The organism is Clostridium sp. 1001271st1 H5 (genome assembly GCF_005845215.1).
GTDB lineage: Bacteria > Bacillota > Clostridia > Lachnospirales > Lachnospiraceae > Enterocloster.
This window is the reverse complement of record NZ_SPHO01000010.1, coordinates 173,015-230,685: the sequence shown is the minus strand read 5'-3', so window position 1 is coordinate 230,685 and position 57,671 is coordinate 173,015. Positions and strand designations below refer to the sequence as shown.

At 52.1% G+C, this 57,671-nt stretch carries 51 protein-coding genes and 4 tRNA genes (2 of these 55 running past the window's edge); 47 read left to right on the top strand and 8 right to left on the bottom strand.

Going from position 1 to position 57,671, the window contains the following annotated elements; all coding sequences use genetic code 11:
• The 3 genes in view from FGS84_RS16850 to alr are tightly spaced (at most 30 nt apart) and all read right to left on the bottom strand, a layout consistent with a single transcriptional unit that may run on beyond the window.
• Positions 1-325, bottom strand: the start of a protein-coding gene (locus FGS84_RS16850; RefSeq protein ID WP_138309691.1) for a M55 family metallopeptidase. The gene continues 470 nt to the left of window position 1, outside the view; the window shows 325 of its 795 coding nt (coding positions 1-325); its start codon is at positions 323-325; its stop codon lies beyond the left edge, outside the window.
• A gap of 30 nt (positions 326-355) precedes the next feature.
• Positions 356-1,546 carry a M20 family metallopeptidase gene (locus tag FGS84_RS16845; protein WP_138309690.1) on the bottom strand — a complete coding sequence of 397 codons (1,191 nt, stop codon included), beginning with the start codon at positions 1,544-1,546 and terminating at the stop codon, positions 356-358.
• A 4-nt stretch (positions 1,547-1,550) separates the two neighbouring features.
• Positions 1,551-2,726, bottom strand: coding sequence for an alanine racemase (gene alr / locus FGS84_RS16840; protein WP_243130000.1), 1,176 nt, complete (start codon positions 2,724-2,726; stop codon positions 1,551-1,553).
• A 274-nt stretch (positions 2,727-3,000) separates the two neighbouring features.
• Between alr and FGS84_RS16835 the strand changes: the two genes are divergently transcribed.
• The 28 genes from FGS84_RS16835 to FGS84_RS16700 all read left to right on the top strand — a co-directional run bounded on the left by FGS84_RS16835 (position 3,001) and on the right by FGS84_RS16700 (position 31,285).
• The gene (locus tag FGS84_RS16835) at positions 3,001-3,927 is read left to right on the top strand and encodes an ABC transporter permease (protein ID WP_138309689.1); all 927 of its coding nucleotides are present in this window, start codon (positions 3,001-3,003) and stop codon (positions 3,925-3,927) included.
• 9 nt (positions 3,928-3,936) lie between these two features.
• A complete protein-coding gene (locus FGS84_RS16830) occupies positions 3,937-4,881 on the top strand; it encodes an ABC transporter permease (protein ID WP_138309688.1) in 945 nt (314 codons plus the stop codon).
• A gap of 13 nt (positions 4,882-4,894) precedes the next feature.
• Complete coding sequence (locus tag FGS84_RS16825; RefSeq protein ID WP_347563850.1) at positions 4,895-5,890, top strand: ABC transporter ATP-binding protein; 996 nt, start codon at positions 4,895-4,897, stop codon at positions 5,888-5,890.
• The gene (locus tag FGS84_RS16820; RefSeq protein ID WP_138309723.1) at positions 5,890-6,879 is read left to right on the top strand and encodes an oligopeptide/dipeptide ABC transporter ATP-binding protein; all 990 of its coding nucleotides are present in this window, start codon (positions 5,890-5,892) and stop codon (positions 6,877-6,879) included. Before FGS84_RS16825 ends, FGS84_RS16820 begins: the two co-directional genes overlap by 1 nt.
• Positions 6,880-6,976: 97 nt before the next feature.
• Positions 6,977-8,659 carry a peptide ABC transporter substrate-binding protein gene (locus tag FGS84_RS16815; protein WP_138309686.1) on the top strand — a complete coding sequence of 561 codons (1,683 nt, stop codon included), beginning with the start codon at positions 6,977-6,979 and terminating at the stop codon, positions 8,657-8,659.
• A gap of 124 nt (positions 8,660-8,783) precedes the next feature.
• On the top strand, positions 8,784-9,719 hold the full coding sequence (locus FGS84_RS16810) for an LD-carboxypeptidase (RefSeq protein WP_138309685.1): 936 nt from the start codon (positions 8,784-8,786) through the stop codon (positions 9,717-9,719).
• 191 nt (positions 9,720-9,910) lie between these two features.
• Positions 9,911-9,984, top strand: a tRNA-Arg gene (locus FGS84_RS16805).
• Positions 9,985-10,021: 37 nt separating this feature from the next.
• Positions 10,022-10,095, top strand: a tRNA-His gene (locus FGS84_RS16800).
• A 260-nt stretch (positions 10,096-10,355) separates the two neighbouring features.
• Positions 10,356-11,366: a LacI family DNA-binding transcriptional regulator gene (locus FGS84_RS16795; protein ID WP_138309684.1), complete on the top strand. Its 1,011-nt coding sequence runs from the start codon at positions 10,356-10,358 to the stop codon at positions 11,364-11,366.
• A gap of 232 nt (positions 11,367-11,598) precedes the next feature.
• Positions 11,599-12,213: a flavodoxin family protein gene (locus FGS84_RS16790; RefSeq protein ID WP_138309683.1), complete on the top strand. Its 615-nt coding sequence runs from the start codon at positions 11,599-11,601 to the stop codon at positions 12,211-12,213.
• A gap of 267 nt (positions 12,214-12,480) precedes the next feature.
• Positions 12,481-13,812 (top strand): solute carrier family 23 protein, encoded by a 1,332-nt coding sequence (locus FGS84_RS16785; protein ID WP_138309682.1) that lies wholly within the window; start codon positions 12,481-12,483, stop codon positions 13,810-13,812.
• 107 nt (positions 13,813-13,919) lie between these two features.
• Entirely contained in the window at positions 13,920-14,918 is a 999-nt protein-coding gene (locus FGS84_RS16780; protein ID WP_138309681.1) for a lipoate--protein ligase, read from the top strand.
• 18 nt (positions 14,919-14,936) lie between these two features.
• On the top strand, positions 14,937-15,437 hold the full coding sequence (locus tag FGS84_RS16775) for a (2Fe-2S)-binding protein (RefSeq protein ID WP_138309680.1): 501 nt from the start codon (positions 14,937-14,939) through the stop codon (positions 15,435-15,437).
• Positions 15,438-17,720, top strand: coding sequence for a molybdopterin cofactor-binding domain-containing protein (locus FGS84_RS16770; protein WP_138309679.1), 2,283 nt, complete (start codon positions 15,438-15,440; stop codon positions 17,718-17,720). It abuts the gene before it with no gap.
• On the top strand, positions 17,717-18,445 hold the full coding sequence (locus tag FGS84_RS16765) for an SDR family NAD(P)-dependent oxidoreductase (RefSeq protein WP_138309678.1): 729 nt from the start codon (positions 17,717-17,719) through the stop codon (positions 18,443-18,445). The genes FGS84_RS16770 and FGS84_RS16765 overlap by 4 nt, the downstream gene beginning before the upstream one ends.
• Positions 18,446-18,474: 29 nt before the next feature.
• Positions 18,475-19,434 carry a methenyltetrahydromethanopterin cyclohydrolase gene (gene mch, locus FGS84_RS16760; protein ID WP_138309677.1) on the top strand — a complete coding sequence of 320 codons (960 nt, stop codon included), beginning with the start codon at positions 18,475-18,477 and terminating at the stop codon, positions 19,432-19,434.
• 43 nt (positions 19,435-19,477) lie between these two features.
• Positions 19,478-20,461, top strand: coding sequence for a thiamine pyrophosphate-dependent dehydrogenase E1 component subunit alpha (locus tag FGS84_RS16755; protein ID WP_138309676.1), 984 nt, complete (start codon positions 19,478-19,480; stop codon positions 20,459-20,461).
• The gene (locus FGS84_RS16750; protein ID WP_138309675.1) at positions 20,461-21,438 is read left to right on the top strand and encodes an alpha-ketoacid dehydrogenase subunit beta; all 978 of its coding nucleotides are present in this window, start codon (positions 20,461-20,463) and stop codon (positions 21,436-21,438) included. Before FGS84_RS16755 ends, FGS84_RS16750 begins: the two co-directional genes overlap by 1 nt.
• Before the next feature lie 34 nt (positions 21,439-21,472).
• Positions 21,473-22,807: a dihydrolipoamide acetyltransferase family protein gene (locus FGS84_RS16745; RefSeq protein ID WP_138309674.1), complete on the top strand. Its 1,335-nt coding sequence runs from the start codon at positions 21,473-21,475 to the stop codon at positions 22,805-22,807.
• Between the two features lie 53 nt (positions 22,808-22,860).
• Positions 22,861-24,261, top strand: coding sequence for an amidohydrolase (locus FGS84_RS16740; protein WP_138309673.1), 1,401 nt, complete (start codon positions 22,861-22,863; stop codon positions 24,259-24,261).
• Positions 24,262-24,271: 10 nt separating this feature from the next.
• Positions 24,272-25,279, top strand: coding sequence for a dihydrofolate reductase family protein (locus FGS84_RS16735; protein ID WP_138309672.1), 1,008 nt, complete (start codon positions 24,272-24,274; stop codon positions 25,277-25,279).
• Positions 25,280-25,297: 18 nt separating this feature from the next.
• Positions 25,298-26,716 carry a dihydrolipoyl dehydrogenase gene (lpdA, locus tag FGS84_RS16730; RefSeq protein WP_138309671.1) on the top strand — a complete coding sequence of 473 codons (1,419 nt, stop codon included), beginning with the start codon at positions 25,298-25,300 and terminating at the stop codon, positions 26,714-26,716.
• A gap of 21 nt (positions 26,717-26,737) precedes the next feature.
• On the top strand, positions 26,738-27,085 hold the full coding sequence (locus tag FGS84_RS16725) for a hypothetical protein (protein WP_138309670.1): 348 nt from the start codon (positions 26,738-26,740) through the stop codon (positions 27,083-27,085).
• Complete coding sequence (locus FGS84_RS16720; RefSeq protein ID WP_138309669.1) at positions 27,085-27,846, top strand: MBL fold metallo-hydrolase; 762 nt, start codon at positions 27,085-27,087, stop codon at positions 27,844-27,846. The genes FGS84_RS16725 and FGS84_RS16720 overlap by 1 nt, the downstream gene beginning before the upstream one ends.
• Before the next feature lie 20 nt (positions 27,847-27,866).
• A complete protein-coding gene (gene pduL / locus FGS84_RS16715; RefSeq protein ID WP_138309668.1) occupies positions 27,867-28,505 on the top strand; it encodes a phosphate propanoyltransferase in 639 nt (212 codons plus the stop codon).
• A gap of 11 nt (positions 28,506-28,516) precedes the next feature.
• Complete coding sequence (locus FGS84_RS16710) at positions 28,517-29,890, top strand: MATE family efflux transporter (RefSeq protein WP_138309667.1); 1,374 nt, start codon at positions 28,517-28,519, stop codon at positions 29,888-29,890.
• 127 nt (positions 29,891-30,017) lie between these two features.
• A tRNA-Gln gene (locus tag FGS84_RS16705) sits at positions 30,018-30,089 on the top strand.
• Between the two features lie 128 nt (positions 30,090-30,217).
• Positions 30,218-31,285, top strand: a complete 1,068-nt coding sequence (locus FGS84_RS16700) for a P1 family peptidase (protein WP_138309666.1) — start codon at positions 30,218-30,220, stop codon at positions 31,283-31,285.
• Here FGS84_RS16700 and FGS84_RS16695 read toward each other — a convergent pair.
• Positions 31,282-33,330 (bottom strand): sigma 54-interacting transcriptional regulator, encoded by a 2,049-nt coding sequence (locus FGS84_RS16695; RefSeq protein WP_138309665.1) that lies wholly within the window; start codon positions 33,328-33,330, stop codon positions 31,282-31,284. The genes FGS84_RS16700 and FGS84_RS16695 overlap by 4 nt on opposite strands.
• A gap of 237 nt (positions 33,331-33,567) precedes the next feature.
• On the opposite strand from FGS84_RS16695, the gene FGS84_RS16690 reads away from it, so the two are divergent.
• From FGS84_RS16690 to FGS84_RS16630, 13 genes are all read left to right on the top strand, one after another.
• On the top strand, positions 33,568-35,250 hold the full coding sequence (locus tag FGS84_RS16690; RefSeq protein WP_138309664.1) for a glutathione ABC transporter substrate-binding protein: 1,683 nt from the start codon (positions 33,568-33,570) through the stop codon (positions 35,248-35,250).
• Between the two features lie 133 nt (positions 35,251-35,383).
• The gene (locus FGS84_RS16685; protein WP_138309663.1) at positions 35,384-36,304 is read left to right on the top strand and encodes an ABC transporter permease subunit; all 921 of its coding nucleotides are present in this window, start codon (positions 35,384-35,386) and stop codon (positions 36,302-36,304) included.
• 16 nt (positions 36,305-36,320) lie between these two features.
• On the top strand, positions 36,321-37,199 hold the full coding sequence (locus FGS84_RS16680) for an ABC transporter permease subunit (protein ID WP_138309662.1): 879 nt from the start codon (positions 36,321-36,323) through the stop codon (positions 37,197-37,199).
• An 11-nt stretch (positions 37,200-37,210) separates the two neighbouring features.
• A complete protein-coding gene (locus FGS84_RS16675) occupies positions 37,211-38,206 on the top strand; it encodes an ABC transporter ATP-binding protein (protein WP_138309661.1) in 996 nt (331 codons plus the stop codon).
• Positions 38,206-39,198 (top strand): dipeptide ABC transporter ATP-binding protein, encoded by a 993-nt coding sequence (locus FGS84_RS16670; RefSeq protein ID WP_138309722.1) that lies wholly within the window; start codon positions 38,206-38,208, stop codon positions 39,196-39,198. Before FGS84_RS16675 ends, FGS84_RS16670 begins: the two co-directional genes overlap by 1 nt.
• Entirely contained in the window at positions 39,195-39,995 is an 801-nt protein-coding gene (locus FGS84_RS16665; protein WP_138309660.1) for a M55 family metallopeptidase, read from the top strand. Before FGS84_RS16670 ends, FGS84_RS16665 begins: the two co-directional genes overlap by 4 nt.
• A gap of 29 nt (positions 39,996-40,024) precedes the next feature.
• Positions 40,025-41,113, top strand: coding sequence for a M20/M25/M40 family metallo-hydrolase (locus tag FGS84_RS16660; protein ID WP_138309659.1), 1,089 nt, complete (start codon positions 40,025-40,027; stop codon positions 41,111-41,113).
• 1 nt (position 41,114) lies between these two features.
• Positions 41,115-41,873, top strand: a complete 759-nt coding sequence (locus FGS84_RS16655; RefSeq protein WP_227146456.1) for a gamma-glutamyl-gamma-aminobutyrate hydrolase family protein — start codon at positions 41,115-41,117, stop codon at positions 41,871-41,873.
• A 144-nt stretch (positions 41,874-42,017) separates the two neighbouring features.
• A complete protein-coding gene (locus FGS84_RS16650; protein ID WP_138309720.1) occupies positions 42,018-42,629 on the top strand; it encodes a (p)ppGpp synthetase in 612 nt (203 codons plus the stop codon).
• Positions 42,619-43,521 (top strand): acetamidase/formamidase family protein, encoded by a 903-nt coding sequence (locus FGS84_RS16645; RefSeq protein WP_227146459.1) that lies wholly within the window; start codon positions 42,619-42,621, stop codon positions 43,519-43,521. Before FGS84_RS16650 ends, FGS84_RS16645 begins: the two co-directional genes overlap by 11 nt.
• A 178-nt stretch (positions 43,522-43,699) precedes the next feature.
• Positions 43,700-44,590 carry a dTDP-4-dehydrorhamnose reductase gene (gene rfbD, locus FGS84_RS16640; RefSeq protein ID WP_138309657.1) on the top strand — a complete coding sequence of 297 codons (891 nt, stop codon included), beginning with the start codon at positions 43,700-43,702 and terminating at the stop codon, positions 44,588-44,590.
• A complete protein-coding gene (locus FGS84_RS16635) occupies positions 44,580-45,851 on the top strand; it encodes a dicarboxylate/amino acid:cation symporter (RefSeq protein ID WP_138309656.1) in 1,272 nt (423 codons plus the stop codon). The genes rfbD and FGS84_RS16635 overlap by 11 nt, the downstream gene beginning before the upstream one ends.
• A 161-nt stretch (positions 45,852-46,012) precedes the next feature.
• Entirely contained in the window at positions 46,013-46,324 is a 312-nt protein-coding gene (locus tag FGS84_RS16630; protein WP_138309655.1) for a hypothetical protein, read from the top strand.
• Between the two features lie 273 nt (positions 46,325-46,597).
• Here the strand turns inward: FGS84_RS16630 and FGS84_RS16625 are convergent.
• Positions 46,598-46,671: transfer RNA gene (locus tag FGS84_RS16625), tRNA-Arg, on the bottom strand.
• A 225-nt stretch (positions 46,672-46,896) separates the two neighbouring features.
• On the opposite strand from FGS84_RS16625, the gene brnQ reads away from it, so the two are divergent.
• Both brnQ and recJ read left to right on the top strand, forming a co-directional pair.
• Positions 46,897-48,255 carry a branched-chain amino acid transport system II carrier protein gene (gene brnQ, locus FGS84_RS16620; RefSeq protein ID WP_138309654.1) on the top strand — a complete coding sequence of 453 codons (1,359 nt, stop codon included), beginning with the start codon at positions 46,897-46,899 and terminating at the stop codon, positions 48,253-48,255.
• 66 nt (positions 48,256-48,321) lie between these two features.
• Positions 48,322-50,052, top strand: coding sequence for a single-stranded-DNA-specific exonuclease RecJ (recJ, locus tag FGS84_RS16615; RefSeq protein ID WP_347563847.1), 1,731 nt, complete (start codon positions 48,322-48,324; stop codon positions 50,050-50,052).
• A 71-nt stretch (positions 50,053-50,123) separates the two neighbouring features.
• Here recJ and FGS84_RS16610 read toward each other — a convergent pair whose 3' ends face one another.
• On the bottom strand, positions 50,124-50,474 hold the full coding sequence (locus FGS84_RS16610; protein WP_138309652.1) for a hypothetical protein: 351 nt from the start codon (positions 50,472-50,474) through the stop codon (positions 50,124-50,126).
• A gap of 270 nt (positions 50,475-50,744) precedes the next feature.
• On the opposite strand from FGS84_RS16610, the gene glyA reads away from it, so the two are divergent.
• The 4 genes from glyA to FGS84_RS16590 all read left to right on the top strand — a co-directional run bounded on the left by glyA (position 50,745) and on the right by FGS84_RS16590 (position 55,833).
• Positions 50,745-51,992, top strand: a complete 1,248-nt coding sequence (gene glyA / locus FGS84_RS16605; RefSeq protein WP_138309651.1) for a serine hydroxymethyltransferase — start codon at positions 50,745-50,747, stop codon at positions 51,990-51,992.
• A gap of 141 nt (positions 51,993-52,133) precedes the next feature.
• On the top strand, positions 52,134-53,294 hold the full coding sequence (locus FGS84_RS16600; RefSeq protein WP_138309650.1) for a sugar diacid recognition domain-containing protein: 1,161 nt from the start codon (positions 52,134-52,136) through the stop codon (positions 53,292-53,294).
• Between the two features lie 163 nt (positions 53,295-53,457).
• On the top strand, positions 53,458-54,603 hold the full coding sequence (locus tag FGS84_RS16595; protein ID WP_138309649.1) for a glycerate kinase: 1,146 nt from the start codon (positions 53,458-53,460) through the stop codon (positions 54,601-54,603).
• Between the two features lie 339 nt (positions 54,604-54,942).
• Positions 54,943-55,833 carry an Rpn family recombination-promoting nuclease/putative transposase gene (locus tag FGS84_RS16590; RefSeq protein ID WP_138309648.1) on the top strand — a complete coding sequence of 297 codons (891 nt, stop codon included), beginning with the start codon at positions 54,943-54,945 and terminating at the stop codon, positions 55,831-55,833.
• 138 nt (positions 55,834-55,971) lie between these two features.
• Here the strand turns inward: FGS84_RS16590 and FGS84_RS16585 are convergent, their stop codons facing one another.
• Entirely contained in the window at positions 55,972-57,153 is a 1,182-nt protein-coding gene (locus FGS84_RS16585; RefSeq protein ID WP_138309647.1) for an amidohydrolase family protein, read from the bottom strand.
• 39 nt (positions 57,154-57,192) lie between these two features.
• On the bottom strand, positions 57,193-57,671 hold the 3' end of the coding sequence (locus FGS84_RS16580; protein WP_138309646.1) for a 2-keto-3-deoxygluconate permease. It continues 544 nt past the right edge of the window; 479 of the gene's 1,023 nt are visible here — the last part of the coding sequence; the start codon falls outside the window, past its right edge; the stop codon is at positions 57,193-57,195.

Sequence of the window (57,671 nt, the reverse complement as noted above, 5' to 3'; positions counted from 1 at the left end):
CGGCCGGAGAGTGGTATCCCACAAACATGAGGGCGTCAAAGCTTTCGTCCAGGCCGCAGACCATGGAATCCGGGGAGTATTTCCAGCCCAGGATGATTTTGGCCTCCTTGGGAAGAAGGGAGATATCCATGTTCCTGCCGGAGTCATGGGCATCTTTAATATAGATTTCCGTTGCGCCGGCTGCCAGGGCGCCTCTGCATGCCGCGGCTGCCTCCAGTGTCATTTCCCTGGCTAAGGGGCCGTGTTCCAAATCACCTAAATTGGTTGAGTTCCAGGAAGTGGAGCCGGCCACCCCCTCAAAGTCCACACTGATATAAACCTTCATAAATGTCTTTCCTCCTGTATCGTGGTTTTTCTAAACAATATTCCGTTTTAAAAGTTTTAAAGCCAGGCTGGCCTGCAGTTCCACGCCAAGCTTAAGACAGGTTTCGTCAATATCAAAATCCTGGCTGTGAAGGGGGGCTGTAATCCCCTTTTCCCGGCTGGCGCATCCCAGATGATAGAAAACTCCCTTTGCCTTTTCCAGGAAAAATGAGAAGTCTTCCACCCCCAGACTGGGGAATTTTTTTTGGTGGATGTGCTGGCTGCCCAGAAGCTCTGCGGCTGTCTCCGCCAGCACATCCACGATTTCGTCTGAGTTTATAAGGGCCGCATATCCGGGGACAATGACAACCTCCCCGCTGCCCCCCATGGCCTGGCAGGTACAGCTTACCTGCCGGGTCATGGCATCAATGATTTTCTGTCTTACGGACGGGTCGGTGGTGCGCAGGGTGCCTGTCATCTCCACCTCGCCTGCCACGATGTTGCCGGCAGTACCGCCGTGTATGGTCCCCAGGGTGAGGACGGCGTTGTCCAGAGGGGATATGCTGCGGCTTATCAGGGTCTGGAGGCTGTTTATGACGGCTCCGGCCATGACAATGGCATCCACACCCGTATCGGGATAGGCGCCGTGGCAGCTTTTTCCATGGACCTTTATGTGAATCTCGTCCGAGGAAGCGTTTAAGTCGCCGTAGCGGATTTCAATCTCGCCTGTCTCATGGGTGGGCATCACATGGAGCCCGGTGACGTAATCCACGCGGGGGTGCTCCATGCAGCCCGCCTCCACCATGGGAAGGGCGCCTCCCGTGGTTTCCTCCGCTGGCTGGAAAAGGAACTTCACCCAGCCGGGCCATTGGTCCCTGGATTCCATCAATATGCGGGCCGTACCCAGGGCAATGGCCACATGGGCGTCGTGGCCGCAGGCATGCATGCGGCCGGGATTCAGGGAGCAGTAGGGGCGGGAGGAATCCTCTGTCAGAGGCAGGGCGTCCATGTCGGCGCGAAGGGCAACCGTATTTCCCGCACCTGGTTTTTGCCCCTGAATCACGGCCACGATTCCCGTACCGGCCACAGGAAATTCATAGGAAATGCCCCACTTATCCAGAAGGCCGCAGATATAGGCGCTGGTCCAGTGCTCCTCAAGGCCCGGTTCGGGATGCTGGTGCAGTTCCCTGCGAATCTGCACCAGCTCCGGGTATAATTCTTCTGTCCGTTGTTTTATATTCATGGCGTCATCCTTTCCGGGAAATAGTTTGCGGGGTAAAACCGTTTCCGCCCACATAGACCCTTGGGGGCCGTCTGGTGAGACGGGCAACGATTTCATTTTTATTGGTGCCGGCCAGGCGGCTGACCGCATCTATGTCCAGGGTGTTCCCTGTGCCGTCTCCGTATATGATGACCTCATCCCCTATCTGAGCCTCAGGCACGCCGGTCAGGTCAATCATGCACTGGTCCATGCATATGACGCCAATCACCGGCACCTGTTTACCTCTGAGGGTAACCACGGCCCTGCCCCGCAGGTTCCGGGGATAGCCGTCGGCATACCCAAAGGGCAGGGCTGCCACCCGGGTGTCCTGAGGCGCTGTCCACAGGTAATCATAGCTCACGCCTTCGCCCTTTGATACAGGGGTGATGTGGCTGATACGGGTCTTAAAGGTCAGGGCCTGGCGGATGTCCAGCTGCCCCTTGTGGAACCCCTTTAACCCGTACACAATGGCACCGGCCCGTATCATGTCCAGCCTGTATTCAGGAAAATCAACGGCAGCAATGCTGTCGGCAATGTGCTTACAGGGAAAATGGCATCCATCCTGCTCCAGGGCATTGACGGCATCCATGAAGCGCCGGAACTGGACCTGGTTGGACTCGTCGTCCTTCAGGGCCAGATGGGAGTAGATGCCCTCCGGTTTCAGCCAGGGCATGGAACAGATTTGGCGAATCTCCTCCAGGCTTTCCTTGCCGCGGGGGAATCCGATGCGGTGGAAGCCGGTGTCATATTTGATATGTATGACGGCCTGCCGTCCCCTTTCGGCCGCCAGATTGTTAAGGAGCCTGGCCTGGGCCAGGGTGTCGATGGTCTGGATGATGCCGTATTCCAGCACACAGGGCAGCAGTCGGTCCGGCGTCAGCCCCATGATTAATACAGGGTAGCCGGGATATGCCTGTTTCAGCTCCACTGCCTCGGACAGGGTGGCCACTGCCAGCAGGCTGGCTCCGTTTTCCATGATGGCGGGAGCAATGCCCAGGGCGCCGTGGCCGTAGCCGTCCGCCTTCACCACTGCCGCCACCTGGGTGGAGGGGCCTGCCATGGCCTTAATCTGTCTTACATTGTACGCAATGCGGTCCAGGTCCACCTCCACCACGGTATCTCTCATTATCTCATTCATAACAGGGATTTCCATGTGATTCATACCTTCTTTCCGTCTTGCGGCCGGCGGCAGGGGTGAAAATTCCCTTTATTCACAGAGCCCGGCGGCCGCAAGTTTAATTATAGGTATTTCTGCCATAAAATGCAATGTGAAACTGAGTCCTTTTTATTGACTTTTAACTTGCCAATGGGTATAATTTTTAATTAAGTATGTCAGGCGAAGGCGCAGTGAACTTACTGCTCTTTAAGTCGCCTTTTTTTTATACAAGGGCGGTTCGGCCCGGATTCAGTTTATCTAAGACAAAGGTGGTATGGCAATGGCAAAATACATAATCAAGCGGTTGGTAGCAGGTGTGTTATCTCTTTTTATTCTTATTACCATTACATTCTTTCTGATGCATGTCATTCCGGGAGGTCCTTTCAGTCCGTCTGAGCAAAGGAATGTGCCGGAAAAAATCCTGGAGCAGATTTCCGAAAAGTATGGTCTCAACGACCCGCTTCCGGCCCAGTATGTCAGGTATCTCGGCAACCTTCTCCACGGCGACATGGGAACCTCCTTTAAAAAACAGGATACCACGGTCAATGAGCTCATTGCCAACGGCTTTCCGGTATCGGCAAAGGTGGGGGCGCTGGGAATCGCAGTGGCCCTTGCGGCGGGAATCCCGTTGGGAATTGTGGCTGCCGTAAAGCGGGGGAAGCTGGCGGACGGGGTCTCCATGGTGCTGGCCACCATCGGCGTTTCGGTGCCCAGTTTTGTACTCTGCGTGCTGATGATGTATGTGTTCTGCGAGAAGTGGAAGATATTTCCCTCCTACGGCCTGACCTCATGGAAACATTATGTGCTGCCGGTGTTCTGCATGGCCTTTTCCCAGGTGGCCTATATCACCCGTCTCATGCGCTCCAGCATGCTGGAAACCATGCGCCAGGATTACATAAGGACAGAGCGTTCCAAGGGAGTGCCGGAATGGGAGGTCATCAGCAGGTATGCCCTTAAGAATTCCATTCTTCCGGTGGTGACCTATGTGGGCCCGCTGGTGGCCACGCTGCTCACAGGTACCTTTATCATTGAGAAGCTGTTCAGTATCCCGGGACTGGGACGCTATTTCATATCCGCCATCACGGACAGGGATTATTCCGTCACACTGGGACTCACCGTGTTTTTAGGCGTGATGATTATTGGCTGCAATCTGATTGTTGACATCATGTACGCAGTGATTGACCCAAGAGTAAAGATTACGGAGTAGGTGAAGAGGATGGAAGAGAGAGTTGAATTTACCATGTCGGATGTGATTCCGGAGGAACTTCTGGCCGGACTTACGGACGCAGAGCGGGAGATGGAATCCATAAACCGGCCCAGTATCTCCTACTGGAAAAACTGCTGGATACGGCTTAAAAAGGATAAGCTGGCCATGCTGGGCATAGCCATTGTGGTTATCATGACATTGGCTGCCATATTTGTCCCCATGTTTTCTCCTTATACATATGACCAGACTGATTTTGGAAACGCCCTCCAGTGGCCTGGCAGAGCCCATTTGTTCGGAACAGACAAGATGGGACGCGATATTTTCGTCAGGACCATGTACGGGGCCCGGATCAGCCTGTCCATTGGTTTTGCGGCGGCAGCCATCAATATGGTCATCGGCGTGCTCTACGGAGGCATATCAGGCTATGTGGGAGGAACCACGGATATCGTCATGATGCGAGTGGTGGATATACTCACCGGCATTCCCAGCCTGATTTATATGATTTTAATTATGATGTTTCTGGGGAATACCATCCAGAGCATCCTGATTGCCATGTGCCTCACCTACTGGATTACCACGGCCAGAATGGTCCGGGCCCAGATACTGACGCTGAGGGAGCAGGATTTTGCCCTGGCGGCAAAGGTCTGCGGACTGAGCAAATGGCAGATTCTGATACATCATCTCATACCCAACAGCATGGGCTCCATTATTGTGACGGTCACGTTCCTGATTCCGTCGGCCATATTCCAGGAGGCGTTTTTAAGCTTTCTGGGCATCGGCATCCAGGTGCCGAAGGCCAGCTGGGGAACCCTGGCCAATGATGCCATAGAATATCTGTTTTCATATCCGTACCAGATGCTGTTTCCGGCGCTGGCAATCAGCATTACCATATTTGCCCTGAACTTTATCGGTGACGGGCTGAGGGATGCTCTGGACCCAAGACTTAAGAAATAGGTGGATGAACATGATGGAAGATACAATTTTAGAGGTGGAGAACCTGCGCACCAGTTTTGAAACAGACGCAGGCCTTGTGCAGTCCGTAAGGGGCATCACCTTCCGTGTGGGGAAGGGAGAGAGCCTTGGAATCGTGGGGGAATCCGGCTGCGGCAAAAGTGTTACCATGCTGTCAATCATGGGGCTTTTGGAGGACAATGCCCTACGCCGGGCAGATGCCCTGCTCTTTGACGGCCAGGACCTGCTTAAGAAATCTCCAAAGGAAATGAGGAAGATTCAGGGAAACCGGATTGGTATGATATTCCAGGACCCCATGACCAGTTTAAATCCCCTGTTCACGGTGGGGGAGCAACTCCGGGGTCCCCTGATGCGGCATCAGAAGCTTTCCAGAAGGGAAGCAGACGGAAAAGCCCTGGCCATGCTGGAAGCTGTGGGGCTTCCCAGTCCGGAGCGCAGGCTGAAACAGTATCCGCATGAGCTTTCCGGCGGTATGCGCCAGAGGGTGATGATAGCCATTGCCATGTGCTGCAGGCCCCGGCTGCTCATAGCAGACGAGCCCACCACGGCGCTGGATGTGACCATACAGGCCCAGATTCTGGAGCTGATGGCCCATATGAAGAATGAGTTTAACACCTCCGTCATATTGATTACACATGACCTGGGCGTTATATCCAGCCTGTGTACCAGGGTTATTGTCATGTACGGTGGATTAATCATGGAGGAAGGGGATATTGAGGATATCTTCTACCGGACCGGCCATCCCTACACAGCAGGGCTTCTGGCCTCCATACCCAAGAGGACAAAGGAAAAGCTGGTGCCAATCTTCGGCACGCCGCCCGACCTTTTAAACCCGCCGAAGGGATGTCCTTTTGCAGCCAGATGTTCCCATGCCATGAAGCTCTGCGCAGCCCACCAGCCGCCCTTTTACGACCTGGGAAATGGACATGTCAGCGCCTGCTGGCTTCACAATGAATCGGTGAAAGCCCGGATGGGGGAGGTGAAGCTGTGATGGCTCAATGTACGGATACAAATAACTGTATTGAAGTAAATGATTTGAAGATGCATTTTAAACTGAAAAGCGGTCTTTTTTCCAAGCCAAAGGTGTTAAAGGCAGTGGACGGCGTATCCTTTTCCATTGAAAAGGGCCGCACCATGGGACTGGTGGGGGAATCCGGCTGCGGCAAGACAACGGTTGGCCGTACCATCCTTAAACTGTACCAGGCAACGCAAGGGCGGATTCTGTACCAGGGAACGGACATCACCGGACTGAACGACAGCCAGATGGCTCCCTACAGGAAGAAGATGCAGATGATATTCCAGGACCCCTATACATCCCTGGACCCGAGAAAGAACATAGGGGATATCATTGCCGAGCCGATATGGGCCATGAAGCTCCACACGGGAAAGGATAAGAATGACAGGGTCAGGGAGCTGATTGAGATGGTTGGACTTAAACCGGACCATATTAACCGGTATCCCCATGAGTTCTCAGGAGGACAGAGACAGAGAATCGGAATAGCCAGGGCATTGGCTGCGGAGCCGGAGTTTATTGTCTGCGATGAACCCATATCAGCCCTGGATGTATCCATCCAGGCCCAGGTCATCAATATTCTGGAGGAATTGCAGGATAAGTTCCATTTCACCTACCTGTTCATCTCCCATGACCTGTCCATGGTGCGCCACATCTCGTCGGAGGTGGGGGTTATGTACCTGGGCAGCCTGATTGAGTACGCCCAGGTGGATGAGCTGTATGACAACATGCTTCATCCTTACACCCAGTCCCTGATTTCCGCAGTGCCTGTGGCAGACCCGAAGCTGGCCAGGGGGAACCAGAGAATTATCCTGGAAGGGGATGTGCCCTCTCCCATTAATCCGGCTCCCGGCTGTCCCTTCAGAAGCAGGTGCCGCTATGCAAAGGATATATGCGGCCAGGTAAAGCCGGAGTTAAAAGCTGTCAATGATAAACATAAGGTGGCCTGCCATCTTTTTGATTCGTAATAGAAGATTACGGAAGCGGGAAAACGAACCAGAGACATGTATTGCACGTAAGCGGCCATGAGACGGTTGCTTGGTGCCCAAGACAAGGAGGAGCAAAATGAGAAAAAAACTGAAAGTGTTATTGAGCCTTGTAATGGCTGCTTCCATGCTGGCAGGATGCGGCGGACAGAGTTCTGAGAAAACGGCTGAGAGCGGGGCGGCGGGGCAGACAACCCAGGCATCGGGCGGGAAGGAAGAGGGCGCCCAAAGCGGGGGTGCAAAGGTCATGACCTACGCCATGCAGAAGGAGCCTGAGACACTGGACCCGACCATGAACAACTATGCCACCTCGTCCATTGTGCTTCAAAACCTGTTCACCGGGCTGATGCAGATTGGACCGGACGGCGGCCTGATTAACGGCTGCGCTGAGACCTACAGCATGAGCGAGGACGGCCTGGAATATACGTTTACCCTGAGGGACGGCTTAAAATGGTCGGACGGTTCCCCTCTGACGGCAGGGGACTTTGAGTATGCCTGGAAACGCACCCTGGCGCAGGATACAGCCTCTCCCGGCGCATGGTACCTGTTCTATCTGAAGAACGGCGAAGCATATAATGAGGGAAAGGCATCTGCCGATGATGTGGGCGTAAAGGCGGAGGATGACAAGACCCTGAAGGTCACGCTGGAGAACCCCACCGCTTATTTCATTGACCTTACGGCTGTTACCGCCTATTTCCCGGTGAAGAAGGATGCGGTGGAAGGCCCTGAAGCCTGGACCAAGTCGGCGGATACCTATGTGAGCAACGGAGCGTTCCGCCTGAAGGAAATCAATCCCCAGGCCAGCTATGTGCTGGAGAAGAATCCGGAATACGTTGACGCGGATTCAGTGAAGCTGGACGGCGTGAATATTGTGTTTATTGAGTCCGCAGAAGCAGCCCTGTCCGCCTACAATGCAGGGGAGGTGGATGTGGTGGACAATACCATCATCCAGACCCAGGCCCAGTCACAGTACGGCGGAAGCGACGAGCTTAAGTCCTATGACCTCATAGGAACCTGCTATTATGATTTTAACTGTGAGAAAGATTATCTGTCAGATGCACGGGTGAGAAAGGCATTATCCATGTCCCTTAACAGGGATGTCATCAACCAGTCCATCGTTGCGTCCAGGCCGGAATCATCCTATGCCTTTGTGCCTCACGGCATTCCCTATGAGGGCTCCGGCGATGATTACCGCACCACGGTGGGCAGCCTGTTCACAGAGGACGTGGAGGCTGCAAAGGCGCTGATGGAAGAAGCCGGCTATCCGGGCGGAGAGGGCTATCCCACCCTGACCCTGATTACCCAGAACGACCAGGAGAAAAAGGATGTGGCCCAGGCCATGCAGGCTATGTGGAAGGAAAATCTGGGAGTGAATGTGGAGATTGTTACCTTTGAGCCCAAGGTATACTGGGATGAGCAGACAGCCGGTAATTTTGATATCTGCTATGACGGCTGGACCGGAGATTATCCTGACCCCAGCACCAATCTGGACTGCTTCCTTCTTCAGAGAAATGAAACCCAGTGCCGTTGGCTGAATGATGAAGCCAAGGAATACGACGCCATGATGAAAGAGGCCAGGAGCCTGACGGACAATAAGAAGCGCATGGAGCTGTTTGAGACAGGTGAAAAGCTTCTGATGGAGGAAATGCCTATCCTGCCTCTGTACTACCGCAATGCCCAGCTTTTGGTGAAGCCGGGATGCCAGGGCGTTATCAAGACCTATATCGGTCATACGATATTTAAATATGCTGACAGACAGTAAGCGTGGTAATTAAGCCAGGCCATGGTTATGAAGCAAAGCAGAGGTGCCCACGCCGGGTAATGGGGCGTGGGCAGCTTTTTGGCTAAATGAGGCTGAATATGAATGAAAGGACGGATTGGGACAGATGGTATTTCCGGAGAGATTGAGGGAAGGGGACACGGTAGGTCTGGTGTCCCCTGCATTTCCTGTAAAGGAGGATGAGAGAGATGGCTGCGTAAAGCTGCTGGAGGACATGGGATACCGGGTAAAACTGGGCGCATGTCTTGAGAACATGTATAATTTCCATAATTATCTGGCAGGGGATGCCAGGGCACGGGCAGAGGACCTGAACCGCATGTTTGGGGATACACAGGTCAAGGCGGTTTTTTGCGTGCGGGGAGGCTATGGAAGTTCCCAAATCATGAAGTACCTGGATTTTGAGCTGGTGAAACAGAATCCCAAAATATTTGTGGGGTACAGCGACATAACAAACCTTCATTCCGGATTCCAGATGTTTGGGAATCTGGTTACCTTCCATGGGCCGATGGTGTGCTCCAACATGCTGAAGGATTTTGACGCCTACACCCGGTCTGGGCTGTATGCCGCCCTCAATATGGAGGATGAACTGGAGTTTTGGAATCCGCCGGGGGAGGAGGGCTTTAAGGCCATCCGCGGCGGTGTGGCGGAGGGTGTTCTGGCAGGCGGAAACATATCCGTACTGGCCAGGGCCTGCGGCACCTTTTACCAGCTGGATACCAGGGATAAGATTCTGTTTCTGGAGGATGTGGAGGAAGGAATCGCGTCCCTTGACATGTATATCACCCAGATGGAATACGCCGGTCTGTTTGAGCATGCGGCAGGCATTCTTCTCGGCGATTTCACGGATTGTACCAATGACCGGTACGACGGGACCTATGAAACAGAGGAATTTCTTCATGACCGGTTCGGAGGGTTTGATATGCCTGTGATGTACCATATCAGGTCCGGCCATGATAAGCCCATGGGAACCCTGCCCTTTGGCACCATATGCCGTATGGATGGTGACAATATGCGGATTCGCTTCCGCCGGCAGCCACAGTAGTTTCCGCGGTTTAATATGGCGTTGGAGCAGCCTTTTTCAGGCTCCGGAGTCCGGGCTTTGAAAAAGGCTGCAAAAAAGGACAAGAAATTTAAAAAAAGTGCTTGCAATCTCCAGAAACATATGATAAACTATAGCTCGTTGACAGCAGTTGGCATGAAAGTGCAGAGTCACATCAAGCTGTCCGAAGTTGTGAGTCTGTAGCTCAGTTGGATAGAGCAACGGCCTTCTAAGCCGTGGGTCGGGGGTTCGAATCCCTTCAGGCTCATTGAGCGCAAGCTCTGATGTTTCATAACTTAATTATGGTGGGTATGGCGAAGTTGGTTATCGCGCCAGATTGTGGCTCTGGAGGCCGAGGGTTCGAATCCCTCTACTCACCCTTTCCCCTTTCCGGATATGGAGAGGGGATTTTTTTTGCACTTATTTGGAAATATTTAACAAAAATCCTGATTTCCATCCGTCTGATAAAAATTCTGTATTTCCGCCTAAAATCCCTTGCCCGGAAGGTTCACCGCACATACAAAACAGAAACAAAAGTAAAAATTGCACAAAAATATCTTTATACGGATTAAGTTATCTGTTTTACGGTTTTATATAGTATAATACTGTGTAGCAGATATAGGAGAAGGAGGTTATATTTTGAATATCAGACAAATTGCATACCTGGCAGGGGTTTCGGTTGCAACGGTTTCCAGATGTATCAATCAGCCGGAAAAGGTATCGGAAGAAACACGCAATCACATCATTGGAGTTATGAAGAGGGTGGATTATATACCCAACCCTTCTGCCAAAAGCCTGTCAACCGGCTATACAAAGACAATCTTATGCGTCATTCCAACCCTTTGCAATGAATTTTTCAACCAGCTGGTGGAGGGAAGCCAGGCTGTATTAAGGGAGGCGGATTATAAGGTCCTTGTATTTTCAACGGACAGCATCGAGGATTTCTGGCAGAGGGTGGACCAGAGAAGTGTTGACGGAATGATTATATCCGGCTCTGGTTTTATTAACAGCGAGGAGCTGCGCATGGCCAAGATTCAGGTGCCCTATGTGCTGATTGAGAATATGGAACAGTCGGAAGCACCGGGGGATGTGACATACGTGTACAGCGATGACTACAAAGGCGTCCAGCTGGCACTGGACTATCTGTACCGGGAGGGAAACCGTATATTCGGGGTCATCAGCACCTCTGATACATATCTGGTGACAGAGAGGCGCCGAAAGGCAGTATATGATTTTTTCACGGAGAAAAAGGACTGCCGTCTGCATATGGTTAAGGCCCATTACGCGGATTTGCAGGATGCCCATGACGCATGCGGCCGTTTGATGCGGCTTGAGGAGAAACCCACAGCCATATTTGCGTTTAACGACATGATGGCCATTGCGGCCATGAGGTATCTGGCGCTCCATGGCATCCGTGTGCCTGAAGATGTGGAGATAATGGGTTTTGACGATAACCCGGTGGCCAGCTTTGTGATACCGTCCCTGTCAACCGTGGTAGCGCCCAATTACCAGCTGGGAGAAAGTGCGGCCAGGCTGCTGCTGGAAAAGCTGGGAGGCAATACGGAGAATAAAAGCGTGCTGTTTCCGGTGGAATTAAAGCTGAGGGAAACCACCATAAATAATGTAAAAAATGATAGAGATAAGCGATAGATAACACCCGTGATATAGAAGGTCTGATGTAACCAGTTTCATCCGGAAACTGGTTTGGATTCGTTGACAATCTGTTTTTTTTTGATATAATTAAGAAAAACGTATAATAAATAACAAAAACACAGAATAAAATTGTGTATATTGCACAAGAGATAATTGCGCGATAAAAAGGATACATGTAAAAATAGAGTATGAAAAAAATCAGTGTTCTGACCTGAAGGGAGTAGGCGGCATGGTAAAAATAATCGGAATATGTGGAAGCCCAAGAAGGAAATCGTCCTATGCTGCATTGCAGGAAGCGCTGGAGGGGGCGCGGGAAACAGGGGACGTGGAAGTGGAGCTCATAGAGCTGAGGGCAAGAAAGCTGAACTTCTGCATCCACTGCAACAAATGCCTGAAAGAGGACGCGGTCCGATGTACTGTCTATGAGGACGATATGACTCCCCTCTATGAAAAAGTCTATCGGGCTGACGGGATGATTATAGCATCCCCGGTATATGAGATGAATATTACGGCACAGCTGGCGGCCTTTTTCAACCGGTTCCGGCCGACCTGGAATATCATAAAAAAGAATCCCGCATTTTTCAACCGCAAGGTGGGCGCTGCAATTGCAGTGGGCGGAACAAGAAACGGAGGACAGGAAGCGGCACTGAATGCAATCCTTGGATTTTACCATACACAGGGAATGGTTGTCTGCAACGGGGGAGCGGGAACTTACGCAGGTGCCAGTCTCTGGAATCCGGGTGACGGGTCAGGGGTAATGGATGACCCGGAAGGCTTAAAAAGAGCCAGGGCCCTTGGTGCGAAGACGGCTGAATTGACAAAGCAGCTCAACCCGGATAATTAGGGCCTGGCGGAAAGCAATTTTCAGACACACTCTGAGCTGGCTAGGATTCAAACTACCGGTTTCCATAAAGGACACAGTCCCAAATGTTCATTTGCCCTTGCGTTTGTCTTTTTCAAATGAGCGGACAAGGTACATTATGGAAACCCTGCCAATACCTGACCAAGTATGGCGCCAATTCGTCGGGTAAAGTTTTGAATATAAAAAATAAAAAGGAGAACTTCATACATTAGGCAGAAATGGCGGGAGTATCAGAAACAGGAGTTAGTTATGAGAATGATGAGTTATGGTATTGAAGACAAACCCCGATTGGCAGTTGCATTTCCATTGGCATTCCAGCATGTATTATCAGCATTTACAGGACAGATTGCAGTAGGTATGCTGCTTGCCATGGGATTTGGACTCAGTGTCAAGGAAACTGCTTTATTAATTCAATGTGCGTTATTTATCACCGGTGTTGCTACTATTATCCAGTCCTTTGGAATCGGTAAGCATATTGGAGCCAGACTCCCCATTGTATCAGGAGGAAGCTTTACACTGATAACACCAATGGTGGTGGCGGCCAATAATCCGAATATCGGAATCGGCGGCGCATTTGGGGCGGCCCTGGTTGGAAGCGGTGTGCTGTTTATTCTTGGTCCCATTGCAATCAAGTACTTACATAAGTATTTCAGCCCTACCGTAACAGGGGCAGTGGTTCTGACCGTAGGCGTCTGTATCGGCGCAACGGCATTCGGCAACTTTAATGTGGAAAGCGAAAACGCGATGATTGAACTGGCAATTGCCGTAATGGTCATTGTGGTGATTGTTCTCTTAAACTTTTTCGGAAGAGGCTTAATTAAACAATGTTGTATATTAATCGGTATGGTTATCGGATACATTGTTGCGGCAGCCCTCGGCATGGTGGATTTCTCAAGCATCGGAGAGGCTTCCTGGTTTTCCATGGTTAAACCCTTTGCATGGGGCGTGAAATTCAATGTGGGGGCAATCCTGACAATCTGTGCGGTCCACATCGGCACGCTGATGGAAATGGTGGGAGATACCACGGGACTGGTTACTGCGGTATCCAACCGTCTTCCGTCATCTGAGGAATTATCCAGGACCATCCGCGGAGGCGGCATCACAGGCATGTTCGCATCGGTCTTTAACGGTGCTCCGGTTATTACGGGAAGCGCTAATGTGGGTATTGTGGCAATGACCGGCGTTGGAAGCCGTTTTGTCACCGGCTTAGGAGGAATCATCTTCCTTGCATTTGCAGTATTTCCAAAACTGGCACAGTTACTGGCGCTCATTCCAAACTGCGTTATGGCAGGGGCTGTCCTTGTCATGTGCGGCCAGATATCAGCATCCGGGCTGCGCGTTATCAGCATGAGTGATTTCACGGAGAGAAATACAACCATATTGGCCATTGCGCTGGCCATTGGTATCGGCGGCAATTTCGGAGTGGCTAATCTGGCATTTTTACCGGCAACCGTTACAACTATTTTTACCGGCATTCCCGGAACGGCTCTGGTTGCCCTTATCTTAAACATTATTCTTCCCAAGACAACGGAGGATGAGGTTCCTGAAATGAAGCTTGAGGAGGAAGTGCCGGCTGTGTAGGAAACAGAAAAGAGCATATTTATTAATTTGAGAGGATATCCACATGGAGCGCCTTGCACCATGTGGATATTTTTGGGAAAAATAGCTGGAAATGAGAGGACCTTACTATGATATACGTGGAAACTAACAGCATTATCGGTTCGGAAAATCTGGCATATGAAGAATTTTTCTTAAAAAAAGAAGATATCAGGGAGCCGGTACTCATGCTGTGGAGGAACCGTCCCACCATTGTTGTGGGTGCATTTCAAAACACCCACGAAGAGATATGCGGGGAATTTGTAAAATCCCATGGAATCGATGTGGTGAGGAGAACCAGCGGCGGCGGCGCTGTGTACCACGATTTGGGAAACTTATGTTTCAGCTTTATTATGGAACATGGGGACTTTACAAACACAGACTACTCCATTTTCCTGAAGCCCGTCGTAAAAGCGCTGCAGGGCATGGGAATCCGGGCAGGGATAAACGGAAGGAATGATTTGGTTCTGGGAGACGCCAAGATATCCGGAAGCGCGGTGAGAATCTATAAGAACCGGGTACTGTTTCACGGAACTCTGTTATTCAGCTCGGATTTGGAAGTATTGAGCAGGGCGCTGCGGGTAAAGCAGGATAAGCTGGTGTCAAAGGGAATCAAGTCAGTGCGGTCAAGAGTTACCACAATTGCGGAACATCTTCCTTATGACATGGAGGTTCTGGAATTCAGGGAAAGACTGCTGGATGCCCTTTTTGAAGGAACGGAGAGAAAGGAATATGCATTGTCCCGGGAAGAGCACATGGAGATAATGAGCCTGGCCCATGACAAATACCAATCATTTCTCTGGACCTACGGCAAAAATCCGCCGGCAGATTTTATATACAGCAAACGGTTTGCAGGAGGCGGCATCACGGTAAGGGCATCTTTAAAGAATGCACGGATAGAGCAGATTCGGTTTGAGGGTGACTTTCTGGGATGTATGGAAATGAAAGATATAGAACAGCTGCTGACAGGTGTGGCTTATGAAAGGGATGCTGTCAGCCGTGTTCTTGAAGATTTAGATATAAAACCCTATTTTGGAACCATAACAAAAGAAGAAGTGGCCGGCTGCATTATGGGAGAAGACAGAATATAAACGCATGGGAGTGAGATAATGGAACAGGTGTGTCTGGATATTAACGGAAAAAAAATACAGGTAAGCGTAGAAAAAAACTGGAACTTATTATTCGTGCTGCGGGAGGTTTTGGGACTGACAGGCGCAAAGTGCGGATGCAGTACAGGGGACTGCGGCGCCTGTAAAGTCATTATTGACGGGAAGGCGGTGAATTCCTGTCTGATGCTTGCAAGAAACATGGAAGGAAAGAAGATTGAAACCATTGAAGGTCTTTCCGACGGAACCGCCCTTCACCCGATTCAGCAGGCATTCATAGACGCCGGGGCAGTACAATGCGGGTACTGCACACCGGGAATGGTGATGTCCGCCAAGGCTCTTCTGGACCAGAACCCCAATCCCACAGAGGAGGAAATCAGGAACAACGGCATTTCCAATAACCTGTGCCGGTGCACGGGGTACGTGAAGATTGTGGAGGCCATCCAGCTGGCTGCAAAGCGGATGGCGGAGGCAAAGGCCGGTGTGCAGAAGGAGGAAAACTGAATGGGAATGATAGGACAGAATATCCCGGTCCGTGACGCGGCCATGAAGGTAACCGGGCAGTTGAAATACACGGCTGACCTGGAATTTCCCGGAATGCTCCATGCCAAGATATTGTTCAGCCCCGTGCCCCACGCCAGGATAAAGCGGATTGATACAAGCCGGGCCGAGGCGTTAGAAGGTGTCCATGGGGTGGTGTGTTACTTAAACTCCCCGGACACAAAGTACAACAGCTGCGGCGAAGAGATTGACGGGCACAAGACAGAACGGGTATTTGACGATACGGTGCGCTATGTGGGTGATAAGGTGGCGGCTGTGGCAGCGGATACAGTGAAGATTGCGGAACAGGCGTTAAAGTTAATCCAGGTGGAATATGAGGAGCTGCCCTTCTATACAGACCCCAGGGAAGCGCTGAAGGAAGGAGCCTATCCCATTCACGGGGAAAGCAATATTATTTTTCCGGTGGATATGGGAGCCGGTGATGTGGAGGCGGGGTTTAAGGCAGCGGATTATATATATGAAGATACGTATACCACACCGGCCATTCACCACAGCGCCATTGAGACACATGCATCCATTGCTGTCTATGAAAGCAGCGGCAAGCTGACCGTCTATACGCCCAGCCAGGATGTGTTCGGATACAGGAAGAACCTGAGCCGGATTTTCGGACTCCCCATGAGCAAGGTACGGGTGGTGAATCCGGGGATGGGCGGCGGATTCGGCGGAAAAATCGACACAGTGACAGAGCCTGTGACAGCGCTGCTTGCCATGAAGACAGGACGGCCGGTGAAGCTGGTTTACAACAGGCGGGAGGATATCGTGTCCTCCAGGACCCGGCACGGAATGGAAATCAGGATTAAGACCGGCGTAAAAAAGGATGGGACAATTATATCCCAGGACATGGAGGTCATCATCAATGCGGGAGCATATGCAGGCGGGACCATGAGTATTGTGTGGGCCATGAGCGGTAAGTTTTTCAAAAACCATAAGACCCCCAATATCCGGTTCAGGGCCACACCGGTCTATACCAACACTCCCATTGCAGGCGCTATGAGGGGATTTGGTTCCCCCCAGGAATTTTTTGCACAGCAGTGCCAGATGAACCAGATAGCAAGGGACTTACATATAAGCATCATTGATATGCAGCTGAAAAACCTGGTTGAGCCGGATGGTTTTGACCAGAGGAACGGGCAGAAGCATGGAAATGCAAGGCCCATTGACTGTGTGAAAAAGGGAATGGAATTATTCGGCTGGGAAGAGGCTGTAAGGGAGCAGGAGGAATCCAGGGCGGCAGGCGGCAGGTACCGCATTGGAGCGGGAATGGCTGCAGCCACTCATGGAAACGGAGTATACGGCGTGTGTCCCGACACAACAGGCGTCATACTTAAGATGAATGAGGACGGTTCCGTTGTCATGTTTACCGGGGTCAGCGATATGGGCAATGGTTCCGTTACCACCCAGGTCCAGGCTGTATCAGAGGAACTGGGAATCTCCATGGACCGGATTGAATGTATACAGTCGGATACCGACACCACCATGTATGATTTGGGAAATTACTCCAGCAGAGGCACCTATGTGAGCTGCAATGCCGCAGTGAAGGTGGCAAGGCAAATCAAACAGGAGCTGCTGAAAGAGGCGGCCCAGCTTTTGGAGGAGGAACAGCAGAACCTGAAGCTTGAGGACAACGGGGTCTGTGTGAAAACCAATCCTGATAAAAGGGCAACCCTGGAGGAGGTCATCACACATGCAAGGAAGGTGAACCAGAGAGATATCTGCTGTGCAGACACATTTGCCTCCTATGGGCTGGCCATGTCCTATGGCGCCCACTTTGTAAAGGTATCGGTGGATACCCAGACAGGCGGGATTAAGGTCCTGGAATATACGGCGGTGCACGATGTTGGAAAGGCATTAAACCCCATGTCCGTGGAAGGCCAGATTGAAGGCGCGGTACAGATGGGACTTGGATACGCGCTGTCGGAGGGCATCATAATTGACGACAAGGGAAAGGTGAAAAACACTACCTTTAAGCAGTACCATATCATGAATGCCAATGAGATGCCGCCCATCAAGGTGGGGCTGGTGGAGGAGACAGAGCCCACAGGGCCCTATGGGGCAAAGAGCATCGGGGAATGTTCCGTGGTGCCGTCCGCCGGTGCAATTGCAAATGCTGTTGCAAATGCAATCGGGGTCCAGGTACACCACCTGCCGTTAAAACCGGATGCAGTGCTGAAACTCCTGGCCCGGGAAAATGGGACAGTTGACAGAAGGGATGGAATCACTGTATGAGATTTGAAAATAAAGTAGTGGCAATTACAGGCGCAGGACAGGGCCTGGGCGCAGGGTTTGCAAAGGCATTTGCCGGAGAGGGAGCGGTGACGGTGCTGATTGGGAGAACCGGGGGAAAGCTGCAGGCAGTTGCGGAGGAAATCAGGAAAGAGGGCGGCAGGGCGCTGGTGAAAACCTGCGATATCGCCGTACCGGAACAGGTGGAGCAATGCTTCCGCGAAATTGAGCAGGAGGCGGGAACCGTGGATGTACTTGTGAACAATGCGGCTTATCACAAGTCTGTTCCCGTGGCAGAGACATCCAATGAAGATTGGCTGAGCCAGATTTCCATTAATCTCAACGGAACCTTTTTCTGTACAAAGGCAGTCCTGCCGGCCATGATACGGAACCGGTACGGTAAAATCATCAACATCAGTTCTTCGGCAGCCAAGCATTTCTTTCCCGGATTCGGCGCATACGCTGCGTCAAAAGGCGGAATCGTAAGCTTTACCCATACGCTGTCCGAGGAAGTCAAACAATATGGGGTGAATGTCAATGCCATCTACCTGGGAATGACCAATACGGAGCATACAAGGGAACGGATGGACAGCGACCAGGCGGTTACCATTGATTTGGATTCCATGCTCCAGGTGGAAGAGGTGGCGGAGGTAGTGACATTCCTGGCATCGGATGCAGCGGCGCCGATTATGGGCGCAGCCATTGATGTGTTTGGAAAGAAATCATAAGCAAGTAAAGATAAGACGGAGGAGCATACATGCTGAACATTAATGCAAAAGCAATGAAAGTCGTACGTGAAATCATGGAGGATGCAGACGCCCTTGGATGCAAGGTCATAAAAATGAACTGCGGGGCAACGCTCATTGACATGGGAATTAACTGTGAGGGAAGCTGGAAAGCAGGGGTACTGTTCACAAGGGCATCCATGGGAGACATGAGCACAGTTACCCTTGGGGAATTCAGGCTGAATGAGGATTATACCTTTGCTTCGGTTGAGGTGCTGGTCAACAAGCCTCTGATTGCCTGTATGGCCTCCCAGATAGCGGGATGGAAACTGGGGGACGGGGAGTTTGCCACCATTGGTTCCGGACCTGCCAGGGCAATTGCCCATGTGGACTCGGACTGGTATTTTGAGATGACGGACTACAAGGAAGAAAATAACGAGGCGGTGCTGTGCCTCCAGGATGTGAAGTATCCCACGGACCAGATGGCCCTGGAGGTGGCGAACGCCTGCCATGTAAAGCCGGAGGACACCTATATCCTTATTTCCGACAGTACCTGTGTGGTTGCATCCATCCAGGTGTCGGGCCGGATGCTGGAACAGACCTGCCACAAAATGTTTGAAAAGGGATTTAATGCGGGACAGATTGTAATGATTCGGGGAACAGCCCCCATTGCCCCCATTGTAAAAGATGAAATGAAGTCCATGGGCCGGATTAACGATGCCCTTATCTACGGCAGCAGCGTGGAAATCTGGGTGGACGCATCGGACGAGGACATTGAAAAGGTGATTCCCGGGCTGGTGGGAAAGACCTCGTCGCCCTGCTACGGTCAGTTATTTGAGGATGTGTTTGAAAAAGCCGGAAGGGATTTCTTCTATGTTGACCATGATGTCCATTCCCTGGGAAGAGTGCAGATTCACAATATTAATACGGGAAAGGCATTCTGCGGGGGAGAGATTAATTACAAGGTATTGGAACAGTCATTTTTAAATTAATATAAATACGCTATGGCGAAGAAGATTATTAGGAGGAAATGAAATGGCACTAAGTAAAGAACGACTTCTGAAGGTATACCGGGACATGGTAATGATTCGCAGGTTTGAAGAGGTGATTGAGGAGTATGCTGCAAACGGAACGATTCCCGGATTCGTACATCTGTCCATTGGCCAGGAGGCGTGCCAGGCAGGCGTGGTGGATGCCCTGAAGAAAACAGATTATAAATTTCCGGACCACAGGGGCCATGGGGCCATTGCCCTTTGCGGAACAGACCCGAAACTGGTAATGGCTGAGATATTTGCAAAAGAGACAGGAATCAACCATGGACGGGGCGGCTCCATGCATGTCAATGACCTGGAGTGCAGGAACATGGGATTTAACGGAATCCAGGGTTCCACCATGGTAACCTGTCTGGGAACCGCCTTTGCATCTGTGTATAACGGGACAGATGATGTGACCGCAGTATTTCTTGGGGACGGAACATTGGGCGAGGGAACCTGCCATGAGAGCATGAACATGGCAGCCACCTGGAAGCTTCCCATCATTTATTGTCTGGTAAACAACGGATACGCCATATCCACGCGCTACGAGGAAGCCCATCCCCAGAAGGAGTTAAAGACATGGGGCGAGGGATACGAGGTTCCAAGCTACCGCCTGGACGGAAACGACATTGAGGCTGTCATCGAAGCAGTGGAAGAAGCCGCGAACCGTGCAAGAAAGGGCGAAGGACCCACTGTGCTGGAGTTCATGACATACCGCTGGCAGGGACATTTTGCAGGCGACCCCGCAGCATACCGCCCCGAGGACGAGGTATCTTACTGGGTGAATGACAGAGACCCGCTGAAACTGACAAAAGCAATTCTCCTTGAGAGGGAGCAGGTTGATACGGCCGTGATTCAGGCAATTGAAGAGGAAGAAGAAAAACACGTACAGGAAATGCTCAAATTCTCCCTGGAGAGCGGGTATCCGGGAATTGAGACTGCAACAACATATACATATGCTGATAGAGAGGTGGAATTAAGATAATGGGCAGAAAACTTTCTTATGGAATGGCAATCAATGAGGCGCTGCACCAGATGATGGGCGCAGATGAAAGAGTATTCATATTAGGCGAAGATGTGGCAAAGATGGGCGGAGATTTCGGAATCACAAAGGGAATCTGGGAAAAGTGGCCCAACCGTATCAAGGATACGGCATTGTCCGAGTCGGCAATCCTGGGATTGTCCTGCGGAGCAGCTGTATGCGGGTTAAAACCGGTACCGGAAATTATGTTTGCCGATTTCCTGGGCGTTTGTTTTGACCAGCTGACAAATAATGCAGCCAAATTAAATTTCATGTATCAGGGAAAGGCACACTGCGGTATAACAGTGCGTGCCGTACAGGGCGGAGGAATCCGGTGTGCTTACCATCACTCTGCATGTGTGGAATCCTGGTTCATGAACACCCCCGGACTGGTGGTTGTATGCCCCACCACTCCTTACGAGGCAAAGGGAATGCTGATTTCCGCAATTAAAAGCGACAACCCGGTACTGTTTTTAGAGCACAAAACCCTTTATAATGTGAAGGGCGAAGTGCCGGTGGATATGTATGAGATTCCGCTGTATGAGGCTGAGGTGGAGAGAGAGGGAAGCGACATCACAATCGTTGCAACCCAGATTATGCTTGACAAGGCCCACAAGGCGGCTGACATCATGGCAAAGGAAGGGGTTAGCGTGGAAATCATAGACCCGAGAACCATTTATCCGTACGACAAGGATACGATTCAGAAATCAGTGGCAAAAACAGGCCGTATCATTCTGGCCCAGGAAGGCCCCAAATGCGGTGGCTGGGGAGCGGAGTTCTCTGCAATGATAAGCGAGGATGTATTTGAGTATTTAAGCGCGCCGATTAAGCGTGTCACATCCCTGGATTCCCCGGTGCCATATGCACCTGTGCTGGAGGATTACGTATTGCCGCAGCTGGATGACCTGGTAAAAACATGCAGGGAATTGATGGAATATTAAAAATGCCGTGAGCGGAGATTGAGAGGGAATACATATGGTTACAAAAGTAATTATGCCTAAGTTCGGTTTGTCCATGGAAACAGGAGTCCTTGGTTCCTGGCTGGTGGAAGAAGGAGCTTCCGTTACAAAAGGAAGCGCACTGGCAGAGATAACAACAGATAAAATTACCAATACATGCGAGTCGCCCAAAGACGGAATCCTCCGCAGGATTTTGCTGCCGGAAGGGGAGGAGGCTGCCTGCGGCGAAACCATTGCGATTCTGGCCGACACGGCTGACGAGGATATATCGGCAGAGTGTGAAGGGGGCCAGGGAGATAGCGGGGCATCCGCTGACAGCGGGGAGCAGGCGGCTGAGACAGCCCCGGCTCCGGCGAAGGCCAATGCGGCCGACATTAAAATCACGCCCAGGGCTAAAAAGGTAGCGGAGGAACAGGGACTGGAATATTCACATATCGAGGGAACCGGACTGCTGGGGGCAATCACGATTTCTGATTTGAAGAAGCATGGAATTCCCAGGAAGGACCTGGCAGGTGCTGCCCCGGCCGGTTCATCTGCAGCCGCAGCTTCATCCGCAGCCGTATCTGATGCAGGTGTAGCTGCAGCCGCATCTGCTGCACCCGCAGCCGCCGCAGCCGCCCGGATTGCTGCTCCAAAGGCAACCTATGACACGCGGCCATGTGAAGGCGAGGATGTCATTGTCAAGATGAGCTCCATGGAGACTACCATTGCAAAAGCAATGCAGAACAGTCTGCTGACAACCGCCCAGGCCACCATAGCGACAGAGGCGGAGATAACGGAGCTGGTTAAGGTATACAAACAGTTAAAGGGAAAATATACCAATGCAGGCGTTAAATTAAGCTATACGGCAATGCTGATAAAAGCAGTTGCCATGGCGTTGGAGAACCATAAGGCCCTGAGAAGCACTATGGCGGATGAGAACCATATCAAAATCAGCAGCCGCATCCACATCGGCGTTGCCGTAGATATTCCGGGCGGACTGATTGTGCCTGTGATTCGCGATGCAAATATGAAGGACCTGCGCACAATCTGTCTGGAATTATCAGACCTTACAGAGCGGGCAAAGAATAATAAACTGACATCAGACCAGCTGGGCGGGGCAACCATTACCATTACCAACCTGGGCATGTTTGGAATCACCTATTTTACACCGGTGTTAAATGTTCCGGAATCAGCCATCTTAGGCGTTGGAACCATTATTGAGAAGCTGATGGTGAAGGACGGAGGATTCTATCCCGCATCCGTTATGAACTTCAGCCTTACCCATGACCACCGTATTGTCAACGGAGCGCCGGCAGCAAGATTCTTAAAGGAAGTGACTGCCAGCCTGCAGGATTTTAAGTGGGTATAGGAAACCGTTGAACATTCATCCCGCCGTCTGTGCGCCAACAGGAGGAAAGCCATATGAAAAAAGCAGATGTTATGATTAAGAATGCGTATATCATAACAATGGACAATGACAGGACTATCATCAGCAATGGTTGCATTGTGATTGATAAAGATAAGATTACAGCAGTTGGAGGCGGGGAGCTGGCATCCGGTTACGAAGCCTCCAGGGTGGTAGATGCAAAAGGGAAGTTTGTATTTCCGGGCATGATAAGCACCCATTCCCATCTGTTCCAGACCATGCTAAAGGGCCTGGGCAGGGATAAACTTTTATTTGACTGGCTGGACAGCTCCGTGCGCACGGCCCTGCACCGGTTCGACGGGGAAATGTGTTATTACGCCGCCCTCACAGGATGCATGGAGGCCATTCAGTCCGGCACCACCACCATATTGGATTATATGTACTGCCATACCAGCCCCGGACTCAGCGATTATGTGACACAGGCCATGGAGGATATAGGAATACGCGGCATATACGGCAGGGGCTTCACCAATACCGCAAACTTTCCGCCGGAATTTAAGGTGGCCCATCATGACACGGAACAGGATATGTTTGATGATGTGAAACGCCTGTACAGGAAGTATCAGGGACACTCCAGGATGAGCGTTGCCCTGGCTCCGGGCATTATCTGGGATAATACGGATGACGGCTACCGTGAGATGCGCAAAATGGCCAATGAGATGCATATACCTCTTACCATGCATGTGCTGGAATCAGAGGATGATGATAAATACTGCAAGGAAGTAAGGGGAGGAAGAACCATACCCCATCTGGAGCGTCTTGGATTCATCGGACCTGATTTTATAGCGGTACACTGTGTCTGCATGGAAGAGGAAGACTTTGACATCTTTAAACAGTACGATGTAAAGGTCAGCCACAATCCGGTATCCAATATGATTCTTGCCTCCGGCGTTGCGCCGGTTGAGAGGATGGTGAAGGAGGGACTGACGGTCAGCCTTGCCTGCGATGGCTCAGCCAGCAACGATACCCAGGACATGATGGAGGTACTGAAGACAACCGCCCTGCTCCAGAAGGTGCACTTAAAAGATGCAGCCGCAATGCCTGCATCCAAGGTGCTGGAGCTGGCAACCCTGGGAGGAGCGAAGGCGGTTATGCGGGAAGGGGATTTGGGGGCAATCGCACCCGGAATGAAGGCAGACCTGGTAATCTACGACCCATACCACGGCCGTTCCATACCGGTCCATGACCCGGTCAGCGCAATTGTATATTCTTCCAGCCAGGCAAATATTGAGTCCGTTATGGTGGACGGCGTGTTCGTAATGGAGCAGAAACACATGACCATGATTGACGAAGAAAAAGTATTGTACGCAACGCAGAAGGCAGCTGAAAAGCTGATATCCGAAGTGGGACTGGGCAACACGCAGTGGGGAAAAAAGATTGGAAATCTGGGGCTATAGGAGGAAATGAATGAACGAATTAGTATTCTTTGAAATACCAAAACAGAATTTGAAGATTCAAATCGTCAAAAAAAGCGACGGGATACTGGAACAGATAAAGAAAGAGTCTGCTGAGACAGCAGTGATGCCGGATGTGGCTGAGTATTACACGGATATCTATTTCCCGAAGGCGCCGGCAGACCGGCCCTATACCTTTTCTTCCATCGTGCTTTCCTCAGACGGAAAAATGGCATATGGGGATAATCCGTCCGGGCCCCTTATAGCAAAGAATAATTTCCTTGACCCGGACGGTTCACTGGGGGATTTCTGGGTGCTGAACGTGCTGCGGGCTTATGCGGACGGAATCATCATAGGGGCCCGCACACTGCTCAGTGAGCCGGGCATTACCTGTCATGTATATGAGGAGCGCCTGTCCAGGCAGCGGCGTGAGGTTCTGGGGAAGAAATACCAGCCCTGCGGTGTGATTGTTTCCCTGGACGGCACGGATATTCCCTTTGACCATTACATTTTCAATGTGGACCCAAAGGAGGAATACAAACTGGTTATTGCCACGTCCCCAAAGGGCAGTGAATACATAAAGGCCAATTCCCCTCTGAAGCATCAGGTGATTGGACCCTTTAAGACAATTGAGGATGTGGATAATGCGGATTTGGGTGAGCTTTACACAGACTTTACCACGTTCCCGGTTATAGTGACGGGAGAGGGGGAGAACCCGGATACAAAGGTGCTCATGTATGCCCTTAAGAAATGGGGGCTGGAGAAGCTCTGTATCGAGGCGCCTTCCTACTGCACCCATTTACTGCAGCAGGGAATGCTGGATGAATACTTTATCAACTATTCCATGGTGTTTGCAGGGGGCGGAAAAACACCGGGCTATGCAACGGAATTTGGATATATGGACCATCCCCATGCAGATTTTCTGACACTGGGAATCCATGAAAGCAATTTTATATTTACCCGTCAGAAGATTCGTTACGGAGTTACAAATGAAACAGATTTGTCGGGGTATAAGTACTAATTATAGAGTGAGTGTCAGATGGGAGGAACTATGGCAGGTACGGATTTGGTGGTAATCGGTGCAGGACCGGGCGGATATGTGGCCGCTATCAGGGCTGCGCAGCTGGGAATGAAGGTTGTGATTGTGGAAAAGGACGCATGCGGCGGAACCTGTCTGAATTATGGCTGTATTCCCACAAAAGCACTATACAAAAATGCCCAGGTAGTCAGCTATATGGACCGCAGCAGGGAGTTCGGAATTGAGATTGACGGCTACAGGCTGGATATGGAACAGGTCCAGGCCCGCAAGAACAAGATTGTAAAGACGCTGACAGGCGGAGTGGAATTTTTGCTGAAATCCAATAAGGTCACCATAGAGAAGGGCTGCGCTAAAATCATAAAAGCCGGTCTGGTGGAGGTGACAGGCAGGGACGGCGCTGTAAAGAAACTGGAAACAAAGCGGATTCTCATTGCATCCGGTTCCAAATCATCCAGGCTTCCCATTGAGGGCATGGACCTGGAGGGGGTCATTACCAGCAAAGAAGCGCTGGATATGAAGACGGTTCCGGAGGAAATCGTGATTATCGGCGGCGGAGTGATTGGCATTGAGTTTGCCGGTATTTATCAGTCCTTTGGCGCCAAGGTAACTGTGGTAGAGTTTATGCCCCACATCATTCCCAATGTGGACGTGGAAATCACCACCAGATTAAAGGGACTGCTGGAAAAACGCGGTATCGCAATCATGACAGGCTCCAAGGTTGAGAAGATTGAGAAAAAGGGCGGCAGACTGTCTGTGCAGGTGGATGCAGGCGGCAAAAAGCAGGTTCTTTCCTGCCGGCAGGTGCTTGTGTCAACCGGTCGTGAGATGGATGCAGAGGGCCTGAATCTGGATGGGGCCGGTGTGCGGTATGACCGCAAGGGAATCAAGGTGGATGAAAACTATGAAACCAATGTGCCGGGAATCTATGCAATCGGGGATGTGACAGGACGCGTCATGCTGGCCCATGTGGCATCGGAAGAAGGCAAGGCTGCAGTTGAGCGCATGGCAGGTGAGAAGACCCAGGTGGATTACAGCCTGATTCCCAATTCCATCTTTACGTTTCCCGATGTGTCCAGCATCGGGCTGTCGGAAGAACAGGCAAAGGAGCAGGGAATCGACTATATCACCAGCAAATACCAGTTCTCCGGCAACGGCAAAGCCCTTACCATGGGCGACGCCGAGGGGATGGTAAAGGTGATTGCTTCAAAAGATAAATCCAGGCTGTTAGGCGTACATATCATTGGCCCCAATGCAAGCGACCTGATTGCAGAGGCAGCCATTGCAATGAACGGAATGTTTACGGCGGAGGAGGCAGCCAATGTTATGCACGGGCATCCCACCCTCTCCGAGGCCTTTGATGAGGCGGTGTCCAATCTTCTGGGAAAAGCCATTCATATGCCGCCGGTAAAAAGCAGGTAATCAGGAAAAGGAGGCGTACATATGGAACTGAAAGTAAATGAACCAGGCCTTTTTATCGAAGAACTGGTATTTCAAGTAAAGCCTGAGCTGGTAAAACGGTATGTGGAATTAGAATATGAAATCATGGCAAAAGAGCTGGCTGTGCTGGAGGGCTTTTCCGGGTGGCAGATTTGGGTGAGCGAAACCAATCCCGGCCGTGTGACGTCTCTTTATTTCTGGAAGGATTGCAGCTCATACCGGAACATTGACCAGGAGTGGCTGTCCGGGAAAAAAGACGAGATTGCCCGGGTATTTGGGGCGGAAAACATGACCTTTGTGAGGGCTGGCCATGAAACAGACTGCAGATACCAGCTGCGCAGTCTTGGCTGATGGGGGATATACATATCACTCTGGTGGCCAACGCAGGTTTGTTAGTGGAGTGCAGCGGCGGGAAACTGCTGCTTGACGGCCTGCACTGTACGGAAAACGGGATGTTCAGTCCGGTGCCTCCTGATATCAGAGAGCAAATCATGAGGCGGGTTCCTCCCTTTGACGGAATCAGATGGATGGCATTTACCCATTTCCATGAGGACCATTTTGATTTGGGACTGGTAAACCGGTATCTGCAGGCAGCAGAACCTGAGATGCTGGTGATGCCGGAGGATACACAGTACGATGTATTATCAAGGCTTGAGACAGGCGTATGCAGGACAGAGTCCATTGAGCTGCCAATGGGCCAGTGCAAAAGCATAGGGCTGTGGGAGACGGGAAGCCTGACTGCATTTCCATCAAGACATGCAGGAAACGAGTATGAGAGAGTCAGCCATCTGTGTTATGTGCTTGAGGCTGATGGGAAAAAGGTATTAATCCTGGGAGATTCAGATTATGACAGCGTGTTTTTTGGGCGAATGACAGGTGCGCAGGAGTTTGATGCTGTTATTGCCAATCCGCTTTTTCTCCATCTTCCCAGGGGACGCAGGGTTTTTACACAGTCTGTACGGACGAAAAAAATTATTTTTTGTCACCTTCCCTTTGCGGAGGATGACAGGATTCATTTCCGGAATATGATGTCAGAAGACATGAAACAATATGAAAAAATACTGCCACCCATGAAGGCGCTTACGGTACCGCTTCAAAAAGTGAGCATTTAGTTTATCAGGAGGATATAATTGTGGGGCAGAATATATTGATTGAAATATCAGCAAGACACATTCATTTATCAAAAGAGCATTTAGATATACTTTTTGGGGAAGGCTATGAACTGACAGTGAAGAAGATGTTAAGCCAGCCGGGACAATTTGCATGCGAGGAACGGGTGAGCGTGATTGGACCCAAGGGCAAATTCTCCATGTCTGTGCTGGGACCTGTGAGGGAGCGCACCCAGGTGGAAATATCACTGACAGATGCCCGGACCATAGGGGTCAGCGCGCCTATACGGGAATCCGGTGATGTGGAGGGAAGCGGCAGCTGCGTGCTGGAAGGCCCCAGGGGGACGGTTATTCTGAAGGAAGGAGTCATTGCGGCAAAGCGTCACATACACACTACGCCGGAGGATGCCATAAAGCTGGGCGTGACCGACCGGGAAACAGTTGCTTTTGAGGTAAATATCAATGACCGTTCATTGATTTTCAAGGACATGGTGGTCCGGGTCAGCGAACATTATTCCACGGCAGCCCATATAGACACGGATGAGGCAAACGCGGTTGCCATGTCAGGTACGGTCTATGGGACCATAGTAAAGCTGCGGGGCAATGGTTTGGCAGATTCAGGTTTGGCAAATGCTGATTTGACGGATTCATCCATCGCTTAAATGAGGAAAACATGAAGCAAATAGAAAGAATGCCCCGGACAGATGGGGAGAATAAGATGGGAGTCATGCCGGTCAACCGTCTGCTGGTGACCATGGCGCTTCCAATCATGGTATCCATGATTATCCAGGCCATGTACAATATTGTTGACAGCCTGTTCGTTGCCAGAATCAGCGAACAGGCCCTTACCGCTGTCTCCCTGGCATATTCGGTGCAGAATCTGCTGATTGGAGTGGCGGTGGGGACCGGAGTGGGCGTCAATTCCCTGCTGTCCAGGTATCTGGGGGAACGAAACCAGGAAGGTGTTAACAAGACAGCTGTAAACGGTATTTTTATCATGCTGGTGACCTATCTGTTCTTTCTGGTGTTTGGCCTGTTTTTCACCAGGACGTTTTTTTGTTTGCAGACAGATTCAGAAGAAATCATAGAGCTGGGCGTGCAGTATCTGTCCATCTGCCTGGTTTTTTCTGTGGGCGTGCTGGAACAGGTGGTGCTGGAACGGATACTGCAGGGCACGGGAAAGACACTTTATACCATGATTACACAGGGGGCGGGAGCTGTTATTAATATGATTCTCGACCCTATTCTGATATTCGGGTGGTTCGGCTTCCCCAGAATGGGTATCAGCGGGGCAGCCATTGCAACCGTGACAGGGCAGCTGGCCGGCATGTGGATGAACGTTTATTTTAATAAGCGGGTCAACCATGAGGTGCAGTTTGTATTCCGGGGGTTCAGGCCGGATAGAGGAATTATCAGGCAGATATATAAGGTGGGCATACCGGCCATTGTAATGCAGTCCATTGCATCGGTCATGACCTTCGGGCTGAATCAGATACTGATTTCCTACACCGCAACAGCTGCCGCAGTGATGGGAGTCTATTTTAAAATCCAGAGTTTTATCTTTATGCCTGTATTCGGCCTCAATAACGGCATGATTCCCATTATCGGATATAATCTGGGGGCGGGAAGACCTGAACGGATACGCAAGGCCATACATTACAGCCTGGGGTATGCCACCGCCATCATGCTGGCCGGGTTTGCCGTATCCCAGGTATTCGCAGTGGAGATAATGGCAATGTTCAATGCATCAGAACACATGATGGCCATTGGCGTCACAGCCCTTAGGACAATCAGTTTCGGGTATCTGTTTGCCTCTGTCTCCGTTATCTACAGCGCTGTATTCCAGGCGCTTGGAAGAGGCATGGAAAGCCTGGTTATCTCTTTTTTCCGCCAGCTGATTATACTGCTGCCGGCTGCCTGGGTGCTGGCGGCGCTTCTGGGGCTGGATGCTCTGTGGTGGTCGTTTCCGGTTTCAGAGGCAATGGCTGCGCTGCTGGCGTGGATTTGGTGGAAACATATCCGCCGGCAGATGGCCGGGCAGGTGTGACGGCTCCTGCGCCGGCCGAACCAACTCTGCCGGACAACAATTCTGTAAAAGTGGGTTTCAAAATCTTGCAAACCGCTAAATTCTATGGTATTATAATTTGGCATGCCGGATTAATCATCTGGTCTGTTGGGCCGTCGCCAAGCGGTAAGGCACAGGACTTTGACTCCTGCACTCGAGGGTTCGAATCCCGCCGGCCCAGTACAATTGGGAAAGTCCGCAGGGACGTCTGTTTCAGGGCGTTTCTGCGGGCTTTCCTTCTATAAATAAATAGATTACACATAATCATATAACCCCATATTGTTGAAAGGACGGGGAGGAGGAAGGATAATGGAGAGAAAGCGAATCAGGGATTTCGGCATTGTTCCGGGCGTTATGAAGACCGGACCTAAAAATAAGATTACAGATGTGCCCGGGGTGCTGGTGGGCCATAAGACCGTGAGGAATGGGGACAGCAGAACCGGTGTCACGGTCATTGTACCGGGACCGGGAAATGCATTTGACCGGAAGTTCATAGCGGCCGGATATGTGCACAACGGATTCGGCAAGACCTGCGGTTTGGTCCAGGTGGAGGAGCTGGGGACCCTGGAGACGCCCATTGCCCTGACCAATACCCTGAATGTGGGGCTGGTGGCTGACGCCCTGGTGGAGTATACCATCAGGCAGTGCGCTCAGGACCAGGTGGAAGTCATGAGCGTAAGCCCGGTGGTGGGGGAGTGCAATGACTGCAGGATTAACCGCATACAGCACAGGGCTGTGTCCATGGAAGATGTGATGGATGCATTTTCCGCTGCCGGAGGGGATTTTGAGGAGGGGGACGTGGGGGCAGGCACAGGGACCGTGTGCTATGGCCTGAAGGGCGGAATCGGCTCTGCGTCCAGAATCATGCGAATCGGCGGAAGGGATTATACGCTGGGAGTCCTGGTACAGTCTAATTTCGGAGCCACAGAGGACCTGGTTATAGACGGTGTCCGGGCCGGCCAACGGATTCTGGCTGAAAAGGAAAGGCGCAGGAACATGGCCACAGCAGAACAGGACCAGGGGTCCATCATGACCGTCATTGCCACGGATCTGCCTGTCAGTGACCGTCAGCTGAAGCGCATCATCCGCAGGGCGGGGGTGGGAATCGCCAGGACCGGCGCTTACACCGGCCATGGCAGCGGTGAGGTGATGATTGGGTTCACCACGGCAGGCCGTCTTCAGGGAAAGGATACGCCGGAAATCATGACCAGCGCCAGTATCAGGGAAGACCTGATTAATGTGGCCTTCAAGGCAGCCGCAGAGGCTGTCAATGAAGCAATCCTGAATTCCATGACAGCAGCCGGGCATACCGCGGGCCTGGCAGGAGAGGTGTATTACAGCCTGTCAGAGTTCCTCCCCCGGATTCTTAAAGCTTAATGGCGCAGGGACATAAGTCCCTGCTCCGTTATCTCGCAGCCTCCCCTGGTGCGGTTGATGCGGATAAGGCCTTCTTCCGATAATTCTTTCAGCAGCCCCCGCAGGCGGCCGTCGCTCAGTTCCACGCCGGCCTCTGCCAGGGCATTTTTTATGGCGCCGCGGCCGATACGGGGAGAGGCTGCTATGGCGGCCAGCACCCTGAGGCGGACCGGGCTGTGGTCCTGGCCGGGCTTGCGCATCTGGTTTCTGATATAGGAGGGAAGCTGCGCCAGTATCAGGGGATGGGCGGCATAGTGGGAGAAGAAATAGCGGGTCAGGTTGTAGAGCTCCTGGACATTGCCGGGATAATCGTAATTCATCAGGAAGTCAAAGAGACTGGAGGACAGGATGTCCCTGGCCATAAGACTCTTGTTGTGGAACAGCTCCCGGAAGAACTGGTCCATGAGCAGGGGGATGTCCTCCCTGCGCTTCCTGAGGGGCAGGGTGTCGATGGAGGCTGCATTCAGCAGAAAAAACAGCTCCTCCCGGAAAAGTCCCTGCCGGACCATCTCATACAGGTCCTGCCCGGCCGTGGCGATAATGCGCACGTCAAAGGGGGAAAAGCGGGTGCCGAAAACATTGCCGGTCCGGTTGTCCTGAAGAATGTGAATCAGAAGTCCCTGAATCTCAGGGGACAGATATTCGGCACTGTCAATGAGCAGGGTTCCGTGGTTGGCCTCCTTAAACAGTTCCAGCATCTGGGAAAGGGGGTCGGAGACAATCAGGGCCGGGCCGGATGCTTCATGCACGCCGGGAATTCCGTTTACCCTTGCAGCCACGTTCAGTCCCATGGGCATATTCAGACAGACAAAGGGCTGCTGCCTCCTGGAGGAAGTCCTGTGTATGGCCCTGGCCAGAAGCTTTTTCTGGGTTCCGCTCTCGCCCTGAATCAGTACAGGAAAGTCATAGAGGGAAAGCCTGCGGGCATATTCCAGGATATGTTTCATGGGCTCCGATGCAGTGGTGAAGCTGGTGAACATGCTGTCCGTATACCGGGAGTCAGAGAATACGGGTTCCGGTGCAGCGGGATATTCCGTGGTCCCGTCAGCCAGCACAGGGCAGGGCGTGCTGGTCAGCAGGTACAGGGGCTCATGGTTGGGCAGCAGCAGCTCAAGGGAGCTGAGGAGCAGATGTTTTCCGCTGCGGTTCATCACCTTGTAATCCGCGCTGTGGCAGAAATCCATGCCTTTGCAGGGCTGCGGCAGGAACTGGGACAGGTTCCTGCCTGTGGTGCCTGTTTCAGGAAGCTCCAGGTCCATGGAGAATCTGCGGTTTACCATATTGATTTCCCCGCGGACCGACAAAAGGCACAGGCCGATGGGAAGATTGCTGATAACGGTCTGGAGAAGCTGCCGGGAATAGATGTAATCCTGGTAATAGGCGCTGGTCAGCTTGGCAATCTGCATGATGCTGTTTACATAGGACTTGGTAATCTGGTTGGACAGGCTGGCGGGAAGATGAAAATACTCGCACAGCTCGTTGACCGTGGAAATATCAATGATGCGGTTGCCGATATCAATGACATTGGTGATATGGCCGGGCACCAGCTGGGGCTCGCCCACGGTGATGGCATAGTGGATGGATTCGTCGGCAAGGATGCAGCCCGGATAAAAGGGTTCAAACCGGTACTGCACCACGCCGGCTTCCTTGAGCTGCTCCATGATGGTGACAATGGAGTCATAGGTGTCGTTTACTATGTAAACCCGTTCCCCTGGCGGTATGCGGATAATCTGGTCCAGACAGGCGTGGTTGAAGGTCCTGGTGCAGACAATCTGCATGACTTCCTTTGGGATGGGGATGGGAAATTCAGACTGGACCAGGGGGCTGGAAAACAGGATGCACTGGTATCCCTTAATCTGCTCCGGCCGCTGGACCTGGTCCAGTCCAATTGTGTCAAAGGCAATATGGGCGCCCAGTATCTTGTGGAGATAACTCTGGAATTCAAGGCGTATGTTGGAATTGATGCTGACTATTAGCACATGGTATTTTGGCTGGCTTCTGTCCATGGTCCTTCCTCCTGGGTATTATTAGGTTAATTATAACAAAAAGATTGGGATATAACAACCTAATAGGTTTAAATTTTAATTTGTAACGAATGCCTTACGGAAAAAAGAATGATTTATTTGACAAGGAAGTATAAAAACGTGTAAAATTATTGATAAGCAAGGATGCTTACGAAATGAGCGTGAGAGCTGTAGGTTTCCAGGCTTTTTTTGTATCATCACAAAAAAGGAGGATATTCTATGAAGAAAAGCGGAATGAAGCTGTGTGCACTGGCACTGGCTGCTGCCATGCTGGGATTGACGGCATGTGGTTCATCATCAGGCACAACTGATACCACGGCAGCTGCAGGCGGGGCGCCGGCCACGGAAGAGACGACAGCAGCGGCAGCTGTTGCGGAGGGAGAGTCTGTTTCCCAGGATACGGATATTATAGGAGCAGTCAATGTGGACTTTACCACACTGGACCCGCTGGATACCAGCGACACCCTTTCGGGAGGTGTTCAGCGCCTTATCATGGATGGTTTGTTCGGATTTGACGACGACATGAAAATCATCCCTATGCTGGCAACTGAGTATACGGCCAATGAGGGCGCCACCGAGTTCACCATCAAGCTGAGGGAGGGCATCACATTCTCTGACGGCACTCCATGGAACGCAGAGGCGGCCAAGGCCAACTTTGACCGTTGGGCGGACAAGTCCCTGGGACTTAAGAGAACCACATTGTTATGTAATATACTGGACACCACTACGGTGCAGGATGATTATACAATCGTAGTAAAGCTGTCCTCCCCATTTGGTGCGTTCATTGAGACACTGGCCCATCCGGCCTGCGTTGTCATGAGCCCCAAGGTAATCGAGCAGGGCTCCCAGGCATGTGCGGAGGCGCCTGTGGGTACCGGACAGTATACATTTAAGGAGTGGATTCAGGGCGACCACCTTACGGTTGAACTGAACAAGGACTGGTGGGGCTATGACGCGGATATCTGCGGCGGAACGCCTCTGGCCGACAAGGATGCCGGTTTCAAGACCATTACCTTAAAGCCTGTACCTGAGTCAGCAACCAGGGTTGCCATGATTCAGTCCGGCGACGCCCAGCTTATCTGGCCTGTACCGGATGAGAACCTGGCAGGACTTAAATCCGACCCCAACGTTATTGTGGGACAGGACCAGGGCCTGGTAGTGCGTTATCTGATGATGAATAACCAGAAGAAACCATTCAATGACAAGAGAGTCCGCCAGGCCATCAACTATGCCATCAACAAGGAAGCCTATGTGGCGGTTGTTAAGAATGGCAACTCCGAGCCGGGAACCTCTGTCATTGCTCCGAAACTTCAGTACTACAAGGGAAATGATCCTTATCCGTACGACACTGAGAAGGCAAAATCACTGCTGGCAGAAGCAGGTTATCCCGATGGCTTTAAGACAACCCTGATATTTGCCAACACATCCGCAAACATGAAGCAGGGCGAGTTCTTAAAGCAGCAGCTTGCCGAGGTGGGTATCGATGTTGAGCTTATCAGCTTAGAGAGCGCAATTGTAAACGAGAAGGTCCAGGATACGGACGCTCCCGGCGCTGAGGCAGAGGTTGATATGTATATCATCGGCTGGTCATCCTCTACCGGTGATGCTGACTGGGGCATCCGTCCTCTGCTGGCAAAAGAGTCTGAGCCTCCTATGAGCTACAATATCTGCTATTTCGAGAATGATGAATTAGACGGATATCTGAAGGACGGCCTGAACACAGCTGACCGCGATAAGAGAGCAGAAGCATATGCCAAGGCTCAGGACCTGATTTGGGAAGAGAGCCCGCTTGTATGTCTGGCAACTGACTTCAACTCCTGGGCAACTTCCAATAAGATGGTAAATGTAAAGATGTTCCCAGATAACTGCCTTAATATCAGAAATGGTAAGATGACGAAATAAAAGGCTTAAGGGTCTGGCGGAGGGGGATTCTCTGCCAGACCTTTTTGAGAATAAGGCAGCAGACGTCATACGGCCAGGCCGTATAAACATACAGGGTGTATACCCAATAATGATATGAGAGGTGAGAGTTTATATGCTGAGATACATATGTAAAAGAATTGTTGGAGTTATACCAACCCTGATTATCGTAGTTACATTTGTATTCTTCTTTGTCCGCCTGATTCCCGGAGATCCGGCCCGTCAGGTCGCCGGTCCGCAGGCAACCAAAGAGGATGTGGAACTGGTAAGGGAACAGCTGGGTCTTAACAAGCCCCTTCCCCAGCAGTATGTCAGCTACGTGACAGGACTTGTGAAGGGGGATTTGGGCACGTCCCTGAGGACCAAGCGTCCGGTGCTGACAGAGGTCCAGGGACGCTACATGAATACGGTGCAGCTTACCCTGTTAAGCCTGACATGGAGCGTGATTGCAGGCGTTCTTATCGGCATCTGGTCAGGCAGGAACAGGAGCAAGTGGCAGGACTATACAGGAATGACAGTGGCTGTCTCGGGTATATCCATGCCCTCCTTCTGGATTGGGTTCATGCTTATCATGGTTTTTGCGGTCAAATACAGGCTGCTGCCCACCACGGGAGCCGGCTCCTTCAAAAACCTGATTCTGCCGTCCATTACGCTGGGGGTCAGCATTGCGGCCATTATTGCCCGTTTTACCCGTTCCTCCATTATCGAGGTACTGAAGGAGGATTATGTCCGTACGGCCAGGGCAAAGGGCCTGCGGGAGAAGACGGTTATCTGGAAGCATGTATTCCGCAACTGTATGATATCCGTTGTAACGGTTGTGGGTCTTCAGTTCGGTTTCCTTCTGGGAGGTTCCGTTGTGACGGAAACGGTTTTCGCCTTCCCGGGACTGGGGTCCCTTTTGATTGAATCCGTGAACTACAGGGATTATCCTGCAATCCAGTCGCTGATTCTTATATTTTCCCTGCATTTTGTACTGATTAACCTGGTTGTGGACGTGCTGTATGCAGTGCTGAATCCTGAAATCCAATTGAGCTAAAAGGGGGCGACAAAAGATGGCTAAGAATAAAGTATTAAATGAAAAGACGGACATCAATACCCCGTTTTCAGAGTTTGTGAGAAAGTTTAAGAAACAGAAGACAGCCATGGTTGCCATGGTATTCCTTGGGTTCCTTGTGCTGCTGGCATTCATCAGCTATAAGATTGCTCCCTACGGCATCAATGAATATGATTACTCCGCCATTATGCAGCCGCCCACGGCCGCCCATCTCTTTGGCACCGATGAGTTCGGCAGGGATTTGTTCTCAAGAGTAATCTGCGGAACCAGGATATCCCTCAGCGTGGGACTGTTCGCCGTTACCGTGGGTATGCTGGTGGGAACGGTTTTGGGACTTCTGGCCGGATATTACGGCGGAATTGTGGATTCCATTATCATGCGTATCTGCGACGTCCTGCTGGCCTTTCCCGGCCTTATACTGGCGATTGCCATTGTGGCTATCCTGGGAAACGGACTTTACAACGTGGTAATCGCGGTTGCGGTATTCAATATCCCCAAGTTTGCCCGCCTGGTGCGCGGCAATACGCTGGAGACAAAGAACAGCGTGTTTGTGCAGGCTGCCCGCAACATCGGAGCCGGCGACATGCGCATCCTGTGGAGGCATATCCTGCCCAGCGCGATTCCCAATATTATCGTACAGTACACCATGTCCATCGGTACCTCCATCATCACTGCTTCCAGCCTTAGCTTCCTGGGCATGGGAGCCCAGCCACCCACGCCTGAGTGGGGGCTGCTCCTTAGCAATGGACGTAACTACATGCTGACAAGCTGGCATATCACCCTGTTTCCGGGCCTTGCAATCTTCTTTACCGTGCTCTGCTTCAACCTGCTGGGCGATGGTCTGAGAGATGCTCTGGACCCAAAACTGACTGATTAGGAGTGGGACTTATGGAAAATACGAATAATAATATTTTAGAGATTAAGAATCTGCACACCTACTTCTACACGGACAGCGGTGTGATTAAATCAGTAGACGGTGTGGATATTGAACTGAGAGAGGGAAGCACCCTTGGAATCGTGGGAGAGTCAGGCAGCGGCAAGAGCGTGACCGCCCTGTCCGTCATGGGCCTTCTGATGGGAACCACGGGAAAGGTGGCTGACGGGGAAATCCTGTTTGAGGGGCGCGACCTGACAAAGCTGAACGACGAGGAGCGCAGAAAGATGCGCGGAGAGAAAATCTCCATGATTTTCCAGGAGCCGATGACCAGCCTGAACCCTGTCATGAAAATTGGCGACCAGATTACGGAATGTATCCTGATGCACAACAGCATAAGCAAGCAGGAAGCCTGGGACAGGGCAGTGGAGATGCTGAAGCTGACAGGCGTTCCCAGGGTGGAGCGAATGATGAAGGAATATCCCTTCCAGCTTTCCGGAGGCCAGCGCCAGAGGGTTATGATAGCCATGGCACTGGTGTGCAAGCCCAAAATCCTCATAGCGGACGAGCCTACCACGGCGCTGGACGTTACTATACAGGCCCAGATACTGGATTTGATGGAGAACCTGAAGCAGAAAATCGGAACCTCCATCCTGTTTATCACCCATGACCTTGGGGTGGTGGCGGAGATATGCGACGACGTGGTGGTCATGTACAGCGGCCGGGTGGTGGAAAAGGGGGATGTGAAGTCCATTTTCGCCAATCCGTCCCATCCGTATACAAAGGGCCTTCTGGCATCCATCCCCAAGCTGGGAGCGTGCGCGGAAGAGCTGGAATCCATACCGGGCAATGTCCCGAATCCTAAATACATGCCCCAGGGTTGTAAGTTCGCTCCCAGATGCTCCTGTGCCTTTGACAAGTGCAGGGAGGAAGAACCTGGGTTCTACGACGTGGGAGGAGGCCACATGAGCCGCTGCTGGCTCTGTGAAAAGAAAGGCGGTGACGCATGATGGGAGATATCCTGCTGAATGTTGAAGGTATGAAGGTGTATTACCCTGTGAAGGGGGATTTTGGCAGCGGACGTGAATTCGTCAAGGCAGTGGACGGCGTCTCCTTTGAGGTGCGTAAGGGCGAGGTGTTCGGCATCGTGGGCGAGTCGGGCTGCGGCAAATCCACTTTGGGAAGGGGAATCTGCAAGCTGGAGACTCCCACGGCAGGGAAAATCATCCTGGCCGGGGAGGATATCTCATCCTATGGCCGTAAGCAGATGCGCGCGGTGCGCAAAAAGGTCCAGATGGTATTCCAGGACCCTTATGCATCCCTGAACCCCAGGATGTCCGTATTTGACATTATCGCTGAGCCCTTAATCATACACAGCCTGACAAAGAGCAAAAAGGAGCTGGAAGACCGTGTCATGGAGCTTCTGAGGAAGGTTGGACTGGATGATTACCATGCCAACCGGTATCCCCATGAATTTTCAGGCGGCCAGCGCCAGCGTATCGGTATCGCCAGGGCCCTGGCGGTTGAGCCGGAGCTGATTATTGCGGACGAGCCTGTGTCGGCCCTGGACGTGTCCATCCAGGCACAGGTGTTAAACCTGCTGCACCAGCTTAAGAAGGAGCTTAACCTGACCTATATATTCGTGGCCCATGACCTGAGCGTGGTGGAGCACATCAGCGACCGGGTGGGCGTCATGTATCTGGGCAACTTTGTGGAGGTGGGCGATAAGCGCAAGCTCTACACCAATCCTCTCCATCCCTATACCCAGGCCCTGCTGTCAGCCGTACCGGTTCCGGACCCAACGGCAAAGAAGGACCGCATTATCCTGGAAGGAAGCATCCCGTCGGCGTTAAATCCGCCCAGCGGCTGCAAATTCCACACCCGGTGCCCCCGGTGCATGGATATCTGTAAGGAAAAGGCTCCGGAGCGTTACCAGGTATCGGATGACCATTATGTATACTGCCATCTCTATGATGACAAAATCAAGGAGAATAAGGGATGAAACTCTTTATCAGTGCAGATATAGAAGGATGCGCAGGGGTGGCCCTGGCATATGAAACCCATAAGAATGAAGCTGCATACAGGGAATTTGCAGAGCAGATGACAAAGGAAGTGGTGGCTGCCTGCGAGGCTGCCCATGAGGCGGGAGCTGACGAGATTGTGGTAAAGGATGGTCACGGGGACGCCACCAACATCGACCCGCTTTGCATGCCGGATTACGTAACCCTGATTCGGGGCAAGAGCGGCCATCCCTATAACATGATGTCCGGCCTGGATGATTCCTTTGACGGGGTCATGTATATAGGATACCATGCCCCGGCAGGCAATCCCGGCTTTGCCATCAGCCACACTTCCACAGGCAACAGCCTGTACATCCGTTTAAACGGCAATTATATGAGTGAATTCATGCTGAACAGCTACACGGCTGCTTCCCACAAGGTCCCGGTGCTGTTTGTTTCCGGGGACAGTACCATCTGCAGCATGGCTGAGGAAATGGTGCCGTGCATCACAACGGCCGTGACAAAGACCGGCCTGGGGGCGTCCACTTACTGTAAGGCGCCGGGGCAGGTGGAGGCGTCCATCCGCCGGGGAGTGAAGACGGCTTTATCCGGCAATCCCTCCAGGTGCATGGTGGAGCTTCCGGAGACATTTACATATGAAGTGACCTACAAAGACTGGAAAAAGGCGTACCAGATGTCCTTTTATCCGGGAATGAGGGCAGTGGACACATTCACCAACAGGCTGGAGACATCCAGATGGATGGATGTGGTGACCGCCCATTGTTTTGTGGTGTATTAGAATGTTAAACGGATAAGGAGATAACAGCAATGGATATAGAAATGTTTGGAAAGATATCAGACGCCTTTGGTCCCAGCGGGTTTGAGGAGGAGGTGGTGCGCACCGTGGCTGGTTACTGCGGTAACTACCAGGTGGAAAATGACGCCATGAACAACCTGTATGTGCGCATGCCGGGCAAAACCGGGGACAAGCCCGTGGTGCAGCTGGACGCCCATCTGGACGAGTGCGGCTTCATGGTGCAGTGCATCCATGACAATGGCTGCCTGGGTATTCTCATGCTGGGAGGATTTCATCTGACCAACCTTCCTGCCCACACGGTCATTATAAGGACAAGGGGCGGAAGGAAAGTCAGGGGCATTATCATGTCAAAGCCGGTGCATTTCATGACTGACAAAGAACGGAATTCCCTGGAGCTGTGCATTGAAAACCTGTATGTGGACATTGGGGCAACCAGCCGCAGGGAAGCGGAGGAGGATTTTGGGGTATCCATCGGAGACCCCATGGTGCCGGAGGTGTCCTTTTCCTATGATGAGGAACACGGGCTCTGCTTTGGAAAGGCGTTTGACAACAGGGCCGGATGCGCCTGCATCGTAGATACCATGAATAAGGTTTATGACAGCAGGAATGAGCTGGCCGTGGATGTGGTGGGCGCATTTGCATCCCAGGAGGAAGTGGGTATGAGAGGCGCCACCGTCACCACCCAGGTGGTGAAGCCGGATTTGGCCATTCTGTTCGAGGGTTCTCCCTCAGACGACTTTTTCTTTTCCGCTACCCAGGCCCAGGGAAGGATGAAGAGCGGCGTTCAGATTCGCCGTATGGACAAGAGCTACATATCCAATCCTGTGTTCATGGAATATGCCATGGAGCTGGCTGATAAATTCGGTATCCGGTACCAGGAGGCGGTAAGGCGGGGAGGCAGCACCAATGCGGGCAGAATCAGCCTTATCGGAAAGGCGGTTCCGGTTCTTGTGCTGGGCGTGCCGTCCAGATATGTGCATTCCCATTATAATTTCTGTGCAAAGGATGACCTGGAGGCAGCCACCGAGCTGGCGGCCCAGGTAATCAAGGGTCTGGATGCAGAACGCATCCGCCATATCCTGCGCCAGGATATACTGTAGGATGGAGGTGCAGAAAATGGAGCGTCCGGTTATCGGTATTATGGGAAATACATACATGACCCAGCCAGGCTTGTTTGACAGCATGGAGAGGGCCTATCAGAACAGCTATTATGTGGATGCCGTCATGAAGAATGGGGGTATCCCTGTGATTCTGCCGGCGTCTGCCGTTATGGAGCAGACAGAGGAAATCATGGGAATCTGCGACGCAGTCCTGTTTCCGGGAGGGGAGGACATGACACCTTCCTATTATGGGGAGGACCCTCATCCGGCTATCCAGGTATATAAGCCTGAGATTGACGAGGCTCTTATGAGGGCGGGACGTTACGCCCTGGAGCACAATAAGCCCATGCTGGGAATCTGCAAGGGAAACCAGCTGCTTAACGTGCTTATGGGAGGTTCCCTGTATCAGGACCTTTCCCTTAAGGGACCTGACTGCATCAGGCACCTGCAGCTTGGCAGGCGGGATTACCTGACCCACCAGATACGGGTGGAAGAGGGAACCAGGCTGTCAAGGCTTCTGGGAAGCGGTATCTGCATGACCAATTCCATGCACCATCAGTCGGTGAAGGAGCTGGGAAAGGGGCTCAGGGCTTCCGCATATGCAAATGACGGGGTTATTGAGGCCATAGAGGATGAGGAGGGGATGATTGTAGGCGTACAGTGGCACCCCGAAAGCCTCCTTGTGTCCGCCCCTGATATGAACCGCCTGTTTTTGGATTTGTGTGACAGGGCTATGGAGAGAAAGGCTAAGAATGCATAATGGCCCAGGAGTTAAAATTTTGGGGACTTTAGAATTTCTATAGAAAACAATCACAGAATGCTCACAATTTATCTGTATGCTGAATAGAAATGGAAGCTGCCGGCTGCGGCAGTCTGCCTGAGATAAAATGCGGGGGTCCGTGTGATGACAAATGAGCAGTATTATGATTTGATAAAGCCCTACGAGGATGCCGGCCGGGTACTTAATACCCGGCTGGAAATCCTCAATCACAGTCTTTACGGGGACAGGTCTGCCGCCGGTCCCATACACAATATCCAGGGCCGTATAAAAGAAAAAAAGAGCATGGAATCAAAACTGGCCCGTCTGGGATTTACGTCAGGGGTTTCCAATGCCAGGAACCAGCTTCAGGATATAGCAGGACTGCGGATTATCTGCTATTTTGTGGAGGACATCTATAACCTGGCGGCAGCGCTTAAGAAACAGTCGGACCTGGTGGTCATCAAGGAAAAAGATTACATCCGGAATGCCAAGCCCAACGGGTACAGGAGTTATCACATTGTGCTGGGAATACCGGTGTATTTCCTGGACACCATGGAATATTTTCCTGTGGAGGTGCAGCTGCGGACCATGGCCATGGATTTCTGGGCCAGTATGGAGCACCGGGTATGCTATAAAAAGCAGCCCAGGAACAAGGAGCAGCTGGAACGGGATTTCTGCCGCTATGCCCGGATACTGGAGGAGATAGAAGGGGAGTTTGAGACACACAATGAAAGGAGAAGGGAAGATGGAGGTTAAGAAGGCGGTTAGGAAGGTGGAGGGGAAGACCGTATTCGCCATGTCATCGTCAGCCGTCCCGGTTTGCAGGGTGGACAATCATGAAACAGTCATATTTGTCACAAAGGATTGTTTTGACAACCAGTTTATGGAGGAGGGGGCCGGCCTGGACAGCCTGAACTGGGACTGCATCAATCCGGCCACCGGACCTGTCTATGTGGAAGGAGCCATGCCGGGGGATGTGCTGAAGGTTAAGATTGAGGACATCCGGGTGGCATCCTGGGGAACCATGGCTGCCATACCGGACAACGGGGTACTGGGGGACTGCATATCCGGCGGAAAGGTAAAGCGGATTCCTGTCAGGGACGGAGTGGCCTGGTTTAACCAGGACATAGGGATACCCTGCGCTCCCATGATTGGCGTGATTGGCGTGGCCCCTGCCCATGGGGAGATTCCCTGCGGAGAGCCGGGAAGCCACGGCGGAAACATGGACAACACCAAAATCAAGGCAGGAGCCACCCTGTACCTGCCGGTGTTTCATGAGGGAGCCCTTCTGTCCATGGGGGATGTCCATGCCTGTATGGGAGATGGAGAAATCATGGTAACCGGGCTGGAGATTCCGGCAGAGGTGACTGTGACCCTGGAGGTCCTGAAAGGCGTTTCCATCGTAAATCCCATGCTGGAGGACAGCCAGGCCTGCTATACCATTGCCTCCCATGAGAACGTGGAGACTGCCATCCATACGGCGGTTAAGGCCATGACGGAAATTCTTATGAGGGAACTGGGCATGGGCCTGGAGGATGCCGGGATGCTTCTCAGCGCCATGGGCAATCTCCAGTTCTGCCAGGTGGTGGACCCCAAACGCACGGTGCGTATGGAGATGAAGAAAACGGTGCTTAAGAAGCTGTTTTAAGCTTGGCCTGTCATGCGGAATACAGAATGGTCCGGGTATTTTATGCCCGGGCTTTTTTGGTGCGGTGAATTGCCGGCATCTGTGCCTGCGGACGTATGAACAACGTGTATTTGCAGATACTACATGTGTATTTATGGAAAAAGTGTAATCATTTATATGCATGGAAGGATGGTACAGGATGCGGAAAATATGGATATGCGGAGCCGGCGGACGGGTCGGCAGGAAGATGACGGATATTCTGGCATCCAGGCCCGTGGAGCTGCTTTTGACGGACGCGGACTCGGTGGATATCACGGATTCAGAGGCTGTGATGGAATATGCCCACATCAACAGGCCCCATTATATTGTAAACTGCGCCGGACTGACCGATGTGGCTGTCTGCCAGGAGTGTCCGGAGGAGGCGTACCGGGTAAATGCCCTGGGGGCCAGGAATCTGAGTGTTGCCGCCAGAATGGGTAAGGCCAGGCTGGTCCAGATGTCCACGGATGATGTGTTTGACGGGGAGAGCCAGGTTCCTTATACAGAGTTTGACCCGGTCTCCCCGCGGACCGTGTACGGCAAGTCAAAGATGGCAGGGGAGAATTTTGTAAGGGAGTTCAGCAGCCGTCATATCATTGTTCGGAGTTCCTGGATATTTGGAGACGGAAGCCCCTACCTGGAACGGATTCTCGATATGGCCAGACAGGGCAGGACCATCAGGGCTGCCAGGGACCAGATGGCGTCCCCTACAGGTGCCGACAGTCTGGCGGCCAAGGTCATAGAGCTGATGGAGTACGGGGAGGACGGATTGTACCATGTGACGGGCCAGGGATGGTGCAGCCGCTATGAACTGGCAAAGGAGGCTGTCAGGCTTGCGGGCTTCCAGGTTCCTGTGGAGCCGGTGAATGCCGATGAGGATACCCTGAGCTCCATGAGGCCCTCTTACAGCGTACTGGACAATATGATGCTGCGCATATCCGGCATGAGCCTTCTGCCCCACTGGAAGGATATGCTGGAGGCCTACATGGAGGGACTGCAAAAGGGCAGGAACGCAAAGGCGGGAAAGGACGGTATCGGCTATGGAAGGTAGGAAAAGGCCGGGCCTTACCACCGCTATTTTCATTGGGCTTGCACTGGGAGCAGCCACAGGCATACTGCTCCACTATGCAGTATCCCAGGGGCCTGTCCGGGACGGCCTGCTCATAGACGGCATCTTCTACCTTGTGGGAAACGGGTTCCTGCGGCTGATGCAGATGCTGGTAGTTCCCCTGGTATTCTGTTCCCTTGTATGCGGCAGCATGTCCATGGGAGACACAAAGAAACTGGGAAAAATCGGAATAAAGACCCTGGGATTTTATCTGGCAACCACTGCGCTGGCCATTACCGCAGCCATACTGACTGCCAATGTCATCAATCCGGGAGCCGGACTGGACCTTTCCTCCATAGAAACAGCCCAGGTGGCAATCGGTGAGAAGGAGGGGCTGGCGGACACCCTTTTGGCCGTTATTCCGGTGAATCCGGTAAGGGCGCTGGCGGATGGGGACATGCTGTCCATTATCCTCTTTGCGCTGGTTGTGGGAATCATTCTGGCCGGCTTAGGTGAAGCAGCAGAGACAGTGGGAAACCTGTTCAGCCAGTTTAATGATGTGATGATGCAGATGACGGTCATGGTCATGAAGCTGGCTCCCTATGGTGTGTTCTGTCTGACTGCCAGGACATTTTCCGGTATTGGATTTGACGCCTTCCTGCCCCTGCTTAAATACATGGCAGGAGTGATGACAGCCCTGGCCATACAGGGGCTGGTGGTCTACATGGCAATTCTAAAGGGATTTACAGGACTCAGCCCTGTTAAGTTCCTCAGGAAATTCCTGCCTGTCATGGGCTTTGCCTTTTCCACGGCAACCTCCAATGCAACCATTCCCATGTCCATTGATACCCTCCACAGAAAGATGGGGGTGTCACGGCGCATTTCTTCCTTTACCATACCGCTGGGAGCCACCATCAACATGGACGGGACGGCCATTATGCAGGGAGTGGCCGTGGTGTTCGCATCCCAGGCCTTTGGTATTCAGCTGTCTGTGGCGGATTATCTGACGGTCATACTGACCGCTACCCTGGCTTCCGTGGGAACAGCCGGCGTGCCGGGAGTGGGATTGATTACCCTTTCCATGGTATTTGCCTCCGTGGGCCTGCCGGTGGAAGCCATAGCCCTGATTATGGGAATTGACCGCATATTGGATATGAGCAGGACGGCCGTCAATATTACCGGGGACGCAGTGTGCACCACAGTGGTTGCATTCCAGGATGGAGGCGTGGACAGGGCTGTGTTTGATGATATGGAGACTGGATGAACGGGCAGGCTGTGATTGGACAGATGTGACAGAGCGCTGTTGCAGGGTGCTGCGATGGGGCAGATGTGACAGGGATGATGAGAAACTTCTTGACGTACCACCCTCTGGATTTTATACTTGTACTATATCCAGATATTGGTGTGAGCGTGCAGGAGGGGAATATGAATATATTCGGATTTGAGATTAAGAGCAAGGAGGAGCGGGAGCAGGAGGAACGGGAATATATGCACCGCATTTTTCCGGGAGGAACAGCGCAGAAGGCGGCTGTGGAGCAGCAGCTTAAGGAGAAGCTTCCAAAGGAAGACAAAAAGGCGGTTATGCTTTACTATATCCTGGTGAAGGATGCCATGACGGCCGGGAACGGCATGAGCTTTGAGGATGCTGTGGAGAAGGTGTCTAAGAAGCAGCGGATTCTCAAGCTGACGCCGGTGATGCTGGAGAAGGTGAGAGAGGTGATGGAGGACAATCAGTGACGGTTGTCCTTTTGTCTTGTGAAACCTTTGAAGTTAGGAAGAACCTCTTTCCGGGTATTATTTATGCGCATTAATTGGGGTGGCAGATGTTAAGAAGGGCGCTGCAACAGCGCCCTGACTTACTCAATCATAGTAATGTTCTACAAGCCGGAGAAATTGGGCGGAAGGAGGATTTGTTTTTCCGGTGAACAGAGAGAAGGACAGCTGGATTTTACCCCTGCTTTGGAAAAACAAAAAAACCCCGCAAGGCTTATACCTGCGAGGTTTTCTTCATGCGCCAGAGAAGATTCGAACTCCCGACACTACGGTCCGTAGCCGTATGCTCTATCCAGCTGAGCTACTGACGCATGCTGCTGTTTGATTTGTATCTCTAACAGCGCAAGAGCTATTATATCTTGTCCTGGAAGAAATGTCAATGGGTTTTTAAAAATATTTTTAAATAGTTCATTTCACAAGTATGTAACTACCTTGAAAGATGTCGCATTTTGTGGTATTATGTTACAAGCAGAGGTAAGAAAGAGCGGGGATGTCTGATTCTTATCTCTTATTTTGTATTGAGCGGGGATAAAATTATGAAGCAGAAATTGTCGAAGCAGAATCTTCTGCTTGTGGGATTTACATTATTTTCCATGTTTTTTGGCGCGGGGAATTTAATTTTCCCGCCTTTTCTAGGCGCTCAGGCAGGTGTCATGACCTGGAGGGCCATGTCGGGGTTTCTGCTCAGTGCAGTGGGACTGCCTGTTTTGGGCGTGGCTGCAGTTGCTCTTTCCGGCGGCCTGACCAGGCTGGCGGGCAGAGTGCACCCTGGGTTTGCTTTCCTGTTTACCCTTCTTATCTACCTTTCCATAGGCCCGTGCCTGGCTATTCCCAGGACCTCCAGCACTTCTTTTGAGATGACAGTGTTTCCGGTTCTTGAACAATTGGGAGTTTCACTGAAAAGTACGGTAAGGCTTACCGGGCTCACGGTCCAGACCATGGCGCAGTTCGGATATTCCGTGGTGTTTTTTACGGCTGCCATGGCAGTGGCGTTCAGGCCGGATAAGCTGACGGACCGGCTGGGAAAGATACTGTGTCCCACACTTCTGGTGCTCATCGGCGTCATTTTCATCGGATGCCTGGTGTGGCCCATGGGTCATTACGGGGTACCGGGAGCTGTCTATGAGTCGGGTCCCGTTGTGGCGGGATTCCTGGAAGGATACCAGACCATGGATACCATTGCGGCCCTGAATTTTGGAATCATCATTGCCATTAATATCCGGGCAAAGGGAGTGGAGCAGGAAGGTGCGGTTGTCAGGGAAACCATTAAGGCAGGAATCATAGCAGGCATTCTTCTGGCCCTGATTTATGCGGCCCTGGCCCATATCGGCGCTCCTGCGGGGACAGCGGCGGGCAGCATGGATAATGGGGCAAGGATACTGACCTATGTTGCGGGAAACCTCTTTGGAAATGCCGGTATGATGATACTGGGGCTTATTTTCCTCATAGCCTGTTTTAATACCTGCGTGGGGCTTCTCAGCTGCTGCAGCCAGTATTTTAATTCCATTATACCGGTTATCAGCTATAGAGTATGGGTATTTCTGTTTGCCCTGATTAGCCTGATTATATCCAGCGCAGGACTTAATAAAATATTGGCCGTGTCAGTGCCGGTCCTGGACGCCATTTACCCAATTGCCATTGTGCTGATTGTGCTGGCGTTTATGGGACCGCTGACAAGGCGGTGGCCGGCTATGTATCCCTGGGCCATCCTGTTTACAGGGGCGGTCAGCGTGGTATATGCCCTGGAACAGAGCAAATTCGTGATTCCCTTTCTAACCCAGGCAACTACGTTCTTGCCTGGATACGGAGCAGGTCTGGGATGGATTGTGCCGGCGTTTGTGGGAATGGCAGCCGGTATCATTTATTCCTCAGCTATGGGAGAACAGGAAGAATAAATAAGGACAGATAAAGAAGATAAAGACAGACAAGGACAGGACGAGAGAATGACAGAAGCCAGATGGATGTTATATGCTAAGAAGGCGGATTTTAATAAAATCGCGGAGAAATACCACATCAGCCCGGTTACAGCCAGAATTATACGCAACCGGGGTCTGGAGGACATGGAAGACATAGGGCGGTATCTTCACGGTTCCGTGGAGCAGCTTCACAATCCGCACCTGCTGCCGGACATGGACCGGGCAGTGGAAATGCTTGGACAGAAGGTGCTTGACGGCAGGCGCATACGGATTGTAGGGGATTATGATATAGACGGAGTGTGCTCCACTTATCTGCTCTACCGCGCCTTAAAGAGGATTGGGGCCGATGTGGATTATGAAATTCCGGACCGCATTAAGGACGGATACGGCATCAATGAACTGATTATAGAGGCAGCGGCAGAGGATGGAATTGATACCATCCTTACCTGTGACAACGGAATTGCCGCTATCAGCCAGATAGCCAGGGCCAAGGAGCTGGGGATGACCGTGATAGTGACGGACCATCACGATATACTGACTGAGGCCGGAGAGACAGCGGCAGCCGGGGAGATGCCGGAGAGCAGGGAGATACTGCCGCCTGCAGATGCCATTGTCAATCCAAAGCGAAGGGACAGCCTTTACCCATTTCCGGATATATGCGGCGGCATGGTGGCTTATAAGCTGGTACAGGTGCTTTATGAGGTCCACCATATTCCCAGGGAAGAGTGGCTGAATCTGCTGGAAATTGCAGCCATTGCCACGGTAGGGGATGTGATGAAGCTTCAGGGAGAGAACCGCATCATTGTGAAAGAGGGGCTTTCCAGGCTGGGACATACGTCCAACCTGGGTCTGCGCAAGCTGATTGAGAAAAATAATCTCCAGGCAGGGGCAATCACGGCCTATCACATTGGCTTTGTCATCGGCCCCTGCCTGAATGCCAGCGGACGGCTCCAGACGGCAAAGATAGCCCTGGGGCTTCTTCTGTGCGGGGATGAGTCTGAGGCGGACCGGATGGCAGAGGAATTAAAGGCCCTCAATGACCAGCGCAAGGATATGACCCAGGAGGGCATTGAACAGGCTGCTGCTATGGTGGATGAAAGATACAGCGATGATAAGGTGCTGGTGGTGTTTCTGCCGGACTGCCACGAATCCCTGGCCGGCATTGTGGCGGGACGCCTCAGGGAGCGGTACAATAAGCCCTCCTACGTGCTTACACGGGCCGAGGGCTGTGTCAAGGGGTCAGGACGTTCCATAGAAGCATACCACATGTTCCAGTCCCTGGTGGAGGTACAGGACCTGCTGCTGAAGTTTGGGGGCCATCCCATGGCGGCCGGATTTTCACTGGAGGAAAAGGATGTGGACGAATTCCGGCGCCGTCTCAACGAAAACGCCCGGGAATGGCTGACCGAAGAGGACTTCATACCAAAGGTGTGGATAGATGTGGCCATGCCTTTTGAATACATAACAGAACCGTTTATAGAGGAATTGGAACTGTTGGAACCGTATGGCCAGGGAAATGAGAAACCACAATTTGCCCAGAAGGGTCTGTTCATACGCAGTGCCAGGGTCATGGGACGGAACCGGAACGTGGTGCGGGTGAGCCTTGTGAATGAACGGGGAACAGCCATGGACGGCGTAATATTTACGGAAGGGGATTTGTTCATGGAGGAAAAGGGTGACCGCCGTGTTATGGACATTATCTACTATCCGGGAGTGAATGAGTATAACGGCAGCCGGAATCTTCAGATTGTGGTGAAGAACTGGAAATTTCATTAAGCCGATACTAAAAGGGAAAATAAAGAGAGGGTGCTGCCGCAGCGGACAGCACCCTTTTGGGTGAAAGAAGATTAGTTCTGAGCAGCCTCAGTTGTTTCCTCAACAACTTCAGCATTGGCCTCGTCAGCAGCCTCTTCCTTGGAAGCCTCAGTCTCCTCAGCTTCGCTGGACTCTTCTGCATCAGCAGCTTCGGTGGACTCCTCAGCGTCAGCAGCCTCGGTGGACTCCTCAGCCTCAGCGGCCTCAGTTGTTTCCTCGGCCTCAGCAGTGGTCTCCTCAGCAGACTCAGAAGCCTCTACTGTGGTTTCTACAGCAGTAGTGGTCTCAGCCTTGTTGTCGCTGCCGCCGCAGGCGGTCAGGCTTCCTGCAATCATAGCTGCAGCCATAATAGCGGTCATGGATTTTGCGATGGTCTTCTTCATAATAGTTTTCCTCCTCTGAAAGCCTCCCGGTGAGACTTTCCAAACACAAATTTTTTTTGGAACGAGTTTGATAATATCCTATAATTGTGTCCGAATTGTGTCTAAAGTTTAAAGAAAGTGCTACAATTATTATGAATTTCTTAAGAAAAACAATGATAAAAAATAAACAGACAAAGAGGAAACGGCCCTGCCATATGTCTTGCAATTTGCTATTATATAGGTTATAATCAGCAGAAAAAGGCTGTCATTGCGAAAGGAAGAGGTAAGATAATGGTTAATGAAGTAATGGATTTTATTACCGGATATGACAAGGAAGTGGGCGAGGCCATCCAGGCCGAATGTGCGCGCCAGAGACGTAACCTGGAACTAATCGCATCTGAGAATATTGTGTCGGAGCCCGTTATGATGGCTATGGGAACGGTTCTCACCAATAAGTATGCGGAAGGTTACTCAGGAAAACGCTATTACGGCGGCTGCCAGTGCGTGGACGTGGTGGAAACCCTGGCCATAGAGCGGGCCAAGAAGCTGTTTGGCTGCGATTACGCCAATGTCCAGCCTCATTCAGGCGCCCAGGCTAATATGGCGGTGTTTGTGGCCATGCTGAAGGCAGGGGACACGGTCATGGGTATGAATCTGGACCATGGCGGCCATCTGACCCACGGAAGCCCGGTGAACTTTTCCGGCCTTTACTTTAATATCGTACCTTATGGGGTTAATGACCAGGGCTTCATCGACTATGATGAGCTGGAGCGGATTGCAAAGGAAGCCAGGCCAAAGCTTATAATAGCAGGCGCCAGCGCCTATGCCCGGACCATTGATTTCAAACGGTTTCGTGAAATCGCTGACGAAGTTGGAGCGTATCTCATGGTTGATATGGCCCATATCGCAGGCCTGGTGGCAGCAGGCGAACATCCCAGCCCCATTCCCTATGCGGACGTGGTGACCACCACCACCCACAAGACATTGAGAGGACCAAGGGGCGGCATGATTCTGGCGAATAAAGAAGCAGCCGAGAAATTTAATTTCAACAAGGCCATTTTCCCGGGAACCCAGGGCGGGCCGCTGGAACATGTGATTGCAGGAAAAGCAGTGTGTTTCGGAGAGGCATTAAAGCCTTCGTTTAAGGCGTACCAGCATCAGGTGACGGCTAATGCAAAGGCGCTTGCCGCGGCCCTTAAAAAGCAGGGCTTCAAACTCCTTACGGACGGCACGGACAACCATCTGATGCTGGTTGACCTGCGGGGTATGGAGGTGTCGGGCAAGGAGCTGCAGAACCGCTGCGATGAGGTTTATATTACCCTGAATAAAAACACGGTTCCCAATGACCCCAGAAGCCCCTTTGTTACCTCGGGCGTGCGCATCGGAACACCGGCCATCACCACCAGGGGACTTAAGGAGGAGGACATGCCGAAGATTGCCGAATGCATCTGGCTGGCAGCCACGGATTTTGAGAATAAAGCGGATTACATCAGGGATGAAGTGACAAAGCTCTGTGACAGATACCCCATTTACCGGTAAGGCCTGGGAGAATACGCTGAACAGAGTCTCGGGGAGACAAGGCTAATAAGGGGAGCTGCGGCGCCGGGTTGGCGTACCGCAGCCCCTTTTTGAAATATGCCGGCAGCAGTGCGGGCCGGACGGCTAAGGCAGGTGGAATGTATGGAACAGACAGAGCGGATGCTGAGGCTCTCGCAGCAGGGCGCCCAGGCCATTGTGGAGGAAGTGGGGGCCATTGTGGGACAGCATATCAATATGATGGACCCGGAAGGCTGTGTCATAGCAAGTACGGACCCGGAACGCATCGGCACCCTGCATGAGGGGGCCAGGAGAATCATCAGGGAACATCTGGATGAGCTGTATGTAAGGGAGGAGGAGGCTACCTTTACCTCCCGTCCGGGACTGAACCTGCCGGTGTACCAGGCCGGAAGCATTGCAGGCGTTATCGGCATCACAGGCCGGTATGAGGAAGTGGCTGGCTATGGCCAGATTGTGAAGAAGATGGTGGAAATCCTGATTCGGGAAAATGCGGAGCAGGATGAGCGCCGTATGGGACAGCGTGTGCTGAACCGGTTCCTGGAAGACTGGGTTCTCGGAAGCGGGCTGCTTCAGCCAAGGATACTGGAGGAGAGAGGATTTGCCCTGGGAATCGACATTTCGGTTCCCAGAAGGGTCATGGTGGCAGGCGTCAGGAACTTCCAGGAGTATGCATCCACTGCTTCAGGCCAGAAGCTGCTGGAGCAGGCGGAGGGGGAAGCTGTTTCCCTGGCAGGGGCAGGGTGTCTGGTGTTCCGGAATGCGGGCCGGCAGATATTTCTGGTTCAGGGGGCTTCCGACCGCCATATGGAACAGCTGGCCGGCCGCATACGTTCCTGCGTGCAGAAGAAATTCGGCATAGGGCTGGTTATGGGAATCGACGGCAGGGCCAGGGATATTCATGTGGCCTACGGCCAGGCCAACAAGGCATGGCGCTCGGCCGGTATGTCCAAACGGGACATTATGACCTATGACAGCGTTACCCTGGAGCTGTTTACGGAGGATGTGGCCGACAGCGTGAAGGCAGAGTACCTGCGCAAGGTATTTAAGAACTGCGGTTATGAAGAGCTGTGCCAGTGGATGGGACTTCTGGAGGCGTATTTTGGCGCCGAGGGTTCCCTGAAGGCTGCCTCGGATGCCATGCACATCCACAAGAATACACTGACCTATAAGCTCAGAAAACTGGAGGAGCTGACAGGCTATGATGTGCGCGTACTGAGTCAGGCAGCGGTGTTTTATATGGCGCTGGTATTTTTTCGTGATGTGAAGGAAATGATGCAGGATTAGGATGGGGAATCAGGAGACGGAATGGGTGGCAGTCCATGGTAAAATGGGATTGTGCTGTGGAATAATTAAAGTAGTAAATATGTGTTTTGCAGAACATTGACGCGGAGGTCCCGAAACAGTACAATAGATGTAAGAAAATCAATTGCGATTGGGAGGCGGAACCATGAAGTTTTTATTTGCATCAGATTCATTTAAGGGGACCTTGTCATCAGAACGTATTACACAGCTGTTGGAAGAGGCGGCAGGACGCATATTTCCCGGCTGTGAGACAGCCGGAGTTCCTGTGGCTGACGGCGGGGAGGGGACCATTGACGCCGTGATTTCTGCATTAAACGGTACATACCGCAGGCTGACGGTCCATGGTCCTCTGATGGAGGACCAGCAGTCCTTTTACGGGGAGTTTGAAGGGGACTCTGCCATTATTGAGATGGCAGCTGCTTCCGGCCTTCCCATGGTGCCTGCGGACAAGCGCAATCCCCTGAACACCACCACATACGGCACGGGAGAATTGATTAAGGATGCCCTGGACCGTGGATACAGGAAGATTTCCATTGCCATTGGGGGCAGCGCTACCAATGACGGCGGCATGGGAGCCATGCGCGCCCTGGGCGTAAGATTTCTGGATGACCAGGGAAATGAGCTGGAGGGCAGGGGCCGGGATTTGACCAGGGTGGCTGACATCGATGTGAGCCGGATTCATCCGGCAGTGGCCCAGGCCAGGTTTACCGTCATGTGTGATGTGACCAACCCCCTTACAGGACCGGATGGAGCTACCTATACATTTGGAAAGCAGAAGGGAGGGACCCCGGAAATTCTGGATGTGTTAGAGGGCGGAATGGTGCGCTATGCAGCGCTGCTTAAGGAAAAGCTGGGCGTGGATGTGGATAAGATTCCCGGCGCGGGCGCGGCCGGTGGATTAGGGGCGGCGTTCTGTGTATTTCTGAAGGCCAATCTGAAATCCGGTATTGATACAGTGCTGGATTTGGTGCATTTTGACAGTCTCCTGGAGGGCGTGGACCTGGTGATTACCGGCGAAGGAAGGATGGACTGGCAGTCTGCCTTTGGAAAGGTGCCCAGCGGAATCGGCAGGCGCTGCAGGGAGAGAGGTATCCCGGTAGCGGCCATTGTGGGCGGCATGGGCGACAAGGCTGAGACAATTTTTGATTACGGCATTGACAGTATCATAACCACGATAAACGGCGCCATGGATATTGAGGAAGCCTTGGAGCGGGCAGAGGAGCTGTACATCAGTGCTGCGGACCGTACATTCAGAATGCTGAAGGCCGGCATGAGCCTGGGGAAGAAATAAATTCAGGCAAGGGTGACCGTGTGCTGCTGTCTGGGATGGATTCGTTATTGCGGGGATTCATTTCAGGCAGCAGTTTTTGCGTTGTGTTATTTTTACATGATTTATTTTCACATAATTGACTTAAACGGCAGTAAGTGCTATTTTATATATATGAATCTTAAGGACGTTCTGTCCAAGATGTTCTGCTGGGAGTTTCTCCCTTGTATCCCCGGGTTATGCGGTTGAATGTTTTTTGCAATGTCAGGCGGTGGTTTTATGTATATGTGATTTAGATTTGATGTGATGGGTGTATTTTCTTGCAACGCCGGTAAAGGTTTTGTATAATAAAAGGAGAACAGGATGAAAAAAATGAATGACCCGGACAGAGCTGTCATGAAACCCCTGGCAGACCTGACCCTGCTGGACCGTTTTTTATTTGCATGTGTCATGGAGGACCGTGAGACAATGGAACTGGTCCTTTCCATCATACTTGGCGGGGAAATTCATCTGGCGGAACAACCACAGGCAGAAAGGGAAATGCGGACAGTTCCCTGGTTGCGTTCCATACGCCTGGATGTATATTCAGTGGATGAGGAAAGCCGTATCTACAATGCAGAAGTTCAGAAAAAGAATACCGGGAACCTGATTAAGAGAAGCCGGTTTTATCAGGCATTGATTGACAGTTCCCTGCTGGCCCCCGGTGAGATTGATTTTAACCGGATGCAGCCTTCCTGCCTTATCACCATTATGCCCTTTGATTTATGGGGGTATGGAAGGTACAGATATACCTTCCGGATGGAATGCCAGGAGGAAAGAGGCCTGTTTCTGGAAGACGGGGCGACCAGAATATTTCTCAATACCCATGGCACTGTGCCGGAGGGAGTGAGTAGTGAGCTGATAGACCTGCTTCATTACATAGAACACACCTCTGAAACGGAGGCAGCCGGAAGCAGCAGTCCGCGGATTAAGGAACTGCACAGGCGGGTCAGCCAGGTCAAAGTCAGTGAAGAGATTGGAGTGAGATATATGCAGGAATGGGAAGAACGGATGTATCAGCTTCAGGATGCAAAAGCGGAGGGAATAGAAGTGGGAATGGAGGCCGGCCTTGAAGAGGGCATAAGGGTCTTTGTTTTGGATAATCTGGAGGAAGGGAGAACAGAAGAGCAGATAATGGATAAACTGATGCGGATGTTCTCCTTAAGCCGGGAGAAGTCCGGAGAATATCTGGAACGGTATAAGGGGACTGTCTGAGCTGCACATTTCACATCCGGACAGCGGTCCTTTTTATGTTCTGGCCTGCAGTAAGTGTTTTATGGCTGAAAGCGCAGCTCCAACGGCACTGGATGTGCCTTGAAACTGCGCTTTTAAACAATACTTACCTGTGCGGTGTCACACCTGAGGCTGTCTGAAAATCAAGCCGCCCTTCATTACCAGCCCCACCTGTGAGAGACGGGATACATCCTCCAGGGGATTTCCCTTTACGGCAATGATATCTGCTTCCAGGCCGGTTTCCAGCTTTCCGATTCTGTCTTCCATGCGGCAGACCTTAGCCGCGTGGGAGGTGACGCCCTGGATAGCGGTTAAGGGGTCGGCTCCCAGCTCCACCGCATATCCTACCTCACGGTACAGAAGGCCGTGATACGCGTCTGTTCCCAGGACAAAGGGAAGGCGGGCCCTGATGATGCGGGCCACATTTTCACGGACCCGGCTTCGGTTCAGCCTTACCTTCAGGGCATTGGCAGGGGAGAGGAATTCCTCGCGGGTGGGGTCCAGGAAAATACCGGAGGTCAGGTCTACCACGCAGCGGGATGCAGCCAGCCGTTCCACGTCCTGTTCCGTAGCCATATACATGTGCTCAATCACATCCACACCGCCGTCAATGCAGTCCTTCAGGCCCTGGCCGCCGATACAATGGGCTGCAGTGGGGATGCCCAGGCGCGCGCCTTCGCTGACAGCGGCGGAGATTTCCTCCGGGCTGAGAAAGCTGGGCACAAAGGTGCTGACTGGGTCCGGAACACCGGGGGTTATGAAAAGCTTCAGCAGGTCCGCCCCTTTTTTCAGGTTCTCACGGCAGGTATGCCGGATTTCTTCAGGCCCGCAGTGAGGCATTCCTATATGGCCCGCTCCGTGGCTTCCCTTCATGCCGATGCCTGCCGCCAGAAGGCGGGGGCCGTGAACCCTGCCCTCCTCAATCAGTTTCTTCATGGTCACATCTATGTAATACTTATCCCCCATGCACCGGGCTGTGGTGACTCCGCTCATCAGGTCGTCCTTAAGACCCTTTAAGGCCAGCAGCGTCAGCTGGCATTCATTGCTCCAGGCCAGCAGCTCTAGGTGTTCCGGCAGAGTGGCGTCTATGCACAGGTGGTTGTGGCATTCTATCATGCCCGGCATCAGGGTCATGTCAGGAAGGCTGATTTCCTCCGAATCGTCTATGGATAAGGACTGTCTGGCGTCCTGGGGCAGAATTTCCCGGATGATTCCGCTCTCAATGATAAGGGAGCCCTTGCCCATGGGAGTGAGCTGTTCCCCGCATAAAATCATTCCGGCATTCAATATGGTTCGTTTCATGTCTGTACGTTTCCTCCGTCTGTCAAAATCATTCATTCTCTAATCAAAATCAGCCGTTGCAGCCGGCTGGATTTCGCCATCCTCCTGTCCTGGGGCCGGTGAATCCGCGACAATGCCGTGGGCTTCATTCCACTTGCGGGATACCTTGGCCAGCCAGGATACCAGCAGCGGGCAAAGCACGGCTGTGATTACAACAGCGGCAGCTGTCTGGGCTGTGGCGGTTTCCACCTGGGGCTGGAAGGATGGGTCAGCCATGGCAACGGCCGTGGGCGTGGTGGTTGCCACTCCGGCTGTGGTGCCGATGGCAGCGCCCATGGGGTCAGCCTTCCTGCGCAGGGCGCTGTAGAGGAAGAAGGTAAGAAGTCCGGTGGCCAATACGGTAAGGAGGCCCAGTATAATACCGGAAATACCTGCATTAAGGATATTGCTGAAGTTCATGCCTGCACCCAGGGCAAAACCATTGAATGGAGGCAGAAGAATCATACCGGTGGCCAGGATTTTTCTCCACTCGTGGTCCA

Coding starts and splice junctions, on each gene's coding strand:
- FGS84_RS16845 (WP_138309690.1), bottom strand. CDS start 1,546: ATGAATATAAAACAACGGACAGAAGAATTATACCCGGAGCTGGTGCAG.
- alr (WP_243130000.1), bottom strand. CDS start 2,726: ATGAATCACATGGAAATCCCTGTTATGAATGAGATAATGAGAGATACC.
- FGS84_RS16835 (WP_138309689.1), top strand. CDS start 3,001: ATGGCAAAATACATAATCAAGCGGTTGGTAGCAGGTGTGTTATCTCTT.
- FGS84_RS16830 (WP_138309688.1), top strand. CDS start 3,937: ATGGAAGAGAGAGTTGAATTTACCATGTCGGATGTGATTCCGGAGGAA.
- FGS84_RS16825 (WP_347563850.1), top strand. CDS start 4,895: ATGGAAGATACAATTTTAGAGGTGGAGAACCTGCGCACCAGTTTTGAA.
- FGS84_RS16820 (WP_138309723.1), top strand. CDS start 5,890: ATGGCTCAATGTACGGATACAAATAACTGTATTGAAGTAAATGATTTG.
- FGS84_RS16815 (WP_138309686.1), top strand. CDS start 6,977: ATGAGAAAAAAACTGAAAGTGTTATTGAGCCTTGTAATGGCTGCTTCC.
- FGS84_RS16810 (WP_138309685.1), top strand. CDS start 8,784: ATGGTATTTCCGGAGAGATTGAGGGAAGGGGACACGGTAGGTCTGGTG.
- FGS84_RS16790 (WP_138309683.1), top strand. CDS start 11,599: ATGGTAAAAATAATCGGAATATGTGGAAGCCCAAGAAGGAAATCGTCC.
- FGS84_RS16785 (WP_138309682.1), top strand. CDS start 12,481: ATGAGAATGATGAGTTATGGTATTGAAGACAAACCCCGATTGGCAGTT.
- FGS84_RS16780 (WP_138309681.1), top strand. CDS start 13,920: ATGATATACGTGGAAACTAACAGCATTATCGGTTCGGAAAATCTGGCA.
- FGS84_RS16775 (WP_138309680.1), top strand. CDS start 14,937: ATGGAACAGGTGTGTCTGGATATTAACGGAAAAAAAATACAGGTAAGC.
- FGS84_RS16770 (WP_138309679.1), top strand. CDS start 15,438: ATGGGAATGATAGGACAGAATATCCCGGTCCGTGACGCGGCCATGAAG.
- FGS84_RS16765 (WP_138309678.1), top strand. CDS start 17,717: ATGAGATTTGAAAATAAAGTAGTGGCAATTACAGGCGCAGGACAGGGC.
- mch (WP_138309677.1), top strand. CDS start 18,475: ATGCTGAACATTAATGCAAAAGCAATGAAAGTCGTACGTGAAATCATG.
- FGS84_RS16755 (WP_138309676.1), top strand. CDS start 19,478: ATGGCACTAAGTAAAGAACGACTTCTGAAGGTATACCGGGACATGGTA.
- FGS84_RS16750 (WP_138309675.1), top strand. CDS start 20,461: ATGGGCAGAAAACTTTCTTATGGAATGGCAATCAATGAGGCGCTGCAC.
- FGS84_RS16745 (WP_138309674.1), top strand. CDS start 21,473: ATGGTTACAAAAGTAATTATGCCTAAGTTCGGTTTGTCCATGGAAACA.
- FGS84_RS16740 (WP_138309673.1), top strand. CDS start 22,861: ATGAAAAAAGCAGATGTTATGATTAAGAATGCGTATATCATAACAATG.
- FGS84_RS16735 (WP_138309672.1), top strand. CDS start 24,272: ATGAACGAATTAGTATTCTTTGAAATACCAAAACAGAATTTGAAGATT.
- lpdA (WP_138309671.1), top strand. CDS start 25,298: ATGGGAGGAACTATGGCAGGTACGGATTTGGTGGTAATCGGTGCAGGA.
- FGS84_RS16725 (WP_138309670.1), top strand. CDS start 26,738: ATGGAACTGAAAGTAAATGAACCAGGCCTTTTTATCGAAGAACTGGTA.
- FGS84_RS16720 (WP_138309669.1), top strand. CDS start 27,085: ATGGGGGATATACATATCACTCTGGTGGCCAACGCAGGTTTGTTAGTG.
- FGS84_RS16710 (WP_138309667.1), top strand. CDS start 28,517: ATGAAGCAAATAGAAAGAATGCCCCGGACAGATGGGGAGAATAAGATG.
- FGS84_RS16700 (WP_138309666.1), top strand. CDS start 30,218: ATGGAGAGAAAGCGAATCAGGGATTTCGGCATTGTTCCGGGCGTTATG.
- FGS84_RS16695 (WP_138309665.1), bottom strand. CDS start 33,330: ATGGACAGAAGCCAGCCAAAATACCATGTGCTAATAGTCAGCATCAAT.
- FGS84_RS16690 (WP_138309664.1), top strand. CDS start 33,568: ATGAAGAAAAGCGGAATGAAGCTGTGTGCACTGGCACTGGCTGCTGCC.
- FGS84_RS16685 (WP_138309663.1), top strand. CDS start 35,384: ATGCTGAGATACATATGTAAAAGAATTGTTGGAGTTATACCAACCCTG.
- FGS84_RS16680 (WP_138309662.1), top strand. CDS start 36,321: ATGGCTAAGAATAAAGTATTAAATGAAAAGACGGACATCAATACCCCG.
- FGS84_RS16675 (WP_138309661.1), top strand. CDS start 37,211: ATGGAAAATACGAATAATAATATTTTAGAGATTAAGAATCTGCACACC.
- FGS84_RS16670 (WP_138309722.1), top strand. CDS start 38,206: ATGGGAGATATCCTGCTGAATGTTGAAGGTATGAAGGTGTATTACCCT.
- FGS84_RS16665 (WP_138309660.1), top strand. CDS start 39,195: ATGAAACTCTTTATCAGTGCAGATATAGAAGGATGCGCAGGGGTGGCC.
- FGS84_RS16660 (WP_138309659.1), top strand. CDS start 40,025: ATGGATATAGAAATGTTTGGAAAGATATCAGACGCCTTTGGTCCCAGC.
- FGS84_RS16655 (WP_227146456.1), top strand. CDS start 41,115: ATGGAGGTGCAGAAAATGGAGCGTCCGGTTATCGGTATTATGGGAAAT.
- FGS84_RS16650 (WP_138309720.1), top strand. CDS start 42,018: ATGACAAATGAGCAGTATTATGATTTGATAAAGCCCTACGAGGATGCC.
- FGS84_RS16645 (WP_227146459.1), top strand. CDS start 42,619: ATGGAGGTTAAGAAGGCGGTTAGGAAGGTGGAGGGGAAGACCGTATTC.
- rfbD (WP_138309657.1), top strand. CDS start 43,700: ATGCGGAAAATATGGATATGCGGAGCCGGCGGACGGGTCGGCAGGAAG.
- FGS84_RS16635 (WP_138309656.1), top strand. CDS start 44,580: ATGGAAGGTAGGAAAAGGCCGGGCCTTACCACCGCTATTTTCATTGGG.
- FGS84_RS16630 (WP_138309655.1), top strand. CDS start 46,013: ATGAATATATTCGGATTTGAGATTAAGAGCAAGGAGGAGCGGGAGCAG.
- brnQ (WP_138309654.1), top strand. CDS start 46,897: ATGAAGCAGAAATTGTCGAAGCAGAATCTTCTGCTTGTGGGATTTACA.
- recJ (WP_347563847.1), top strand. CDS start 48,322: ATGTTATATGCTAAGAAGGCGGATTTTAATAAAATCGCGGAGAAATAC.
- FGS84_RS16610 (WP_138309652.1), bottom strand. CDS start 50,474: ATGAAGAAGACCATCGCAAAATCCATGACCGCTATTATGGCTGCAGCT.
- glyA (WP_138309651.1), top strand. CDS start 50,745: ATGGTTAATGAAGTAATGGATTTTATTACCGGATATGACAAGGAAGTG.
- FGS84_RS16600 (WP_138309650.1), top strand. CDS start 52,134: ATGGAACAGACAGAGCGGATGCTGAGGCTCTCGCAGCAGGGCGCCCAG.
- FGS84_RS16595 (WP_138309649.1), top strand. CDS start 53,458: ATGAAGTTTTTATTTGCATCAGATTCATTTAAGGGGACCTTGTCATCA.
- FGS84_RS16590 (WP_138309648.1), top strand. CDS start 54,943: ATGAAAAAAATGAATGACCCGGACAGAGCTGTCATGAAACCCCTGGCA.
- FGS84_RS16585 (WP_138309647.1), bottom strand. CDS start 57,153: ATGAAACGAACCATATTGAATGCCGGAATGATTTTATGCGGGGAACAG.